A 56,481-nucleotide genomic window follows, 5' to 3' on the forward strand; every position below is an offset into this window, starting at 1 on the left:
GGATTAACCCGCTCGACGCCGAAAAGCGTGGCATCAGCCAGGGCGACGGCGTTCGTATCCATAACGATCGCGGCATAAGCATGGTGCCTGCGGAAGTCACGCCGCGCATTATGCCGGGCGTGGTTGCGCTACAGGCGGGTGCCTGGTGGCAGCCGGACGCCGACGGCGTGGATCGCGGCGGCTGCGCCAACGTGCTGAGCTCGTCCCGCATCACCGCGCTCGCAAAAGGAAATGCACATCAAACTATGCTGGTTGAGGTCGCTAAAGCATGAGTAAATTTGTTGAACTACCGCCGGTTAGCGATAAGCAGCTCGGCTTCTTCATTGATTCCTCGCGCTGCTCCGGCTGCAAAGCCTGCCAGGTCGCCTGCAAGGACAAAAATAATCTGGAAGTGGGCCGTCGCTTCCGCCGCGTCTATGAAGTCAAAGGCGGCGGATTCACGCCAAACGGGCAAGGCGGCTGGGTTAACAACGTGTTCGCCTACACGCTGTCGATTTCGTGCAACCACTGTAGCGATCCTATCTGCACCAAAAACTGCCCGACCACCGCGATGCACAAACGTCCCGGCGACGGCATCGTGCTGGTTGATACCGATAAATGCGTCGGCTGCGGCTACTGCGCCTGGTCGTGCCCTTACGGCGCGCCGCAGATGAATAAAGCCACCGGCCAGATGTCGAAGTGCGATTTTTGCGTCGATCGACAGGCGAAAGGCGAGCAGCCGATCTGCGTGGCGACCTGCCCGCTGGGGGCGATAAAGTTTGGCCCGATCGACGAACTGCGCGCCAAATACGGCAGCGTAAGCGATGTCAGAGGGTTGCCTGATTCAGCCATCACGCAGCCAAATCTAGTGATTAAGCCGCACCAGGGTGCGGAAAAGGGGAACAACTAACATGGAAGAATGGCCACTCATTGCCTTTACGCTGCTGGTCCAGGGTTCCGTTGGCTTAACGATAGCGATCTCGCTGTTCCTGACGGCCGCGCGCGGCTCCCTGTCGGAAAAAGAGCGGCGCTGCTACGTGCTGCCGCCGCTGCTGGCTGCGGTTGTCGCCGCGGCCTGCGGACTGGTTGCCTCCACGCTGCACCTGGGCTACCCGCTCAACGCCTTTCACGCGCTGCGCCACGTGGAAAGTTCGTGGCTAAGCCGCGAGATCGTTTTCGCCAGCCTTTATCTGGCAACGGTCGGTTTCGCAGCGCTGCTGGCGCTGTTCCTGCGTAAGGTATCACTGCCGCTGCTGCTCGCCGCCTGCGTTCTGGGCCTGGTGGACGTCTACTGCATGGCGGCGATTTACGTTCATTCGTCGGTCGCCACCTGGATGCACGTCAATACTTGGGTGATGTTCTACGGCGCTACGCTTAGCGTAGGCGCAACGGCGGGACTGTGGGCGTTTGCCACACGCACCGGCGTTTGCGATGAGGTGAAAAGCAGGGTCGCGAGCTGTGCGGCGGCGGTGCTGGTAATTTCCACGCTGCTTCGCCTGCTGGAACAGACGGTTTACTACGGCTATCTGGCGAAGGCCGGTTTGAGCGACGTTGTCACCCTGCCACACCGGCCGCTGGAAGCTTTCGCGGAGCTGCGCGGCTGGTACATCACCGGCTGGGTTGTGCTGGTTATCGGCGTGGCGCTGCAAAGCCTGGCGGTACGGGCAAAAGCGAGCAAAGCCGTGCTGGCCGCTGGATGCTGCGCGGTGCTCGCCGCCGAAATCCTGCTGCGCGTCGTCTTCTTCACCCTGCACTAATGAAGTTTGCCCCCCTCAGCGCTCGCCCGGCCATCGGGCGAGCCTGTTTGCATCAGCAGCTTCGCAGCAGCAGCTGCGAAGCCTGCCGCAGCGCCTGCCCGTTTGACGCCATCGCGCCGGAAAAAGGCCGCATGGTTATCGACGCGGACAAGTGCAGCGCCTGCGGAAACTGCCTGTTCGTTTGCCCCACCTCGGCGCTGGAAAATCTGCCCGCCGCGAAGCGACGTTTTCATCTGGATACGCTCGTCGCGCCGTTAAGCGCGCTCCCGCCTACGGTTCAGGAACTGCTCGCCTGGCACAACGAGCGCGGTATTCGTCGCGTGGAAATCGACCCCGATGCCGCCCCCGGCTGGCTGCTTGCCGTCGCCACGCTGAATCTGCGTTTAAAGCAGCTCGGCGAACCCGGCTGGTCCATCGTGCAGCCGCAGGAAACGCCGGTGAACGCCGGGCGGCGGCGCTGGCTTCAGGTAAATCAACACGGTGGTGATACGGCCCGCGTTTCGTCCGTCCCGTATAGAAAGCTAAACGGCTACGCCGTAACGCTTGACCAAAGCCGCTGCTACCTGTGCGGCGCGTGCGCGCGCATCTGCCCAACCGGCGCAATCGACATTAACGATGAGGCGATGACCCTCCAGCATGAACGCTGCGTCGGCTGTCGGGCGTGTACCGATCTGTGCCTGCCTCAGGCGCTCCGCCTACATCAAGCGCCGACGCAAAGCGCCACCCTTTACCCGCTGGAGGCGCGACGGTGCGCCACCTGCCGCCAGCGGTTTCTGGCCTGGCCGGAAGGGAAAGATGAATGTCCCCTCTGCCAGCGGCACGCCTACGGCATGCGCGAGGCGTAGCGCTAGTTAATCCGCGCCCCGCTCTGCTCGTCGAACAGATGCGCCTGCCGCACGTCCGGCAGCAGAGTCAGCTCGCTGCCCGGCTTCGCCTGTATCCTGTCACGAAACACCGCGATGGCCTTTTGCCCGCCGATATTCAGCGCGATTTGCGTTTCCGCGCCCGTGGGCTCGACGACGCTAACCTCCGCCGCCACGCCGCCCTGTTCTACCCGCGTAAAATGCTCCGGCCGCACGCCGTAGAGCACGCGCTTGCCCTGAACGGCGGCGGGCACGTTGATAATCGGCAGGCGCAGCCCGTTATCGGTTACGACCGATTCGTTGTCGATACGCCCGCGGAGCAGGTTCATCGACGGCGAGCCGATAAAGCCCGCCACGAAGGCGTTGCGCGGCCTGTCGTACAGCTCGAGCGGCGTGCCGACCTGCTCGATAACGCCGTCTTTCAGCACCACTATCCTGTCCGCCATGGTCATCGCCTCCACCTGATCGTGGGTGACATAAACCATCGTCGCGTTCAGCCGCTGGTGCAGCGCTTTGATTTCGGTGCGCATCTCCACGCGCAGCTTGGCGTCCAGGTTCGACAGCGGCTCGTCGAACAAAAACACGCGCGGATTGCGCAGGATAGCGCGCCCCATCGCCACGCGCTGCCGCTGGCCGCCGGAAAGCTGCCCCGGCTTACGCTTAAGCAGCGCGGAAAGCCCAAGCGTCACCGCAACCTGCTCGACGCGAGCGTCAATCTCCGGCTTTTTTACGCCCTGCATTTTGAGCGAAAAGCCCAGGTTGTCCGCCACGCTCATGTGGGGATATAGCGCGTAGTTCTGAAAAACCATGGCGATATTGCGCGCCTGCGGCGAGATATCGTTGATCACCTCGCCGTCGAGGGCAATTTCGCCGTCGGTAATGCTTTCCAGCCCGGCAATCATGCGCAGCAGCGTGGACTTCCCGCAGCCGGACGGCCCCACCAGCGCCACAAATTCCCCCTCGCGGATGGTTAAATCCAGCCCTTTAATAATCACGTTATCTTCATAACGCTTGTGAATATTGCTCAGAGTAATGGTCGCCATTGTTTAATCCTTCAGACCGCCAGCGGTCAGGCCGTGAACCAGATAGCGCCGCACCAGCAGCGTAAACGCCACCACCGGCAGCATCACCAGCGTGCCGCTGGCCGCTATCTTGCTCCACTCCCAGCCTTCGTACTGGAGGAAGTTAACGATTGCCACGGGAGCCGTGACGGCCTGGGTGCGCGTCAGGATCAGGGCGTAGAAAAAGTCGTTCCACGAGAAGATGAAGCAGAGGATCGCGGTCGCCGCAAGCCCCGGAGCCACCAGCGGCAGCGTAATCGTCCAGAACGTGCGCCATATCGAGCAGCCGTCAAGCCAGGCCGCCTCTTCAAGCGCAGGCGGCACGGCGGCGAAAAAGGTCTGCATCAGCCAGATAACAATCGCGAGGTTAAACGTCAGGTAGACGATGGCGAGCCCCAGCACCGTGTCCTGCAGGCCCAGCCAGCGCCACGCCAGATAAAACGGAATGGTAAAGGCAATCGGCGGCGCCATGCGGGTAACCAGAATCCACAGCGCGACGTGCCTGCGCCCCGGAAACTGCCAGCGCGTAAGCACCCACGCGGCGGGAACGCCGATAACCAGCGACAGCCCGGTGGACAGCGTGCTGACCAGCAGGCTGTTGCCGAATGAATGCAGGAAATTGCCCTGCCACAGCGCGCGGAACGCGTCGAGCGTCGGCGTAAACCACAGCGTCAGGTCGAACACCTCCATCGCCGGGCGAAACGCCATAATCACCATCCACAGAAACGGCGCGAGCACCGCAAGCAACAGCAGCCAGGTCAGTATTTCCCGCCCGCCGCGCGGGCGAAACGGCCTGCGTTTACGCGTCGCCTGCGCGTTAACCCTCTCAAGCGTTAGCTTTTCGCTCATCGCTCCACCCCGCTTTGCCAACGATATAGCTCAACACGAAAACGCCGACGAGGATCACCACCGCAATCGCGCTGCCGTAGCCCCAGTAGGAAAAGTTAAACGCCTGGATAAAGCCGTAATAGTTGGTGACTTCGGTCACCGTGCCCGGCCCGCCGTCGGTCAGCACGTAAATCAGCGGGAAGGCCTTAAAGCTGTCAATAAGCCGGAACAGCGCGCAGACCACCAGCACCGGCTTGATATACGGCAGCACGATGTAACGGAAGATATTGCCCGGCTTCGCGCCGTCGAGGCTTGCCGCCTCCAGCGGATCTTTAGGGATCATCTGCAGCGCGGCCAGCACCATCAGCATGGTAAAAGGAAACCACTGCCAGATATCCGCCGCGACTATCGCCCACAGCGCGGTTGCCGGGTTGGCGATTAACGAATCGAGCGTGATGCCCCACATCTCCAGCACCTGGTGCAGCGGGCTGATGTCCGGCGTGTAGATAATCTTCCAGATCAGCGCCACGATAATCGGCGGCAACACCATCGGAATAAGAAATAGCGTTCTGGCGGTGTGCAGCCAGGCCGATTTGCCATTGAGCAGCAGCGCCAGCCCCAGGCCAATCGCCACCTGAAATAAAACGCTCACCAGCGACAGCTTTAGCTGCGTGACGATAGACCCAAGAAAACGCGGGTCGTCAAGCAGCTGGCGATAGTTAATTAAAGGATCGTTAAAGTGAAAGGTCGCCTGCGGGTTCGTCAGGGTTAGCGGCGTAAGGCTGGTCACGACCAGCGCCGTCGCCGGTAATAGCGTGATGATGGCTAAAATAACCAGCGAGGGCATCAGCCCCGCCAGATACGCGTTGCGCTGCTGGCTGCGCCAGTTCGGTTTACCCTGCATAAGCGCCCCCTAAATCTTCGCGCCGGCGCGCTTGAGGTCGGCGATGGTCGCCGCCTGCGCCTGCTGCATCGCCTGCCGGGCCGAAAGCTGCCCGGAGATAATCAGCGCGATGGCCTTGTTGAGCTGCTGGTCAACCTGCGGATAAACGTCCACCGTGCGGTATTTCATGTAGCCGCCCTGCGCCGCCCGATCTATGGCCTTGAGCGACAGATCCGCTAAGTCCACGCCGTCTGCGAAACGCCCTGGAGTCGATATCGCTGCGCCGGGTTGGCGAACCGTAGCCTGCCGCCACGGCGCGCTGGGTGATCTGCTTCGACAGCGCCCACTGGATAAACGCCCACGCGGCCTCTTTGTTTTTGGACCCGGCCGGAATGCCCAGCGCGTGTACCGCCATGCCGGGGAAGCGCCCCGCCTGGCCTTGTACCATCTGCCCAAAGCTCACCGTTTTCAGCGTCCGTGAGGATGCCGGGTCGCCAAGCTGGGCAAAGTACGCCGAGGTGGTGTCCGAGAAGTTTACGCGCCCGAGCTTCAGCGCCTGCGTGGTCTGGTCGGCGGTGTAGGTCAGGCCGCCGTTTGGCCCAAAGTCGCGCACCAGGCGGGCGAAGTAGTCTGCCGCCGCCACCGCTTCCGGCGTATCAAGCGTGGGAAACAGATCGTCCGGCGCGTTGCGGAACACGTTGCCGCCGAACGCCTGCAAATAGGGGATAAACGTCCAGCCGTAGTGGCTGTCGGTGACGTAGCCGGAAACGCGCTGCTTTTTGTTTACCGCCTGCAAAACCTTGACCAGATCGTCGGTGGTATCCGGGAATGCCAGCCCCGCCTCGCTCACCAGGTCGAAGCGCGACGCGCCGGAAAGCATGCCTTCAACCACCCACGGAATGCCGTAAAGCTTGCCGTCACGCCCGGTTTCCGGCGCAAGCCCGCCCTGCAGGAAGTCATGCACGTCCCACTCGGCGCTGGTGAGGTTCGGGTTACCGATAAACTCGTCGAGCGGCGTCAGCCAGCCGGAATTAATCCAGCGGCTGGTGTAGATAAAGGTGACGTTAACCACGTCGTAGGCGGAACCTTTGGTGGAAAGCTCCAGGTCCGCACGCTGGTTATAAACAGGAAAGCTTGGCGTATCGAAATTCACCTTCGCGCCGGTGAGCGCCTCAAACTCGGGCAGCCACTGGCGCAGCAAGGTGGGATACGCGGTGCTAAACGTCGAGACATTCAGCGTCACGCCATCGTATTTTTTTGCGCCACCGGCCCCGCGCGCGAAGCCAGGCACCATGGCGTACACCCCGAAGGCGGCCATCGCCTTAATTAACTCTCGACGTTGCATCATCATGTTCCTTTTTATTATCGATCAGGCAACGGCGCTGACCGGCGACTGCTGGTCAGGATGGGAAATCGTGCGGCTGCGGCTGCCGTCTACGGCTATGGCCGGTTCGCCTTCGATGGTGACGCGACGTACCAGCCGCGGCTGGCTGCCGTAATCGTTCACCGCGTAGTGCTGCGTTGAGCGGTTATCCCAGATCGCCACGTCGTCCTGCTGCCAGCGCCAGCGCACGGTGTTTTCCAGCTGAATAACGCGATTTTGCAGCAGTTCGAAAATGCGGGCGGATTCGCGGCTGCTAAAGCCGGACAGGCGCTTGAAGAAGTGCCCCAGCAGCAGCGCTTTTTCGCCGCTCACCGGGTGAACGTGAACCAGCGGGTGCTCCGCCTCGTAGACCGCAGAGACAAACACCTTGCGATGGTGATCCAGCCGCTGCTGCTCGGCCACCACGCGCTCCGCGCCGTAGTCATAATCGTTGCTGTGCACCGCGCGCAGGCTTTCTGCGAAACGTTTTAAATCGTCGGGGAGTTTTTCGTAGGCGGTCACTGTGTTCGCCCAGACGGTATCACCGCCGTATTCCGGGATCTGCACGCCGCGCAGAATGGAAATTTTCGGGAAGGCTTCCACAAAGGTCACGTCGGTGTGCCAGGAGTCCGCGCGGCCGCCGCCTTTCGACGCGTCCAGCTCAAAGAGTTTGGTGCCGCTCGGCGATGGTACCGTTGGGTGCGCCACCACTTTTCCAAACAGCGCCCCAAACGCCTGATGCGCCTCGTCCGTTAACTGCGTCTGATTGCGGAAAAACAGAACTTTATATTTCACCAGCGCGGCTTCTATTTGCGAAAAAGTTTCCGCGTCGATATCTGGCGTTATTTTCACATCCAAAACTTCCGCACCGATATTACCGGCAACGCGGCGAAGAGTAAGATTTGGAAATTCAGCATCAACCTGAGAAGAATGAATCGTCATAGCGGCGGACCCTCAAATGTTAAGTGAATCCGCAGTATAGAAACAGGAAATTAACAATTAAAAGAATGGATATTTATAAGAAAAGATTTTTTGCCTGGCAAAGCTTAGTTATTTTTTAGATAAGGAGAATGGTAAGAATTTTATGGATGGGGAGAGTTTGTAGGTCGGGCAGCGCAGCGCCACCCGACGCAGAACGACAATCAACAGCGCGGCGTAAAATCAACGATAGCCGTCGTGCGGTAAAGATAAAGCCGGTAATCACAGCTTCGCGAAATAAACGCCTCAGGCTTAAATTCTGCCATTTCAGGCGTTAATTTAACAATCGGCAGGCTCGTCGCGCGGTTCTGGAAGAAATAAGGATAGGTATAGGTCGGCACCGCCGGGCGAACCGCCTCTATCAGCGGAAATGATTTTTTTGCGATGCCGGTATCCGGGAATCGTTGCAGCACGCTTAGAAACGCGACGTTCTCAGCCCCGCCCGTGCGCGCCAGGTCGGCTTTAATCATCCACATAACGGAGGATAAATAATCCTGCTCTTTTTTCATGGTGTTAAAAACGGCGGTCATCATCACCGCCGAATAAAGCAGGTCGAGCGCAAAACCCGCCACCAGCAGCGCGTGTAATTTTTTTGGCAAGACGCTAAATAAAATAAGCATTGAAAATAGCGTAATGGCGCTAAACCCCGGCAGCATTCTTGGCGCGACCACGGGGTTATTAAGCACCAGCGATACGCCGGGCAAAAGCAGCATTAACAGCAGCGGAGATATAACGACTAATGCTGCGATTAGCGTCCGGTGCCGCCTGCCGCTATCGGCCAAATTATTTTTAACCAGCGGAAACACGCAGCACCACGCCAGCAGCAGGGGCACCACGACGAAAACGCCCTTCCAGTCCGGATAGGCAAGCCTTATTAAGGCATAAAAATCTTTTACCGTGCTGGCCGTGTCGGCAAACGTATGCCTCGCGGGGGAAATAAGCTCGCTGTGAATCAGGCTGTATTCATCCATCGTCAGAAGCGGAACGACGACGAATCTATAAACCACAATCGCCGCGACGATGGAACAGGCTTTATCAAGCAGGAAATAAATAATCGGCTTATCGCGCAGCGTTAAGGCCAGCGCGGCGATAACGACACAGCTTAAATAGAGATTAACCGCCAGCTGGTAAAGCATCAGGGCGCATAAAAGCATACCGCCGGAAGCGGCGATATTTTTTAGCCGCGTGCCGGAACTCGCCGTTGCCGCCAGCATCGCTAACGAAAATGCGCCGAGAATGCTCGCCGAATCCCACGTATACAGCATGGGCTGCGCAAGAAAAGGGTTAACCACCACCCCCAGACACAGCAGCAGCTGGGCTACCGGAGAAAGGTTTAGCTTCAGCCCCGCCACGAAGTACACGGCGCTAAAGCTTAACGCCGCAAGGCCCGCCAACAGCGGTAAAGGCGAGATATCGTTTATCGACGAACCGAAGGAAAGAAAATAGTGCAGCGCGGTGGTTAACGGCCTGCCGTTTAGCATCCAGGCATCGCCCGTTCCGTTGGCGAGGCGCATAAAATCATCGCCGTAATACATTTTATTCGTCCACAGCGGCACGGACACTAACAGGCTGACGGCGAAGGTAATAAGGAAATACGGTAACAGCCCAGAGTTATTGTTCTGATGTGATAATGCACGCTCAACGTTATTCTGCATCTTGCTTCTCTGCGTTTTTATTCTCAGGGAGGATGCTTTCAATAATATATCTGGGCCTTTTCTTGGTTTCGGTGAAAATACGTCCGATATACTCACCGAGAATACCAATGCCGATAAGCTGCACGCCGCCTAAAAAGAGCAGCGCCGTCATCAGCGACGCATAGCCCGGAACGGCGTTGCCCCAGATTAGTTTGGATATAATCAGCCAGCCGCCGTACAGCAGCGAACAGACCGCGACGCACGCGCCGAAATAGGTCCACACGCGCAGGGGCAGCGTGGAAAAAGAGGTAATGCCGTCGAGCGCAAAATTCCACAGCTTCCAGCTATTAAACCGCGACTTGCCCTTCGCCCGTTCGGTGCGGCTATATTCGACGATGGCGACTTTACCGCCGACCCAGGACATCAGCCCTTTCATAAACAGCGTTCTTTCCGGCAGCGCGATAATTTTGTCTACCGTTGCGCGCGAAAGCAGGCGAAAGTCGCCCACCTCCGGGACGATTTTTTCTTTGCTCAGCGAGTTATGAACGTAGTAATAGCCCCTGGCGCATAGGCGTTTAATCAGCCCGTCGCCTTCACGTTTTTTACGCCGGGCAAGCACCACGTCGGCCCCTTTTTGCCACTCGGCCACAAGCGTGGGCAGCAGGCTGACCGGATCCTGGAGATCGACATCCATCGGGATAATCGCCTCGCCCGCCGCGTGTTTCAACCCGGCAAATAAGGCGGCCTCTTTGCCAAAATTCCGGCTGAGGTTAATAAGAACGATATGCCGGTCATTCGCCTGCAGAGCGGTAATTACCGCGCGCGTGTTATCCGAGCTGCCGTCATTAACGAAAACGATCTCGATAATATATTCTTCGTTGGCAAGACGAATGTCGCGCACGCTCTGATAAAAAAGCGGAATGCTGGCCTCTTCGTTAAATACCGGCACAACGATGGATATCATCATAATGGCCTATCTCCGAACGCAATAAATCTCGCGTATAGATAACCGCATACGAGGCTGATGGCCGAAAATAGACAGAGCGTGAGGAGAGGATGAAAGCGAAATACCTGCCCCGCCATGCCAATTAACCCGGCCATTACCGCCATGAAAGGCGTATACACGAAATATGTCCGCAGGGAGGGCGTCGTGCTGAAAGTCCAGCGGGCGTTGGCGAAATAGCTGAAGGTTACCGCGACAATAAATGCGCAAATATTCGCGCTCGCCTGCCCCATATGAAAGCCCAGGTCCAGAACGAGAAAAACGCCCCAGTGGATGCAGGTATTTAGCCCCCCGGTACAGAGGTAGCGAAAGAACATCTTATTGGCAAATAGCCCGGCGATTCTACGAATGAATTTTTGCACATTAGCCCGTGGCGAGTAGACGAACAACGTCCTTGCTAATGAGAAGTGTAGATAGGCAGCGGATTTACGCAAGCGCTGCGCTGGGAAAGCGTTAAGGTTTTCAAAACGAAAGATCTTCCCCACAGGCGCAGGGAAGATCGCATAACGATTATTTAAAGCTGATGCGCACCACGTCGTCCGGGCTGGTTGGCTCTTTGTCGCGGGAGCCTGGCTGCTTCACGCTAACAAACAGCGTCTGGCCGTCGGCGGACAGCGCGAGGCTGTTCGGATGCGTTGGGGTATCGATGGTGTCGAGCACCTTGTAGGTTTTCGCATCGATAACGCTAACTTTACCGGATTCACGGTGCGTGACGTAAACCTCGTTACGCTGCGGGTTATACAGCACGGCCAGCGATACCGGCAGCGCGATTTCCTTCAGAACCTTGCCGTTCTGGGTATCAACAACCAGCAGCTGCGCCGCTTTGGAATCGGTGATAAACGCGCGGTGGTTAGCGGTATCCAGGCTCAGGTTCAGGTAGAAGTGCTCGCCTTCCTGAAGCTTGCTGCGGGACACCACTTTGTTGGTTGTGGTGTCGATAGCGATCAGCTCGTTGTCGGCGTTGGTCATATAGATACGTGACGCTTTCGGGTCGATAGCAAGCCCGGTCGCTGATTTACCCAGGCCTTCGATGGTGTTGCGCAGCGTCAGGTTTTCGCCGTCGACCACCCACAGCACGCTCGACGCCCCAAGCCCGCCGACATAAACGGTGTTGGTCGCTTCATTAACCACCAGCTCGCGCGGCGCAAACGGGCGCACTTCTTTCGTGCGCTTGCGCTCGTCCAGCACCAGCGTTTTCTTCACGTCCCCCGTTTTCGCGTCAATGGCGGTCACCGCGCTGCTGGTCGTGTTACCGATAAACAGCGTGCCGGTGGCGTGGTTAACGGCCATGCCGAACGGCTTAAGGTTGTTGTGAATCGCCTGGGTGATTTCAAGCGTAGCCGGGTCAAGACGGTAAACCACTCCGCCCTTATCAAGCTTGCGGCTCTGGGAAGTGGAGACATACAGCGCCGACGGCTCGCCGGTTACCGCCAGCTCATAGGCACCTTTCCCAACCGGCTTGCGGTCTACGGTGAAATTCGTTTCGGCAAACAGCGAGGTCGAAAACAGGAAGGTTGAAAGCGCGAGGATCGGCAAAGTGCGACGCTTTGTCCGAATGGCAAATTCCGTTGAAGAAAACATACATCTCCTTAATGCAATTGCAGGTTCAAAAGTTCCTTCCCCAAACGATTCGTATCGTCGTACCGCTTTGTAAACTTCCGCGCTCGGGTCGGGAGAGAGGCCAATTATTTATGCTGGTAATGATTATCATTATCTCGCCGCAAAAGTAAATAATTATCATTAGCAAAATGCCTTGTATCGAAGTATTTGATGAATAGGGAGAAAATAATTTTCAGCGTAAAGATTGTGGGCGAAATGTGGGGAAATTATGAAGATTACCGCATGAGGTTGTAATGATAACAATTATCATTACTATCCAGCCCTGCGCTAATTTGTTTCACAATATGGAAATTCCAGGTATGAATGTAAAAAATAATTACAGCAAAACACGGCTGGCGATATTAATGGCCGGTCTTTGCAGCGGCGGGGCTTGGGCGGCGGAAGAACCTCTTCTGGCGGAAGGCGACACGATGGTCGTGCAGGCGACGGCGGAACAGGAGCTTAAGCAACAGCCGGGGGTGTCGATTATCACCGCCGAAGACATTCAAAAAGATCCGCCGGTCAACGACCTCTCCGACATCATTCGTAAAATGCCCGGCGTTAACCTCACCGGCAACAGCGCAAGCGGCAGCCGCGGCAACAACCGTCAGATAGATATTCGCGGCATGGGGCCGGAAAACACCCTGATTCTGGTCGACGGCGTGCCGGTCACCTCCCGCAACTCCGTGCGCTACAGCTGGCGCGGCGAAAGGGATACTCGCGGCGACACCAACTGGGTACCGCCGGAAATGGTCGAGCGCATTGAAGTGCTGCGCGGCCCGGCGGCGGCGCGCTACGGCTCCGGTGCCGCAGGCGGCGTGGTGAACATTATCACCAAGCGCCCGACCAACGACTGGCACGGCTCCCTCTCGCTCTATACCAACCAGCCGGAAAACGATAAAGAAGGTGCGACCAGGCGCGCAAACTTCAACCTCAGCGGCCCGCTGGCGGGCGACGCGCTGACCATGCGCCTGTACGGCAACATCAATAAAACCGACGCCGACGATTACGACATCAACACCCAGCAAAACGGCTCCTACGCCGCCGGTCGTGAAGGGGTTCGCAACAAGGACATCAACGCCCTGCTTTCCTGGAAGCTCACGCCGACGCAGATCTTCGATTTTGAATACGGCTACAGCCGCCAGGGCAATATCTACGCTGGCGACACGCAGTACAGCAACGGCAACATCAGCCCGAACGGCGTCGTCGAGCAGCTTTACGGCCAGGAAACCAACCGCCTGTATCGCCAGAACTACGGCATCACGCACAACGGCGTGTGGGACTGGGGCCAGTCCAAGGTCGGCGTCTACTACGAGAAAACCAACAACACCCGCCTGAATGAAGGCTCGACGGGCCGCGTGGAAGGGATGATCAACAGCGACACCTTCGAAACCAGCCGTCTTGAAGACTACCGCTCCACCGCCGAGGTGAACGTTCCGCTGTACCTGCTGTTCGACCAGACCATTACGCTTGGCGCGGAATGGGAGCGCCAGGAGCTGAACGACCCGGCGTCGATGACGGCTACCACCGCCGCCGATGATGACATCAACGGCGTGTCGGGCGATCCGTCAAAACGCAGCACCAAAAACAGCGCCAACACCAGCGCGGTCTATTTTGAAGACAATATCGAAGCGACCGAAAGCACCTATATCATTCCCGGCCTGCGCTTTGACTACCACAACCAGTTCGGCGGCAACTGGAGCCCGAGCCTCAACGTTTCCCAGGGGCTGGGCGACCTCTTCAAGCTGAAGGCCGGTATCGCACGCGCCTTCAAAGCGCCAAACCTCTACCAGTCCAGCGAAGGCTACCTGCTCGCCACGCGCGGCAACGGCTGCCCGAATACCGTTGAAAGCGGCAGCTGCTATCTGCTGGGCAACGACGATCTGGATCCGGAAATCAGCATCAATAAAGAGGTCGGCCTGGAGTTTGCGTGGGAAGGCTACGCGGCGGGCGTCACCTGGTTCAGAAACGATTACAAAAACAAAATCGTTTCCGGCACCGACGTCATCGGCAAAACCACCAACAACTACAATATCCTGCGCTGGGAAAACGGCGGCAAGGCGGTCGTGGAAGGTCTGGAAGCGAACCTGACGGTGCCGCTGATTGAGGACAGGCTGAGCTGGCGCACCAACGGCACCTATATGATCAAATCCGAAAGCAAAAAAACCGGCAACCCGCTGTCGGTGATCCCGGAGTATACGGTGAACACCATGCTCGACTGGCAGGTTACGGACAAGCTTTCCGCCAACACCACCTGGACGATGTATGGCCGCCAGAAGCCGCGTGAATATGCGGAAATCCGCAACGAGGTCGCCTCGCTGTCCACGAAAGAAGTCGGCGCGTATTCCATCGTTGGCGTGGGCGTGAACTATCAGCTCACCAAAAACCTGCGCGCCAACACCGGGGTAAGCAACCTGTTCGATAAGCAGATTTATCGCGAAAACGAAGGGGCTTCAACCTACAACGAACCGGGCCGCGCCTACTATGCAGGCGTGACCATGTCCTTCTGATAAAACGGGCGGGTAGCCTTTACCCGCCCTAACCGCCCTAACCGCCCTAAATCTACAGATTGCAACAGAAGCCCGACAGCGCGCGGGCAAGCCCGGCCGGATTTTCCCATGACATCGAATGCCCGGCGTTTGGGATAACGGTTGTCGATATCCCAAGCGCCTGAATAGCGCTAAAGTCGGCGTCCGGCAGGGATTTCTCGCCAAAGATGAGCGACTTCTGTAGCTGAAGCGTCGTGAAAATTTCAAACCACGTTGGCTCAACGCCCTTCACCAGGCTTACCGCCTCGCGCCACATGGCATGGGGCGCGGTATTGAGCAGGCAGCCGGCCCACGGCGATTGTTCAGCGGCAAGCATTTCGCCATAGCCACGGCGAACAAACTCGTCTTCCGTTTGCGCGGCAATGCCGCTGCTGAACGCCCCGCCGCCCGCGCGGAAATTCGGCTCCGACACGATAAGCCCGGCGATTTTAGCGGGCATCAACGCCGCAACTTCAATGGCGATGCTGCCGCCCATGCTGTGGCCATAAAGGTAAAAACGGTGCAGGCCAAGATGTTCGACCAGCTCGGCGATGACCGCCGCCTGATCGGACGTGCCATAGGCGTAATCTTTCGGCTTTTCGCTATAGCCGCTGCCCGGCAGGTCAACCAGCACGCTGCGGCGGTTGCCGAACGCCGGGTCAGCGAAAACGCGCGGGTACTCATAGGACGCGGCGCAGCCGAGGCCGTGAATAAACAGCAAAGGCACCCCGCCGCCGGGTAAATCATGGTAACGAACCCGGCAGCGGGCATGTTGGGAAGCAAAAGTCTGCATGTTGATTCCTTTCATTTTACGATAACTGTAATTATATACAGTGCACCGCAAAATGGCTACCACTCAAGCCAGGCACCATCCTGTTCACTGCTGGCGCAAAGCGTTTCGATAAAGCGCATGCCGGATAATCCCTCGACGATGCCCGGCAGCAGCGGCGCGTTGCCACCGCGAATTTTCACCGCCGCCTCGCGGTAAATCTGTGCAAAACCTTCCAGATACCCCTCCGGGTGCCCGGCAGGCGTGCGGCACTGGTGGCGGATAGAATCGTGGTTGTTCACCCCATTACGCGTGACAACGTAACTATTGCCGTGCAGCGGCTGAATTTCCAGAATTTCGGGCTGCTGCTGGCGGAAGCACATGCTGCCCCGGCTGCCGACCACGCGCAGACGCAGATCGTTCTCAAAACCCGGCGCGACCTGGCTTGCCCACAGCCGCCCGCGCGCGCCGTTTGCGTAGCGCATTTCGGCGTAAACCTCGTCGTCAAGCTCGCGGCCTTCGATGCGGGTCAGCAGCTCGCCGCGCACCGACACCGGCTCCATGCCGGTAACGAAAGCCGCAAGCTGCCAGGCGTGGGTGCCGATATCGCCGATGGCGCCCGCGCCGGCAAACTGCGCCTTGCCGCGCCAGCTCGCCTGCTTGTTGTCCGTCAGCTCCAGCCTGTCGTTCAGCCAGCCCTGCAAATACTCCACCTCCACGTTGCGAACGTCGCCAATTTCGCTGTTGGCGATGCGCGCCCGCGCCTCCCGCACCATCGGCAGCGCGCTGTAGTTATGGGTAAGAATGAAATGGCAGCCGGATTCGTTCAGCAAAAACGCCAGCTCCTCGCCCTCGGCAAGCGTGATGCCCAGCGGCTTGTCGCAGATAACGTGGATCTTCTTTTCCAGAAAGGCTTTGGCGATGGGCACGTGCAAAAAGTTAGGCGTCACTATCGCCACCGCCTCGATGCCGTCGGGCCTTGCGGCCTCACGTTCGGCCATCTCCTGCCAGCTTGCGTAGCTGCGTTCCGGCGCGACAAACAGCGCCTCGCCGCTGCGTTTTGCGACCTCTGCCGAGGAGGAAAACGCCCCGGCGACCAGCTCGAACTGGTCGTCAAGCCGGGCGGCAATGCGGTGTACGCCGCCGATAAACGAGCCTTCGCCGCCGCCCACCATACCTAATCGAATGCGCTTCATCATTCCGCCTCCAGCCCAAGCATTTTGCGTACCGCCGAGGTTTCGCTGCCGCGCAGGGCGAAGTCGTCAAAGGCGTATTCGGCGACGGGAATAATGTGCTCGGCGATAAATTTCGCCCCTTCCCGCGCCCCCGCGTCGCCCGATTTCAGGCAGCATTCCCACTCAAGCGTAGCCCACCCGGCGTAGTCGTACTGGGCGAGTTTGCTGAAAATGCCCTTAAAATCGACCTGCCCGTCGCCGAGCGAGCGGAAGCGGCCGGGGCGATCCAGCCACGGCTGGAACCCGGCGTAAACGCCGCTTTTCGCAGAGCGTTGAAACTCCGCGTCTTTAACGTGAAATGCCTTAATGCGGGTGTGGTAGAGATCGATAAACCCGAGGTAGTCCATGTGCTGCAACAGCATGTGGCTCGGATCGTACAGAATGTTGCAGCGCGGATGGTTATCGACCAGGGCCAGAAAACGCTCAAAGGTCACGCCGTCGTGCAGATCTTCCCCCGGATGCAGCTCGAAGCAGACGTCGACCCCCGCCTCGTCGAAGCTGTCCAGCACCGGCCGCCAGCGCCTGGCCAGCGCCTTAAAAGCCTCGTCGATCAGCACCGCGTTGCGCGGCGGCCACGGGTAAAAATAGGGCCAGGCGAGCGCGCCGGAAAACGTGGCGTGCGCTTTTAGCCCTAAGTTTTGCGAGGCGCGGGCCGCCTGCTTCAGGCTGGCAATGCCCCACTGCTGGCGCGCGGCGGCATCGTGAGCCAGCTCCGCGGGCGCAAAACCGGCAAAGGCCGCGTCATACGCGGGATGAACCGCAATAAGCTGCCCCTGCAAGTGCGTGGAAAGCTCGCTAATTTCAAGCCCCACGTTCGCCAGCGTGCCGCTGACCTCCGCGCAGTAGTCCCGGCTTTCCGCCGCTTTGCGCAGATCGAAAATATGCGGTAAATGCGTCGGGATCTGCACCGCCTTATAGCCCATGCCCGCGGCCCAAGCGGCCAGCGTATCCAGCGAGTTAAACGGCGGCCGGTCGCCAATAAACTGGGAGAGAAAAATCGACGGGCCTTTCAGGGTTTTCATTACAACACCTCCTTAATTTGCACCGTGCGCTGCTCGCGAACCGCCCGGTCCGCCGCCAGCACCACGGCCAGGCTTTCAATGGCCTGCTGTTGATGCAGCGATAAATCGCTGTCTTCAAAAATAGCGCGCGCGAAGAACTGCTGTTCGAGGCGGCAAAGCGCAAAGTGGTCCGGTTCGTCCGCCGCCGAAATCCACTCGTCCGGCTGCGCGAACGCGCCGCTGGCATCAAGCTGCGAATGGTGCAGACGCAGGGATTCGGTGCGCGTGTGCGCCTCAACGCTTGCGGACTGGCCTTCGCCCCCCGCTTCCCGCGCGACGATCGACGCGGAGCCAAGCGGGCCGATGACGTCCTTAATAAAGAACGCCGTCTGGCTCATCATCGGCCCCCAGCCCGCCTCGTACCAGCCGACGGAGCCGTCGGCAAAACGCACCTGGAGCTGCCCGTAGTTGAACTGGTCAGCGGCGATCTCATCGGTTAAACGCGCGCCGATCGCGCTAACGGCTAGCGGGCTGGCCTGCGTCATCTGGCACATCACGTCCAGATAGTGCACGCCGCAGTCGACGATGGGCGACAGCGACTGCATCAGCATTTTGTGCGTTTGCCAGGCGTGGCCGGCGCTTTGCTGGTTGAGGTTCATGCGCATCACCAGCGGCTTGCCGAGGCTTTGCGCCAGCGCAATAAACTGCCGCCACGCGGGGTGATGACGAAGGATATAGCCGACCACCAGCTGTTTGCCCGCCAGCTGCGCCGTTGCCACCACGCGCTTTGCGCCCGCAACCGTCGTGGCGAGCGGCTTTTCGAGAAACACGTGGCAGCCTGCGGCAAGCGCCCGCAGGGCCAACACCTCATGGCTATCGGGCCAGGTGGCGATGCACACCGCGTCGGGCTGCGCCTGCCGGATGGCTTCGGGCATATCGTCGAACAGCGGAATATTTTCCCCAAGCTGCGCTTTTAAACGCTCCTTTGACGCCCCGCGAGACACCAGCCCGCACAGCGTAAACTCCGGCAGCGCTTCGTAGGCCATGGCGTGAGCCGCGCCCATATTGCCGCAGCCCACCACCAGCACTCGCAGTGCCCTATCGGCCATCCTTCGCCCCTTCTTTATAGTTGAAGGTGAAGAAGAAGATGGCGGCGATAACTACCGCGGCGATGGCCGGGAGCCACCAGAACTGCTGCCACTGCACCAGCGCTTCGGCCCCCTGCGCGGTCACCGAACGATTGAACACCGCGCCGCTGATCTGCGAGCCGATAAGCATCCCCAGCCCGTAGGTGAACAATACCAGCAGGCTTTGCGCCTGGCCTTTCACCTTGTCGCCCGCCACCTTGTCGGTATAGATAAAGCCGATGACGAAGAAGAAGTCGTAGCACACGCCGTGCAGAATAATGCCGATGTAAATCATCCAGCGGGTTTCTTCCGCGACGCTGAGCGCGAACATGGCGTAGCGCGCAAACCACGCCAGCATGCCGATCAGCAGCATCATTTTGATGCCCAGGCGGCGGAAGAAGAACGGGATCAGCAGCATAAAGAACAGTTCGGACATCTGGCCGAACGCCATCACCCCGCTGACGTTCTCAAAGCCCAGCGCGGAGATAAACGGCGCGGCGTAGGCGTAGTAGGCGGCGAGCGGAATGGAAATCAGCGTGGCGCAGATGATAAACACCATGAAGTGGCGCTGTTTGAGCAGGGCAAAGGCGTCGGCGCACAGCAGGTCGCGCATCGACAGCGGCTTGCCGCGATCCGGCGCGGGGGTATTGGGTAGCGTAAAGCTGTATATCCCCAGCACCACCGACGCCACCGCCGCCAGGGTGAAGATGCCCGTGCTGTCCGACAGCCCGCTCATGCCGACGATTAAACCGGCGACGATCCAGCCGATGGTGCCGAAGGCGCGCACGATCGGGAAGCCCTTCTCGCTGTTGGCAAGGCTGTGGAACGCCACGTTATTGCTGAGCGCAATGGTCGGCATGTAGCAAAGCATGTAGGCGAACACCACCCACAGCAGCCCGGTCTGCCCGCTTTCGAACAGGCTCGGCAGCCACCACAGCAGGGCCGCGCCGACGAGGTGCAAAATGCCCAACACCTTCTGCGAGGCAAAGAAACGGTCCACCAGCATGCCGAGGACAAACGGCGACAGGATCGACGCGATAGGCCCGGTGGAATAGGCATCGCCAATCACCGCGCTAAGGCCATATTTCCCCATCACCACGCCGAGCGTGACGTACCACGCCCCCCAGACGAAAAATTCCAGAAACATCATGAGCGACAGGCGCGGGATAACCCATTTATGGGCGATGACCTGAGCCCCAACGGCTGAGTGAGAAGACATAAATCCTCCGCAGAAGGTAGAGATATAAGGGTAAGAGGTTATTTTTGTAATCGATTACATTAACACTTCATTAAAAATGTAATCGATTTCAGAGGGGTTTCCATCATGCAGATGAATTATTTGATATTATCGATTCAGATCTGGAATGTGCTTCACAAATAATCAGTTTGTACAAAGGAGCAGCATGTCGATAGATAAAGTGGCACGAACCGCGGGGGTGTCGACCGCGACGGTTTCAAGGGTGCTGAACGGCAATCCTGGGGTAAAGCCCGATACCCGCGACAGGGTGCTCGCCGCGATAGAACGTTGCGATTATCAGCCCAATCTTCTGGCCCGCCAGCTGCGAACGGCGCGCAGCCGCATGCTGCTGGTGCTGGTTTCCAACATCACCAACCCCTTCTGCGCCCGCGTGGTGCGCGGCATTGAAGAGGAAGCGGAAAAACAGGGCTATCACATTCTGCTGTGCAATTCGGAATCGCGCCTGACGCGGGAGTCCGCCTATTTGCAGCTGCTGAGCGGCAAGGTCGTCGACGGCGTGATCACCATGGATGCCATTAGCTGCCTGCCCGGCCTGACCACGCTTATCGGTGACGCGCCGTGGGTACAGTGCGGCGAAGGCGATCCGGGCTACAACGCCTCGTCGGTGACTATCGACAACTTCAAAGCGGCGGCGGCGGCGGTCGATCATCTCGCAAGCGCGGGCTACAGGCGTATTGCTTTGATCAACGGCGACCTGCGCTACCTCTATTCCCAGCAGCGCGAGGCAGGCTATCGCGCCGGGCGAGGCGGCGCGTGGCAGGCCGTGGTCTATGCCGATTCGCTGGAATACCAGGCGGGCGTGCAGGCGATGGCGGAACTCTTCACCCTGCCCGAGCCGCCGGATGCGGTGTTTGCCATTTCCGACGCGCTGGCCGGTGGCGCGTTGCATTATGCCCATGAACACGGCCTGCGCGTGCCGCAGGACGTCGCAATCATGGGCTTTGACGGCGTGCCGTTCGGCGCGGTCACCACCCCACCGCTCACCACCGTCGAACAGCCCATGCACCAGCTCGGCGTGCGCAGCGTGCAGCTGCTGCTGGAAAGAATTGATAATCCGGAAGTGGAAACGGTAAACGAGATTCTGGACTGGAAGCTGGTGGTGCGGGGGTCGGTTTAGATGAGCGCCCGGGCCGTCGTATCGGCTACAGCTTTTGCGCAATATCCCAGATAAAACCAAAGGGATCTTCCAGCCGCGCTTTTAGATCCCCCCAGAACATTTCGCTGGGTTCACTCAACATCTTTGCGCCAGCCCGCGTCATATCGCCGGCCAGCGTTTGAACGTCATCGACATACATATAGAAAATAAAGGGCGTCACGGCCCCTGACGTTTGCGGGCTGACTAGGCCTGAGTCCCAGCCTTCTTTGTTTAGCGTAAAGTTGGTGCCACGGTAGCGCATGCGCGCAAAAAGCAGCTCCCCTTCGCCGCCCTCAATCTCGGCAAGCGCCACCATCCCCATTGCGCCCGTGTAGAAATCTACCGCAGCGCTTACGTCACGCACGTTAAGCGCGGTGGTCAGCCACGTAAGGCCACTCACGTCACTGAACAGAAAAACCGGCAGCCAATGACGCATGTGGGGATCATTAAAGAATGCTACCGGCCCCGCGTGGTCAGGCTGCGGGAAACCGGCACCTGGTGGGTCAGTGAATGAGGTCTGCGCTTCAGAAAATCCACCGGCGCTGCAGTCGGAAGCGGCGTCTGGAGTGCAAACCGTCTTGATTTGCAGAGCATCAGGGAAATACAGCCTGAAGATTAACGGTCGCCGGTTAATCCCTATAGGCTCCGACGGGCTCACCAGGCTGGGAAAGCCTCTTTCGCTTTCACACATACTCCACCTTCCGGATCAGGATTCTGGCAGGTGGCGCACCCGATGTGCCAACCGCCGCGCCTCTTTCTGATCCCCGTATTCCTGCCCCATTTTGTCCTTAACACAGGCGTGTCACGTTTTCACTCCAACAGTTTATTAAGGTAAAACATTCATATTTATAATCCTGTCTGATATAAATGGCTCAACTGATACAGGAGTGACTTCGTGGACCATAATTCTTACCTGAAAAATTTACTGTATGCGCTCATATTCTTCAGCCTTATCTACTTTCTTGCATTACTGGGAGGTAAGGATTTCCTTAAGGCAAATATTTACTACTTTTCTTACGCAGCTCTGAGCTCGCTGCTGTTCCCGTTTGCGATTTCATTGGTAAGGGAGATGCAAAAAAATTTGCTTGCGCTTCCGCACTGGAACCGGTGGGTGGGTTTTTTATGTCTGGTGTTGGCTATACCATTAGGTCTGATATATCTCATCCGGAAATAAAATATTTTTCCGCTAAAGGATGCTCAGCGTTTCTTGCACTGAGCACCCACGGTGACTCATTTCATTAATTCAAGCACGGTACTGTTCAGCTTCCCGACCATTTCCTCATCTATTAGCGCAGCTACTAACATCATCAATATTCCAAATCCTACAATGCCGATGGATGTTGCTGTCATAGCGGCAAAAGTGAAGGCAACCAGTTCGGAGGCCACCATACCCGCTGCAATGGTTTCAGCCTTCACAAGGAAAGGCCCCCAGTTTCCGCTCTTGACCGATTTATTGAATTCCTCCAGCAGATCCAGACCATTAATGGCGTAGCTGACAATACCGAAACCTTTGCTGTAGGTAGCCAGACTGCGGGCCATAGCATCCCGGTTAACGGAATCCAGGGCACGCGCAATCGCAGCCCTGTCCTGAGCATTGAATTTCGCGTTCACGCCATCCTTGTACTTATCAAATGCTCTGATTGCATCACTGGCGCTGCGGATACGTTTACCTTTTGCCTTCTCTGCAAGCTCCTGAGCCTGCTTAGAAAGTTTGTCGCTGTATTTTGCTGTTATTTCCTTATAGAAATCAGCCACCTGACCTACAACGCTGTTGACATCAACGGCCAGGGATATCGCTTTATTCTCCCTCGTTCGAAAGGGGGTCTGCTGCATATGATCAGTTGCCCGGTTTTCCTGGTCCCTTACCCAGTTGACGTAATCAACCTGAACAGCTTTCCCGGAGGCGTCGATAAATACCCGGTATACGTAATTCTCAACTCGCACAATATAGATTGTGGAGGGAACGCCTTTAGCTGATTTTCCAGCGCCTAAGTTTACGGTATCCCATTTAGGTACCCTGTTAAACCAGGCAGCATCATTGACTGGGGGAAAGCCTAGCGTCGAAGGATACAGACTCGTATTAGCTCCGGGGATTGTACCACCATTGCCGGCATTACCTCCTGTCCCGGAGGAACCTCCTGGTTTATCCGAACCACCTATAACTTCAACCCGAAACTCTCCATTTACCCAACCTGAAGCCATATTTTTTTCCATACATTTTCTGATAACTCTTTATAGCCACAATCATTTAATAATGATGTCACTCCCGGATGATTATCTTATATGAACGGACGATGTTTGTTAATGTTCATTAGCTCATAATGAGTTACTGATAAAGATGAAAAAAATTTCGGATAAGTACCAGCATTCTTACGATTAATCTTATCAGATAAGATTTTGCTCAAAAATTTCAGACCAATAATATTTATGCCCGCTACCAGATGTAATAGTTGAAAGGGGACTCATTAAAAATTTTTCTTAAAACTAGAGTGTTGACATGCGTAACAAATATTCTCCATAAGATGAATAAAACACCCGAGAAATTTGCTCGAAGTTACTATCAAGCAACGGTCTATCAACGTCAGCCATCAAATCAAGCCAAATCTGGACAAGATTTAAGGGGTCCGCTTGGAATTCGGGAATTATCCTACGTTAAGCTTTTCAAGCTTAGCGGGTGATTTCGTTCCATTGAGCGGAAACCCCTAGCCGTAAGGGATGGGGTCCGCTTGGAAAACGGAAAATATCCTACGCTAAGCCTGTTTTTTGTACAGACCACTATCCACTGAGCGTAATGAACGGTATTTACCCTGCCCCAGCTTAAGGTTTGTCCGCCAGACGTAATCCCCACTCAGATTGATGGCTCCCATCCCAGCGGGGACAAATGAGAAATCAGTTGCTCATTAATCGGGATCCCTTTTCGTCTCAGGGAATCTATAGCTCTTTCTATATATACCGTATTCCACAGGGGGATCGCCGCAGTCAGCAACGTCAGCCCACTGGCCCGGTAGCTCTGTTTCTCCAGCCCCCGATCTCTGATCTCACCCAACCGGTGCATAAAGATCGCTCGTGCAAGCGCATTGCGGGCCTCACCTTTATTCAGCCCTGCCTGTACGCGTCGACGCAGTAATTCGGACATCTATTTCGTACGGAAAGTTTCCTATGTCACGAGTTTTTGCCTATTGTCGGGTCTCCACTCTGGAACAGACCACAGAAAACCAGCGCCGTGAAATTGAAGCGGCGGGTTTTGCCATCAAATCCCAGCGACTTATTGAGGAGCATATCAGTGGTTCGGTTGCTGCCAGCGAACGCCCTGGATTTATCCGGCTGCTTGATCGCATGGAAAATGGAGATGTGATGATTGTGACCAAGCTGGACCGCCTTGGGCGTAATGCCATGGATATAAGGAAAACAGTTGAGCAACTGGCAACGGCAGACATTTCTGTTCATTGCCTGGCACTCGGAGGTGTTGATCTGACAAGCGCAGCCGGAAGGATGACCATGCAGGTGATTTCAGCTGTAGCGGAATTTGAGAGAGACCTGCTGCTTGAGCGTACGCACTCAGGTATTGCAAGGGCAAAAGCAGCAGGTAAACGTCTAGGTCGTCCGTCAGCGCTGAGTGAAGATCAAAAACGTAATGCGATGAAACGTCTCAATGCGGGAAGCAGTGTCAGCGCTGTGGCCCGTGAATTTAACACAACCCGGCAAACCATTCTCAGGATAAAAGCGGCAAATACATCATCGGATAATGATACTTATCCGGTGAATTGATCTGTTTAAAAATCTTATATCTCTTGACCAAATCAATATAAAATTATATCCACAATGTCGGAAGGGCTGCGAAAGTATATTCTTTCACTGCTTGGTGTATCCCCCTGAAACACCTGCCAGTCAGGGTTGTTATTGGGAAAATGACTAAGCGGTCAGTGGTGGCTTCATTCGGGAATGCCTGAATGAAATTCCCAAAGCAAGCAGGCCGGCCACCGCCGCAAAGCCAAATAATCCGGTGCTGCCAGCGTGCGACCAGAGAAGACTTCCTGCTACTGCTCCCAGAGCCATACCTGTCATGGCACCCGTCATTAACAGGCCGTTTGTTCTGCTCCGTGAATCTTGCCCAATACCAGACACAATGATCTGATGTGACACAAGTCCGGCTTGTGCGCCCAGATCAAACAACACTGCTCCAACAATCAATACCCCGATGCTGGGTGGCAGAGCCAGCAACCCCACAAATGATAAAATGACCAGAATACAGCCGAAACGAATCACAGGAAGTGGCCCCTTTCTGTCAGTGTATTTACCAAATACCGGAGCTGCTAATGCCCCCGCCGCTCCGGCGATACCAAAGCTTCCTGCAACAGCTGGTCCAAGGTGAAAGGGTTCGGCAGAGAGTACGAAAGCCAGACAAGACCAGAAAGCCCCCAACGTTGCAGCAAGGCATGCCTGCGTCATAACGGAAATCCGTAGAACACGGTGTGTTCGCCACAGAGTCCATAAGCTGGACATCAGGCGAGTGTATTTCTGGTGCTCGCCTGTAGGCCTTTGCTCGGGGATCGTAAATCTGACAATAACCAGAACAATGAGCATTAAAAACGATGCCAGGTACTGCATTTCACGCCAGCCGAGGAGCTGAGAAATCCACCCGCCCAGTGTTCGGGACAGCAAGATACCCGTTAGAAGACCGGTCGTTACTATTCCCACCAGATGACCGCGTTTATTGCCGGGGGCCAGTTGTGCGGCAATCGGGATAAAATCCTGTCCAATGCTACCCAGTAATCCGACCATCATACTTGCGATCACCAACAGCATGAACGAATGTGCACTTCCGGCCATGAACAGCGCTGCGAGAAGGAGTATTGCTTTCACCATAACGAGCTTTCGTCGGGGAAGAATATCACCCAGAGGTGCCAGAAGTAACATGCCCAGCCCATAACAAATCTGGGTTGCGGCAGCGAGCCATCCTGCTATATCCGAGCTGACACCAAACTCATTCTGGATCAGGGAAAGACCCGGTTGAAGGTAATAGACATTGGCAACGCCTAATCCTGAGCAGACGGCGAGACAAAAGAAAAGCCATATCGACGGGGTTGCTTTTGCTTCTGATGAAGAAACCATAAAGCCTCACTTTCAATAATAAGAACGAAAATATTGCGAAAACATGATAGTCATTATTGCGACTGCTAAAGAATTATCGGTTTACACCGTCATACTGGATTTTCTACCCGCGACGATAAACAAGAATGCCAGCACGGCAAAAATGATACTACTCAGTACAAGAGAGTGCGTTCCAAAGCGGGAGATAAACCATCCGCCTGTCAGCGAACCGATAGTTATCCCTAAGTTAGAAAAAGAGATATACAGGCTGTTGGCAAATTCCGGAGCTCGACTTGCTTCACGCATTAACCACGTCTGGCTAATCAGCAATCCAGAGGAATGAAAAGCACCCCATATAACAATCAGTCCGCACATGAGCATGGCGGAATGGCCATACTCCCATACGATGAGAAAAATCAGGATATAAAATAATGGATACAGCAATGTTGTTCTAACTGTATTATTCTGTAAAAGCCCACTGAAGATAAAATTACCGACAAGTCCACATACACCAAATACCATCAGCATGGCGCTGATACAATTATTATTCAGGTGGGTAATAGCAGACAGATAATCAGCTATATAGCTGAAGCTTGAAAACATGGCAGAAAAAACAAACGTCACCATCATGATGGCAAGCCAGACCGCCTTGCTTCGTAAGATACTTAACTGGCTTGAAAAAGAAAGACGGTCAGTCGTCGGCATCGATGGCACGTAAAAAAGAATGCCTGTCAGTGCTAAAAAACACGCCACTGCTGAGAACAGAAAAGCAGCGCTAAGGCTGAGGTTTTCTGCAATCAGGGTACTAAGAGGAACACCTATTACTAGGCCTATTGCAACTCCGGCGAAGACTTTCGCTGCCGCGCCAGCACTTTTCTCTTTGGGAACCGAACTGGTTGCTGTTACCAGGGCGACAGCAAAGAAAACAGCGTGGAACAGTGCCGGAATAATTCTGAATACAATCATGAGATTTAATGCATCTGTCACTGCATACATTAAATTAGAAAATACAAATACAGCCAGTATAGAGATCAGGACTTTTTTCTTGTCAAATCCTGAAAGCAAAAGTGTAATGAATGGACCAGAAATAGCCACAACAATGGCATAAATGCTGACCAGAAAACCGACCTGTGTGGGAGTTACATGCAACGTCTTCACAAGTTCAGGGAGTAAACCAATTATTCCCAGCTCTGTTGTAATGACCCCCAAAACGGCCAGGGACAGAGCCAGAAGTAGCAATCTGTTATTTTGCATAGCGATATTATGGAGCCTGTTTTTTATTGGAAAAAATTTAATTTGGTGCATAAAGCTCCTCACCAGCACTGACGTGGTGAGGAGTTTCATTAAGACTGACTTAACTTATATGTCTTACAAATCATGATAAGGAGGGTAATCTATATAACCTGTCGCATACTGTCCGTAAAAAGTATCCCGATCTGCATCAGCGATAGGCCAGTTGTTTTTTAATCTGGCGACAAGATCCGGATTACTTATATAAGGAACACCGAACGCAGCAAGATCAATGATATTTTTATTCACCATATCTTCTGCAATATTCCGTGTCATGCCTCCTGCCAGTATCAGCGCAGTATCTGGTAAGAAACGTTTGAACGTTTCCAGCAGTGCAAAGAAATTGTCAGGGTTGCTTTGCTCAGAACCGTTATCTATACGTTTAAATCCAGTCTGATTCATAATGTGCACATAGGCGAGCTTTCGTTGGCCGATAGCTTTGACAAGCGCTGTATAAGTTTCATCGATCTCATCATACAGTGGCATATCAAAAAGCTGACCATAGGGTGAAAGACGAATAGCGGTGCGTTCTGCACCAACAGCATTCGATATGGCATCAATGACTTCGATAGTAAAACGCAGGCGATTTTCCAGGGGGTCGGCTGAATATCGATCAGTACGGTCATTAACCCAGGGATTAAGGAACTGTTCATGAAGATAACCATTAGCGCCATGGATTTCCACACCATCAAAGCCCGCTTTAATTGCATTCTCTGCGGCTCTCGCAAACTGTCTGATGATGTCCTCTACTTCGTCGGTTGATAGCTGACGTGGTGTTGAGGCAGGAACCGGGCCAGGTTTGCCATTCTGATCATATCCGAACGCCGTGGCACCTTTCGCAGCTTTTGAGCTGGCACTTACTGGCTGTGCATTATCGACCTGGATAGAGGGGTGAGAAACGCGACCGACATGCCAGAGCTGAGCAAAAATTTTACCACCAACAGCGTGAACGGAATCTGTCGTCAGACGCCAGCCTGCGATCTGAGCCTCGGTAAAAATGCCCGGATTGAACAGATACCCCTGACCCTGGCGGGAAATGGGCGTACCTTCACTGACAATCAGACCGGCAGTCGCACGTTGTGCGTAGTACAGTGCGGTCTGTTCATCCGCAACGTCATTGGCTGCGCGGGCGCGTGTCATTGGTGCCATTACGATGCGGTTGTGTAAAGCCGCCCCCGCAAGATTAAACGGTTCAAATAACGTTTTCATATTGTGTCCATATGCCAGAGGTTAAGATCAATGCACCTCATATAAGGTGGTCATGGTCGCTGTCAGCAAGTTTAGAAGGTTGCATTATTAGTAACAATGCCATGATATTGCATATCACTATTGCTATAATTGCATTCATAGTTTGAGAGTTGACCTATATGACATTTAGTGGAGGAGATAATGGACCTGAAAGGCTTACGCTACTTTTTAAAAGCAGCGGAAACCGGCAGTTTTCTTGAAACTGCAAGGATATTCAACACACCAGCGTCTTCCGTATCACGCTATATATCTGCCCTGGAAAAGGATCTCGGCCATCAGTTGTTCTACCGAAGTACACGAGCTATCAGACTCACGGAGGAAGGGGCACGTTTCAGATTACAGGCGAATGAAGCACTTGAGCTGCTCGATAGTGCTGTAGGTGAACTTGCCCTCACGGATGAAAAGATCCACGGTCAATTCAGTATAAATGCCCCGGAAGCCCTGGGCCGACTGCATGTTGCCGGTGTGCTTAATAAATTACAGGAGCGGTATCCTGATCTGTCCGTTGAGCTGACGCTAACTGATAACTATATAGATCCGGTACGGGAAGGCGCAGATATCACTATTCGGGTTGGTCCTCTGACAGATTCAGGACTTATTGGAAAAGTCATCGCAGCTCAACGCTATATTCTGGCCGCCAGTCCCTCTTATCTCGCCAGATACGGTGTACCCACTCGTCCAGCCGATTTGCTAAGGCATAACTGCCTGCTTTATCGGGGTGTCAGGGGAACACAAAGATGGTTCTTTCGTCGCAATCCAGAGCAGGAATTGAAGCAATATGATGTATCAGGAACGCTGAGAAGCAACAATTCAGAAAGCCTGGTCTCCGCTGCTCTGGCCTCACGAGGTATTGTGCTGTTACCTACCTGGATGTTTCTGCCTGAAAGTTTTACTGGGAATCATCTTGTCAGCATAATGCCGGAATGGCAGATGTCCGCCACGGTTCAGGAATCCTTTATACAGATCCTCTCGCCAGAAAATCGTCTGAGATCAAGGAAGGTCCGAGAAGTTTCCAGCTTTTTTGTGAAAGAATTTGGAACTCCTCCCTACTGGGATCAGTGGTTCAACTAAACGTTTATGAGATGAATACTGTTGATATCCGCACAAAAAATAGTCTTAGCGTAGGATATTTTCCGTTTTCCAAGCGGACCCCCTTAAGGCATGCCAGCTTGCCTGCTACCGACAGCGTCATTTATTCTGTAAGGGTAATTATATGCCGCCGACAGGCGTATTAAACGGTAATTAAGGGCTTTAAAATGATACAAAACGGACAAGCACACGTGCCCAACCTCGATTACCGGCCCGCAGGCGGCGATATGCTGGACATAGAAATATTCTCCGTTGCGAGCCTGAGGCAGCGGGTTGGGCCGCAGCGGATGCGGCTTCCGCGGCAGTACGCCTTTGGCATGCTGCTGTTCATGAGTAAAGGGCAATGCACCCAGTGGGTGGATTTCAAGCCGGTGAGCGCCAGCGCCGGCTCGCTGATCGCGCTCTCTCCGGGGCAGGTCCACGCCTACGGAAATGAGAGCGATTGGGATGGCTGGATACTGATGTGTCGCCCCGAAATAAGCGGCTATGGCTCGCAGCGCTTTAACTGGAAGATCAAAGAGCTTACCCAAAAAATACCCGTACACCTTATTTTGAACGAGCGCGATCGGATCGCCGTAGAGGCGACAATCGGGCAGATGAAAGAGGACGCGACGGCGCCGGGCGGTAGAGAGTCGGTAAATATGTTGCTGCTACACCAGTTTAGCGCGCTGCTGCTGCGGCTTTCGCTGCTCTACGGGCCGAGCGAGGAAGCCGCTGCCCTCGCCTCGATAACGGCACAGCGTTATAACGCTTTTAAGGATCTGCTTGAGGAAAATTATGCCTGCTGGCACCTGGTAGCCCTATATGCGCGCCGCCTGGGCTGTTCGGAGAAGAGCTTAAACCGCGCTGCGGTTGAAGTTACGGGCGTAACGGCGAAGAACATTATTGCCGCGCGGGTAGCGCTGGAGGCCAGACGGCTGCTTGTCAGTTCGACGCTGCCCGTCGCGCTGGTTGCGGAACGGCTTGGGTTCGACGAACCCACCAACTTCATAAAATTTTTCAAACGCCAGGCCACCTGCACGCCCGGCGAATTTAGAAGGTCTTACCGCGCGTTAAACCCGGCGTCATAGGCGTCTATAGCCAGGCCCATTCCCATCACGCCCGCCTTCTCGCGCGGGGTGTCCGCTTTGGCCTTCGCGTCGTTAAGCACGAGGACTTTGTCCTTCATCTCAGCCGCGTAGCCGCCGTTGGTTCTATCCGCCGCACCGTGGTAGCAGTTGTAAACCACCACCTTCTTTAGGGCGTCAATTTCATTGCCTAACTCCGTGCCCGGCGCAAACTGCTCGGGGCTAAGGCCGATGCTGGTATAAAAGTTATTCGCTTTTTGAAGCGCGGCTTCAGGCTGTGTTTTATCGCACACTTCCTGCTGCCCGGCGGTGAAGGCGTCACGCTGAATTTTTGCCAGCGCGGTATCAAGCTCGGAGAGCTGGTTTTTGTAGCCGGTGGTATTGGTATTCACTTCATCGAGCATCGCATTGCCGCGCTGCGCCACCGGCTTCTCGGGTTCAGCGTTCTTTTTCCCGGCGTAAATCCCCAATCCCAGCGCCACGCCCAGCGCAACCAGGCAAGTTATTACTATTGTCGCTTTCTTATTCATCGTCTTCCCTTTAGGTTCAAATCGATCCCGCTAAAAGTAGGACAGAGTTGGGCATATTGATAGTAGCGTTTTACAACTCAACGCTTTGACGATTTTTGGCAGGTGGTAAAGCGTGCGGTTTGTGTTTACAATTCGTTCACTCATCAACTTAAAGAATATAAGGAGGATCCCCATGATGTCTTGTGAACGCTTTAACCGTTCGCATACTTTTGGCGATCGTCATAGCTCAAGCGTTATCGATATCGTGCTGCGATAACTTCGGCTTGAGCGAAGATCACCAAAACTATCCCTTCCCTCAGGCTTACTGAGTTGTCGTCAGTTTTATAGACGAAGGCGTTCTGCGCCCGTAACTCTTGAGTAAGCACTATGACTACCTTATTAACCGCCCAATCTCTTAGCCTCGATACCCCTTTTGGCCCGCTGCTGGCCGACATCACCTTTACGCTCAAAAAAGGCGACCGCCTGGGCTTGATCGGCCATAACGGCTGTGGAAAAAGTACCCTGCTGAAACTGCTCGACGGCACGATTTCGCCGAACGGCGGTAGCGTAACCCGCGCGCACCACTGCCTGATGGCCCGCGTTGAGCAGCATCTGCCGGAAACGCTCCACCCGCTGACCATGCTCGACGCGGTGCTGGCGCGCGTTGACGAGTCGATGCGCCACGCCGAAAGCTGGCGGGCCGAAGCGCTGCTCGCCGGCATGGGCTTTAGCGAGGCGGACTGGCACCTCACGGCGGGCACGCTTAGCGGCGGGCAGCACACCCGCCTGCTGCTGGCGCGAGCGCTGATTGCCGAGCCGGATCTGCTGCTGCTCGATGAGCCAAGCAACCACCTCGACCTGCCGACGCTTCTCTGGCTTGAGCAGTTCCTGCGCGGCTGGAACGGCAGCTTCGTGCTGGTGTCCCACGACCAGCACCTGCTGGACAACGTCACCAACGGCACGTGGATTTTGCGCGACCGCACGCTGAGCTTCTTCCAGCTCCCCTGCACGCAGGCGCGCGCGGCGCTGGACGAACGCGACCGCACGGACGCCCACCGGCATCAGGCGGAGCAAAAAGAGATCGACCGCATCGCCGCCAGCGCCAAACGGCTGGCGATTTGGGGCCGGGTGTACGACAACGAGGATCTGGCGCGCAAGGCCAAGCAGATGGAAAAGCGCGTCGATAAGCTAAAGGACGAGCAAACCGAGCTTAGCGCCGGGCACCAATGGCAGCTGATTTTGCGCGGCGAACGGCTTCAGGCCGACCGTCTGCTGGAGATGGAAAACCTGCACGTTGCCCCCGCGCCCGACGCCGCGCCGCTCTTCCGCCTGCCGCTACAGCGCGTGAAAAGCGGCGACCGGGTGGCGATTATCGGCCGCAACGGCTGCGGCAAGTCATCGCTGCTGCGCCTGCTGTGGCAGCAATATCAGCAGCCGGAACGCATCGACGCCGTGCGCCTTCACCCGCGTGCGGAAATGGGCTATTACGACCAGACGCTGCACCAGCTGCGCGATAGCGACACGCTGCTGGCGGCGCTGGAACCCTTTGCGCCGCTGACCGAGCAGGACAGGAAAATGGCGCTAATAAGCGCCGGGTTCCCGTGGCTGCGCCACCAGCAAACGGTGAGCACGTTAAGCGGCGGCGAGCGTTCGCGCCTGCTGTTCGTTGGCCTGACGCTTGCCCGCTATTCGCTGCTGATGCTCGACGAGCCGACCAACCATCTGGATATGGAAGGCAAAGAGGCGCTGGCCGAAACGCTGCAAACCTTTGAAGGCGGCGTGCTGCTGGTCACTCACGATCGGTCCCTTATCGCCAAAAGCTGCAACCGCTTCTGGCTGGTTGATAACGGCGAGCTGAGCGAATGGCACGATCTGGAGCCGCTGTACGCGCTGCTCACCGCCGAGGAAAATGGCGTTCAGCCGGTGCAGCGCGCGGCGCCAAGGCCGGAGGCGGTGACGCACGAAGCGGACGCGCTTCTTGAACGCCTGGTCGAGTTGGAAAACTGGCTGGCGGCGGATCTGGCGCGCAAGGCTAAGCATCAAAAACCGGCGTTGCAGCAGGAGTGGCGAAAGGAGATGGCGGCGTTGAACGCGCGTCTGGACATGGAGTAACCGTGTAGCGGTGGATGGCGCTCGCGCTTATCCACCCTACAACACTGACGAGGTCTGCTGTCAGTGGGGGACGCCCTCACCCTAACCCTCTCCCCCAGGAGAGGGGACGTTCTTTGCTCCTTGTCCTGGAGGAGAAGAAAATGGTTCTGAACTCCAGTTTTGTAGGTCGGGTAAGCGCAGCGCCACCCGACAATTTCAACTGCCCCTTTTCTACCAAACCTTCTGCGCAATCTCCGTCACCAGCCGCACCTTGTCCCACTGCTGGGCGGGCGTCAGGCTGTTGCCCTCTTCCGTTGAGGCAAAGCCGCACTGTGGGCTGAGGCAAATCTGGCTGATATCAACAAACTTCGCCGCTTCCTGAATGCGCGCCTGAATCTGCTGCGGGTTTTCCAGCTCGCCGTTTTTAGTGGTGATAAGCCCCAGCACAACCTGCTGTTTGCCGGGGCGCACAAAGCGCAGCGGGGCGAAATCGCCGGAGCGGTCGTTGTCGTATTCCAGGAAGAATGCGTCGACGTTCACGCTGCCGAACAGCACTTCGGCTACCGGCTCGTAGCCGCCTTCGGAAATCCACGTCGAGCGGAAATTGCCGCGACAAACGTGCAGGCCGATGGTCAGGTCTTCCGGCTTGCCTTCCAGCGCCTTGTTCAGCACGCGGGCGTAGATTTTCGCTAACTCGTCAGGATCGTCGCCGCGCTCGCGGATCTCTTTGCGTTGCGCGTCGGAACACAGGTACGCCCACACGGTGTCATCGAGCTGCAGGTAGCGGCAGCCTGCGGCATAGAAAGCCTGAATTGCATCGCGCCAGGTGGTTGCCAGGTCGTCGAAATAGTCGTTCAGGTCCGGGTAAACCGTGCTGTCGATGGCGTTACGGCCGCCGCGAAAATGCAGCACGCTCGGGCTTGGGATGGTCATTTTCGGCACCGCGCTGCCGCTGATGCTTTTCAGATAGCGGAAATCCTCCAGCATCGGATGGTCGCCAAAACCAAGCTTGCCCACCACGCGCACGCTGTGTGCCTTGGTCTGCACGCCGTTGAACTGGATGCCCTGCGCGGATTCATAGCGCTCCACGCCCTGCAGGCCGTCGAAGAAATCGAAGTGCCACCAGGCGCGGCGGAACTCACCGTCGGTCACTACGTGCAGGCCGCAGGCGCACTGCTGCTCAACCGAAGCGCGAATAGCCTCGTCCTCTACTTTACGCAGCTGCTCGGCGGTGATGTCCCCGGCGGCAAATTTTTGACGCGCTTCTTTTATGGCGTCCGGGCGCAGGAAGCTCCCGACGATATCGGCGCGGAACGGGGCGTGATTGCGTGCTGGCGTGTTGTGCGGCATGTGATTCTCCTGATGACCCCGCTAACTGGTTTAGCAGAGTGATAGTTCATTATTTGAATTTTTAGACGTCTGGACGTCCATTTGTTGAAATGAGAATGACACGCCGTCGCGAGTCCGGCAAACGAGGAAAATTCATGGGCCGTGAAAATAATTCATGTTGTTAAAACCATGTAAATTTAAATATTGATCTGCGTCACACTCTGCCGTTAAATATGACGTCCTGTTTTTGAGCTTCCTCACTATGATTGTTCGTCCGCACAAGCACTGGTTTAAACGTCTTTTCGTCTGGCACGGCTCGGTTCTCGAGAAAATTTACTCCCGGCTGCTGCTAAACCTGGCCCTCTCCGTCAGCGTGATTTTCTTCCTGCCGTGGTACGAAGCGCTGGGCATTAAGCTCACCATGGCCCCGTTCAGCATTCTGGGCGTCGCCATCGCTATCTTCCTCGGCTTTCGCAACAGCGTGTGCTACGCCCGTTTCAACGAGGCGCGCCTGCTCTGGGGCCAGCTTGCGATCACCGCGCGCTCGCTGCTGCGCGAGGTGAAAAGCCTGCCTGCGGCAAACAGCCATGAGATTAACTACTTCGTCAATTTGCAGGTTGCCTTCTGCAACTGCCTGCGCCTGACGCTACGCAAACAGCCGGTCGAGAACGCCCTGCGCCCGTGGCTGCGCGAAGACGAACTGGCCTGGGTTGCCGCAAGCCACGCGCCGTGCAACCGCATCCTGCTGCTGATGGGAAACTGGCTGTCGCGCCAGCGCGTCAACGGTACGATTTCCGACGTGCTGTGGCGCAGCCTGGATAACCATCTCAACGAACATTCCGCCGTCGCGGGCGGCTGCGAACGCATCATCAGCACCCCGCTGCCCTTCGCCTATTCGCTGATCCTGCACCGTACGGTGTATCTGTTCTGCATCATGCTGCCCTTCGCGCTGGTGCAGGATCTGCACTACATGACGCCGTTCCTGTCGGTGTTTATCTCCTACACCTTTATTTCGCTGGACAGCCTGGCCGAAGAACTGGAAGACCCATTCGGCACCGAGGATAACGACCTGCCGCTGGACGCCATCTGCAACACCATCGAACGTGACCTGCGCGACATGAACGGCGAAGCGGAGCTGCCGGAGAAAATGCTGCCGAACCGGCATTATCAGCTCAGCTGATAAACCACGGGCGCGGGGGATCTGTTTGACGGCGATTTGCTATCCAAACGACATTCATCCCCTCAACACCTATAATTCCAAATATTAACGATCCGTTTTCATATTCACTTGTGCTATGGATTGCTGGCGCTTTAAACTCGTTAGCCGACTAATTAACGACTGCTAATGAGATCTTGTGGTGCACGTGTTAAACCGTCTGCTCATGGCCTGCGAGGCTAAATAATGCGCCTGCCGCAAAGCGATCCGTACAAGCCAAGGGAGTGGCAGCCGCACGAGAAACCGGCGCTGCTCGGCTCCCCTTCAACACCGATTCACCCGACGCCAAAGCGCATCGCCTACGGTATCGTTGGCCTGCTGGTCTGCCTGACCGGGGCGCTCGGCAACGCGCTGGTGACGGCGAACCTCAACAATCTACAGGGCACCTTTGCCGCCTGGTCGAACGAGATTGCCTGGCTTCCGGCGGTCTACGTGATGACCAACGCCTCGATTAACCTGCTGCTGGTCAAGTTCCGCCAGCAGTACGGGCTGCGGGCGTTCACCGAAGGCTTCCTGGTGCTCTACGTGCTGGTCACCTTCTTCCACCTGTTCGTCAACGATCTCAACTCGGCGATGATGGTGCGCGCGGCCCACGGCATGGTCAGCGCGGCGCTTAGCTCGCTCGGAATTTACTATCAAATCCAGGCGTGGCCCGCCAAACATCGCCTGAAGGCGCTGACGATCGGTATTACCGGCTCAACGCTGGCGATCCCCATGGCGCGGCTGTTTTCCTCCGAACTGCTGGAGCTTAACGAATGGCGCGGGCTTTATTACTTCGAGCTTGGCCTGGCGCTGGTGTCGCTGGCCTGCGTGCTGGCGCTGAAGCTGCCGCCGAGCGACCGTAAGAAAGTCTTTGAGAAGAAAGATTTTTTGACCTTTATCCTGCTCGCTCCCGGCATCGCCCTGCTGTGCGGCGTGCTGTCCCTCGGTCGCATCGACTGGTGGTTTGAAGCGCCGTGGATCGGCTGGTCGCTCGCCGCCGCCCTGGTGCTAATCGTCACCGCCATCACCTTCGAGCACAACCGCAGCAACCCGCTGCTCAATACGCGCTGGCTGTCCAGCGGCAGCATCGTGCGGCTCGGGCTCATCATGGTGCTGATCCGCATCGTGCTGGCGGAGCAGAACAGCGGCGTCATCGGCTACTTCCAGCTTATCGGCCTGCAAAACGAGCAGATGACCAATCTGGCCTGGTCGATACTGGCAGGCATTGTCTGCGGCATCGCCGCCAGCTGTCTGACCATCGACATTAAAAAGCTCGCCCGCCCGATAGTGATTTCGCTGGTGCTGATGATTATCGCCTCGCTGATGGACAGCCAGTCCAACAACCTTACCCGCCCGGCGCAGCTGATGTTCAGCCAGTTCCTGCTCGGGTTTAGCAGCGCGTTCTTCCTCGCCCCGGCGATGCTTGCGGCAATCGGCGGCGTGATTGCCGAACCGCGCAACCTGGTGAGCTTTTCGGTGCTGTTTGGCATGAGCCAGAACCTCGGCGGCCTGCTAGGCTCGGCGATTCTCGGCACCTTCCAGACGTGGCGCGAGAAGTACCATTCCAGCCTGCTGGCCGACCAGTTGACGCTGCTCAATCCGCTGGTAAACGAGCGCGTGAACCAGTATTCGCAGATGTTCAGCAGCCAGCTTAACGACGGCACCCTGCTGAACACCCAGGCGCTGCTGCAGCTACAGAGCGTCGCCACCAGCGAAGCCAACGTGCTGGCCTATAACGATACCTATTTACTGACCGCCGCCATTGCCACCAGCACCCTGCTGTGGATCCTCTGGCGCCTGATGCGCGTGAAGCTGGCGGCCAGAAAGCAATTGAAAAAGACCCAGGAGCAGCAATGAGTGAACAAGGAACGACTCCGGCGCAAAGCCCGGAGCAGAAAAACCTGCGCGTAGTGTCGATTTTTAGCGCCGCCGCCATCGGCATCGTGGGCGTGCTGGTGATCCTCTACGCCTGGCAGCTGCCGCCCTTCACGCGCCATACCGAATCGACGGAAAACGCCTACGTGCGCGGCCTGACGACCTTTATCAGCCCGCAGGTCAACGGCTACATCACGGCGGTAAACGTGCAGGATTTTGAGTATGTCAACGCCGGCGACGTGCTGATGACCATCGACGACCGCATCTACAGGCAGCGCGTGCATCAGGCCGAGGCGCAGGTCGCCATGAAGCAGGCCGCACTCGCCAACAACCGGCAGCAGCGGCGCAGCGCCGAGGCGGTGATCAAGAAAAACGAGGCCGCGCTTAAGAACGCCCAGGCGCAGGGCAAGAAATCCCAGCTTGATTTAAAGCGCGTGGAAGACCTGACCTCTGACGGTTCCCTTTCGGTGCGCGAGCGCGATGCCGCCCGGGCAAGCGCCGCCCAGGGCAACGCGGATGTCGAACAGGCCGCCGCCCAGCTTGAAATGTCGCGCCAGGATCTGCAAACCGTTATCGTCAATCGCGGGTCGCTGGAGGCCGACGTTGAAAACGCCAGGGCGGCGCTCGAGCTTGCGGAAATCGACCTGCAAAACACGCGGATCACCGCCCCGCGCGACGGCCAGCTGGGGCAAATGGCCGTGCGCCTCGGGGCTTACGTGAGCGCGGGAACGCGGCTAACCACGCTGGTGCCGCCGGATAACTGGGTTATCGCCAACGTGAAGGAAACGCAGCTTGCCGATATGAAGGTCGGACAGCCGGTCACCTTCACGGTGGACGCGCTGGCTAATGAAAAATTCAGCGGCCGCGTAGAGAGCATTTCCCCCGCGACGGGCGTGGAGTTCAGCGCTATTTCGCCGGACAACGCCACCGGCAACTTCGTGAAGATCGCCCAGCGCATTCCGGTACGCATCGAAGTGCTCGGCGAGGCGGATAAGCGCAGGCGGCTGCGTCCGGGAATGTCGGTGCAGGTGCATATCGACACGCGGGAGCAAAACCAATGAGTCCGCTAAAACTCACCTGTCTTGCCGCGGCGCTGCTGCTGGCGGGCTGCCATTCGGCGCAGGTTCCGCAGGCGAAGCCGACGCTTGAAATCCCCGTCCAATGGCGCAGCCAGGTTGGCCCGTCGTCAGCGGCGGAAGGCTTCTGGTGGCGCAACTTTCACGACTCCGCGCTTAACGGCTACGTAGACGAAGCGCTGCGCTACAACGGCGACGTGCTGACCGCCCGGGAGCGCGTGAACGAATATCAGGCGCGGGTGCAGGCGGCCGTGGGCGGGCAGCTGCCAACGCTTGATGCCGGGCTGAACGGCAGCCGCAGCCGCTCGCAGTCGGCCGCAACGGGTCAGCCGGTTCACGGCGATCTTTATAAAGGCAGCCTTACCGCCAGCTATGACGTCGATTTATGGGGCCAGTACAGCAGCGCAACCGAGGCGGCGCGGGCAAGCCTTGAGGCGCAAAAAGCGGCGGCAGCGGCGGCGAACCTCACGGTGGCGTCTTCCGTCGCGTCGGGTTACGTCACCCTGCTTTCGCTGGACGAGCAGCTTAAGGTCACGCAGGACACGCTGACCTCGCGGGAAAATGCGTACAGGCTCGCAAAGCGCCAGTATGAGGCGGGCTACAGCTCGCGGCTGGAGCTGATGCAGTCGGATTCCGAATACCGCTCAACCCGCGCGCAGATCCCCCAGCTACAGCATCAAATCACCCAGCAGGAAAACGCCCTCAGCGTGCTGATCGGCAAAAATCCCGGTGCCGTGGCGCGCGGCGGCGAATTTGACCAGCTGACGCCGCTTGCCCTGCCCGCACAGCTGCCCTCCACGCTGTTAAACCGCCGTCCGGATATCGTGCAGGCGGAACGCCAGCTGGCGGCGGCGGATGCCACGCTTGCCTCGTCCCGCGCGCAGCTTCTGCCGTCGATTAACCTGGTGGCGACGGGCAGCCTGCAGGACAGCACCCTTTCACAGCTTATCGACAACCCCCTCAGGCTGTGGAGCATCGGCGGCAGCATCCTCGCCCCCTTGCTCAACCGCGAGGCGCTCAACGCCCAGGTTGACGTCGCCATGTCGCAGCGCAATCAGGCGCTGTACGCCTACGAAAAAACCGTGCGCAACGCCTTCAAAGAGGTGAACGACAGCCTCGACGCCATCCAGCGGCTGAAGGAGCAGCTCGTAGAGCTACAGGCGCAGGAACAGGTGGCCGAAGAGACGTTACGCATCGCGCAAAACCGCTACCGCAACGGCTATTCGTCGTATCTTGACGAGCTGGACGCCCAGCGCACGCTGTTCTCCACGCAGCTAAGCGTGGTGCAGGTGAAAAATAACCTGCTGCTGGCGCAGATCGATCTTTATCGATCGCTTGGCGGCGGCTGGGGCGGGATGCAGTAGGATTGTGGCCCGTGGATTGCGGGCCGAGGATTCTGTCGGGTGGATTGTGTCGGGTGGCGCTGCGCTTACCCGACCTACTTTGTCCGGTAACCGATTGAACGTAGGGTGGATAAGCGCAGCGCCATCCACCGAATTCCAGACGCGATCGCGGATCCCATTGAACGTAGGGTGGATAAGCGTCAGCGCCATCCACCGAATTCCAGACGCGATCGCGAATCCCATTGAACGTAGGGTGGATAAGCGCAGCGCCATCCACCGAATTTCAGATGCGATCGCCAATCCCATCGAACGTAGGGTGGATAAGCGCAGCGCCATCCACCGAATTCCAGATGCGATCGCCAATCCCATCGAACGTAGGGTGGATAAGCGTCAGCGCCATCCACCGAATTCCAGATGCGATCGCGAATGGCATTGAACGTAGGGTGGATAAGCGCAGCGCCATCCACCGAATAGCCTTTCACACGCCGGTGATCGACGCGCCGCCGTCCACCAACGACGCCGTGCCGGTGACGAACGACGATTCGTCCGACGCCAGCCACAGCACGGCTCGGGCCAACTCTTCGGGCCGCGCAACGCGCTTCAGGGCATGCAGGCCGGCGATAAACGACTGGGATTCCGGGGTGTCATTCATATCGCGGTACATGTCGGTATCCACCGCGCCGGGCAGCACGGAGTTCACGCGGATATTCTGCGGGCCATATTCGGCGGCAAGCGCCTGCGTCAGGCCAATCAGCCCCGCTTTGCTTGCGGCGTAGGAGGCGGTGCCGGGGAAGGCAAAGCTGTAGCCGATGAAGGTGGAGGTAAAAATCACCGATCCGCCGCCGTGTTTGAGCATTTCGGCAATCTGGTGCTTCGCGCCCAGAAATGCGCCGGTCAGGTTTACCGCCAGCGCGTTGGCAAACCCTTCGGCAGACACCTCGGTGCTCGGCCCCGGCTCGCCGAGCGTGCCCGCGTTGTTGAAGGCGATATCGAGCCTGCCCCAGGTTTCCACTGCTTTTACCACCAGCGCTTTGGCGTAGGCTTCATCGCTGACGTCGCCGGTGAGCGCCACCGCCTCGCCCCCCGCCGCTTTGATTTCATCGACAAGACGGGAAAGCTCGTCCTCGCGCCTCGCCCCGACGACCACCTTCGCCCCTTCCTCCGCAAACAGCTTCGCGGTGGCATAACCGATTCCGGAGCTGGCCCCGGTGATAATGGCAACTTTATTGGCTAGACGCTTCATGAACGCACTCCGTGGTTGAGCGGTCAGAGTTTGACCGCTCATGGAGTATGGTATTGGGTAGGGATTAAGGAAAGGTTGAACAGCGGGTCGCCCTCACCCCGGCCCTCTCCCCCTGGAGAGGGAGAAACAAAGTTCATCCCACTCACTGGAGGGAGAAAACCAGGCCGATCCCCTCTCCCTTGAGGGAGAGGGTTAGGGTGAGGGGGAACCACGATCGCAGATCAGGCGACAATCTGCTCCATCGCCTGCAAAATACGCTTATCGGAAATCGGATAAGGCGTGCCAAGCTGCTGGGCGAAGAAGCTGACGCGCAGCTCTTCGATCATCCAGCGGATCTCCTGCACGTCGTCGTCTTCGCGGCGCTCACGCGGTAGCTTGTTAAGCCACTGCTGCCACACCTGCTGCACATGCTCAACCTTCAGCATCTGCGCGCGGTCGCGGTGCGGGTCGACGGACATTTTCTCCAGCCGTTTTTCGATGGCCTGCAGGTAGCGCAGCGTGTCGCCCAGGCGCCTATAGCCGTTGCCGGTCACAAAGCCGCGATAGACCAGGCCGTTCATCTGGGCCTTCACGTCCGACAGGCCCAGCGCCATCGTCATGTCCACGCGGCCCTTCAGCCGCTTGTTGATGTTGAACACGGCGGTAAGGATTTGTTCGACCTGCTTCGCAATTTCCACCACGGTTTCGTTCAGCTCTGCGCGCACCTTCTCATGCAGCACGGCAAAGCCCTCTTCCGTCCACACCGGGCCACCGGCCTGCGCGATGAGCTTATCCACGCCGCAGGAAATGCAGTCGTCGATCAGATCCAGCACCTTGCCGTACGGGTTAAAGTACAGCCCCAGCTTGGCCTTGTTCGGCAGCTTCTCGTGCAGATATTTTATCGGCGACGGAATGTTCAGCAGCAGCAGGCGGCGCAGGCCGCGCCACATGGCCTGCTGCTGTTCCAGCGCGTTGTCGAACAGCCGGATAGCCACGCTGTCTTTCTCATCCACCAGCGCCGGGTACGCCTTCATGCGGTAGCTGCCGCGCTTTTGCTCGTAGCTTTCCGGCAGCTTGCCGAAGCTCCAGATGTGCAGCCCGCTCTGTTCGATGCCGTCGTCGGCCACTGCGGAAAGCGTCTGCTGAACTTTGTCCTTCAGCCCGCCCTTCAGCGCGGTGAGATCTTTGCCCTCTTTGAGCTTTTTGTTGTGCTCGTCCACCACGCGGAAGGTCATTTTCAGGTGATCGGGCACCTGATCCCAGTGCCAGTCCTCCCGGTCAATGGTGACGCCGGACATGCGGCGGAATTCGCGTTCCAGGCTTTCCAGCAGCGGCAGTTCAAGCGGCGTTGCGCGCCCTAAAAACGCCTCGGCGTAGTTCGGCGCGGGCACAAAGTTGCGCCTGACCGGCTTCGGCAGAGATTTAATCAGCGCGATAACCAGCTCGCGGCGCACGCCCGGAATCTGCCATTCAAACCCGGCCTCATCGATTTGGTTCAGCAGCGGCAGCGGAATATGCACGGTCACGCCGTCCGCATCCGCCCCCGGCTCGAACTGATAGGTCAGACGCAGCTTGAGGTTGCCCTGGTGCCAGAAATTCGGGTAGTCGAGCTTGTTGACCTGCTCCGCGCCCTCTTTGATCAGCATGCTCTTTTCAAAGTTGAGCAGGTCCGGCGTTTCTTTGCTGACCTTCTTCCACCAGCTGTCGAAATGGCGGGCGGACACGACGTCATGAGCGATGCGCTGGTCGTAAAACTCGAACAGCGTCTCGTCGTCCACCAGAATGTCGCGGCGGCGGGATTTATGCTCCAGCTCTTCCACCTCATTGCGCAGACGCAGATTTTCGCGGAAGAAGGCGTGGCGCGTCTGCCAGTCGCCCTCAACCAGCGCGTGACGAATAAACAGCTCGCGGCTCAGCGCCGGGTCAATCTGGCTGTAGTTGACGCTGCGCGCCGCAACGATCGGCAGGCCGTAAAGCGTGACCTTTTCCGTTGCCATCACCGCGCCCTGGGCTTTTTCCCAGTGCGGCTCGCTCCAGGAACGTTTAATCAGGTGCTGCGCCAGCGGCTCAACCCATTCCGGGTCGATGCGCGCGGCGATGCGCCCCCACAGGCGGCTGGTTTCCACAAGTTCGGCGACCATCGTCCACTTCGGCGGCTTCTTGAAGAGGCCTGATCCGGGGAAGATGGAGAAACGAGCGTTGCGCGCGCCGGTGTATTCCTGCTTGTCGGCGTCTTTCTGGCCGATATGGGACAGCAGGCCGGTGAGCAGCGCACAGTGCACGGAGCGGAAGTCCGACGGCTCGCTGTTGATCGGCAGGCCAAGCTCCTTCACCACCTGACGCAGCTGGGTGTAGATATCCTGCCACTCGCGCACGCGCAGATAGTTGAGGTAATCCGTTTTGCACTGGCGGCGGAACTGGTTAGACGACAGCGCTTTTTGCTGCTCGCCGAGGTAGTTCCACAGATTGACGTAGGCCAGGAAGTCGGACTCTTTGTCGTGGAAGCGGCAGTGCTTTTCGTCGGACGCCTGCTGTTTGTCCATCGGGCGCTCGCGCGGGTCCTGAATGGACAATGCGGAGGTAATAATCATCACTTCGCGCACGCAGCCGAACTTCTGCGCTTCCAGCACCATGCGGGCAAGGCGCGGGTCAACCGGCAGCTGCGAAAGCTGGCGGCCTGACGGCGTGAGCGTGTAAACGCTATGGTCGGCGTCGCTGGTTATCGCGCCCAGCTCTTCAAGCAGGCGCACGCCGTCCTGAATGTTGCGCTTGTCCGGCGCTTCGACAAACGGGAACGCGGCGATATCGCCCAGGCCCAGCGCGGTCATTTGCAGGATGACGGACGCAAGGTTGGTGCGCAGAATTTCCGGGTCGGTAAACTCCGGGCGCGACAGGAAATCGTCCTCGGAATAAAGGCGAATACAGATCCCTTCGGACACGCGCCCGCAGCGGCCCTTACGCTGGTTGGCGGAGGCCTGGGAAACCGGCTCGATCGGCAGGCGCTGCACCTTGGTGCGGTAGCTGTAGCGGCTGATGCGCGCGGTGCCCGGATCGATAACGTATTTGATGCCCGGCACGGTCAGCGAGGTTTCCGCCACGTTGGTCGCCAGCACGATGCGCCGCCCGGCGTGGGATTGGAACACGCGGTTTTGCTCGCTGTTCGACAGGCGCGCATATAAAGGAAGGACTTCAGTGTGCGGCAGGTTCAGCCTGTTGAGCGCGTCGGCGGTGTCGCGAATTTCGCGCTCGCCGCTCATAAATATCAGAATGTCGCCCGCGCTTTCGCGGCCAAGCTCGTCCACGGCGTCAAAAATCGCCTGCAGCTGGTCGCGGTCGGTATCGTCGGCGTCTTCCACAATCGGGCGATAGCGCACTTCCACCGGATAGGTACGGCCGGAGACTTCAATAATCGGCGCGTTGTTGAAATGGCGCGAGAAGCGCTCCGGGTCGATGGTCGCGGAGGTAATAATGATTTTCAGATCCGGACGACGCGGCAGCAGCTCGCGCAGGTAGCCGAGCAGGAAATCGATATTCAGACTGCGCTCGTGCGCTTCATCGATGATGATGGTGTCGTACTGCATCAGCAGGCGATCCTGCTGGATTTCCGCCAGCAGGATGCCGTCGGTCATCAGCTTGACCAGGGTGTTTTCGCCGACGTGATCGGTAAAACGCACCTTATAGCCCACGCAGCCGCCCGGTTCGGTTTGCAGCTCTTCGGCGATACGGTTAGCCACCGTGCGCGCGGCCAGGCGGCGCGGCTGCGTGTGGCCAATCAGCCCTTTCACGCCGCGCCCCAGCTCCATGCAGATTTTCGGCAGCTGCGTGGTTTTGCCGGAGCCGGTTTCGCCTGCGACGATCACCACCTGATGGTCGCGGATGGCTTCCAGAATGTCCTGTTTCTTCTGGCTAACCGGCAGATTTTCCGGATAGGTGATTTTTGGGCGAGCGGCTTCGCGCAGCAGGACTTTACCGGCTGCGGCGTCAATCTCCTGGGCCAGCGAGTCGAACACGGCCTGCTGGGATTCAGGATTTTTCACCTTCTTCGCGCCGTGGATGCGGCGGGCGAAGCGCTGTCTGTCGCGCAGCATAAGCCCATCTAAACGGGAAGATAACGAGGTGACTGAGGGTTTTGTATTTTGCATGGCGTCATCATCATGGCAGAGCACTGCCGGAAAAGTCTTTTGCGTGAATTGCCAGTAGATTACCACAACACACACTTTGTCGCCTTGTTCAATAAAACTGAACGTAGAGTTCGATATATTGCGCTATCACTGCAATCGGATTGTGAATAAAGTGTCACTCAGCGACCGGGCAAGTTTGTCCGAATGACCAAAAACAAAGGAAACACCCATGAGCAAAGTATTAGTCCTGAAGTCCAGCATCCTGGCAGGTTACTCACAGTCCAATCAGCTTTCCGACTATTTTGTTGAACAATGGCGTGAAGAGCATTCCGCTGACCAGGTAACCGTGCGCGATTTGGCAGCAAATCCGGTACCGGTGCTGGACGGTGAACTGGTTGGCGCGCTGCGCCCGAGCGACGCGCCGCTGACCCCACGTCAGCAGGAAGCGCTGGCGCTGTCCGACGAGCTGATCGCCGAACTGAAAGCGCATGACGTAATCGTGATTACCGCGCCGATGTATAACTTCAACATCCCTACCCAGTTGAAGAACTACTTTGACCTGGTAGCCCGCGCTGGCGTGACCTTCCGTTACACCGAAAAAGGTCCAGAAGGCCTGATCACAGGTAAACGTGCGGTCGTGCTGACCAGCCGTGGCGGTATCCATAAAGATACCCCGACCGATCTGCTGGTGCCGTACCTGAACCTGTTCCTTGGCTTCATCGGGATTACCGACGTGAACTACGTGTTTGCAGAAGGTATCGCCTATGGTCCAGAAGTGGCGACCAAAGCCCAGTCCGACGCTAAAGCCGCCATCGACAGCATCGTTGCTGCATAACCTGCGAAATTTAATGAACGGTCAGCGAACGCTGGCCGTTTTTTTACAGCATAACGGTAATTAAATAGAAGGAAGAAGCCATAAAGGCCAGCCCAATCCAATGGGTGTAGAGCAGCGCAATAGCAAACAGGCAGTTAATTCCCCACCAGTAAAAAAATCGTCTGCGAACGATGCTCCAGTCTTTCTGCGGGTAGATGAATTTTAAAAGAAAAAATACAATAGCGGCTAAAATTAACATATCGTGATCTTCCCTGATGTTTAATTAACAATCCCTGAGAAACAGCCCTGTCCGTCAGGCGCCTGCTTTAAAATAAGAATTTTCCAAGGAACGCAGGTAATTAAACACATAGATTCCGCTTTTGCAATAAATGCTATTTATTTTTTATATACCAAAGCGAGATATACCCAGCCAATGAAATCAATTCAACGGCAATTAATATATATTGCGAATACATTCACATATTTATATTCAAGCAATATATAACCCAGTTCAAATAAACTGAGTTATATATGACATGAATTATTTAGGAAGGTGTTGGTTTTCAAAGCGCAGACTTTGCCGGTTCTCTTCGACTTCCCGCAGCGGCTCCACCTGGTGGAGGGTTTGCTGGCAGCGGATGACCAGATCCTGATACTCGCGGGTTCCTCCTCTTTTCCATTCGATTTCTTCCGCGCGCAGCTCGCGCACCGCCTTCGCCGGGCTGCCTAAAATCATCAGGTTGGCACCAAACTCCGCCTTCGCTTTGATAAACGCGCACGCGCCCACGATGCTGTTTTCACCGATTTGCGCGCCGTCCAGCACCACCGCATTCATGCCCACCAGCGCGTTTTTACCAACCGTGCAGCCGTGCAGAATTGCGCCGTGGCCGATATGCCCGTCTTCTTCCACTACCGTGTCCTGCCCGGCAAATCCGTGCATCACGCAGTTATCCTGCACGTTAGCGCCGTCTTTCACGATGATGCGCCCAAAGTCGCCGCGCAGGCAGGCACCAGGCCCGATGTACACGCGATGGCCAATAATGACATCGCCGATCAGCACCGCCGTGGGATGCAGATAGCTGTCTTCCGGTACGACGGGCGTCAGCCCATCAATTTGATATACGGGCATAGTTTCTCCTTAATGACCTGGGAGCAGTCCCCCAAAGCGCTGGAAATAGCCGCTCCCCGGCTGCGGCAGTTCGCCAACCGAGGTTTCCCCGTGCTCGCTGACGAACGCCAGCGCGCCGGGCGCGACGCGTTGATAGATGTTGATGCACAGCTGGCGGGCGCTCTGCCCCTGCCAGTGCGGCGGCAAAAGCTCGTCGGGCAGCAGCGGATCTTTCAGCACCACGCGACGGTAAAAGTGAATCAGCAGCAGCTGGATCTGGAAGCAGCGCAGCGGCGTAAGCGCCTGCTCATCCGCCTCGCGCAGCAGGGGCAGCAGCGGGCGGAACGAGTGAATAAACTCGCCGTAGCGCTCGTTTTTTTCCGTCAGCAGCCAGCACTCTTCCACGCGCGCCCTGAGCGCAGTCTTCGACGACTGGAGCGGCGAGCTGGCCTCAAAGCACATCACGTTATCGGCAACGCCCGCCTCGTGCAGGAAGTTTTGCACGTCGCTAAGATTCTGCGAGGGGGACGCCATCAGGCTCGGCGCAAGGGTGCCGAACCCCTGCCAGATAAGCTGTTTTTTGACCTGCGCGAGGGTGTTTTTCTCAAGACCCTCGGAAAGCAAAAGCAGCCATTTACCGTCCCACGCGGGCTGCCCGGCGCGATAGATTTTTGCCTCGGCGCGCCGCGTCATGCGCTGGCCCATTTCGGTCAGACGATAAAAACTTCGTCGCCCCACGCGTTCAACGTCAAGCCAGCCTTCTTTGTTAAGCCGGAATAAAGAGGTGCGCACGAACCGCTCGCCAAAACCGAGTGATTCCAGCATGGCCGCAAGGCTGCCAAGCCAGATTTCCCCGCCGCGATGCGCCAGCGCATCGCCGTACAAAGAGACAATCAGCGACGTCCCGCTAATGGGTACGGCGCTCACCGCCTGTTGAATAAACTGTTCCAGTTTGCCGCTCATCGCCCGCCGGTTCTGCCATTTATGATGGTAATGATATTCACCATAGCACAGGAAAGCGGCCATAAATCATGCAATTAGCAATATGATTCACATTTTTAAAATTTTATGAAATTTTAGGTCGGGTAAGCGCAATGCCACCCGACGTTTACGGCGGATGGCGCGCTGTATTCAGATCGCCCTCACCCCAAACCGTACCCTATTGATTCGCCGCCTGGCGCAAATCGCAAACGCGTATCGCCTTACCTTCGGAGCGCGGCAGGCTGCCGCAGTTCACGATGCTGATATCCGTTGAGATCCCCACCATCGACTTAATGCGGTGGCGCAGCTGGTGGCAGACGGAACAGCGCTGCTCGTGGCTCAGGTACAGGCTGCTCTCTTTTAGCTCAACCTTCACCGACAGCGTGTCGAGATGGCCGTCGCGGTGGACTTCCAGCTGGTAGTGCGGCGCCAGGTGCTCGAACTTAACGATCTCCTCCTCAAGCTGTGACGGGAAGACATTCACGCCACGGATGATCAGCATATCGTCGGAGCGGCCGGTGATTCTGTCCATGCGGCGCATGGTTCTGGCGGTGCCCGGCAGCAGGCGCGTGAGGTCGCGGGTGCGATAGCGGATCACCGGCAGCGCCTCTTTGGTCAGCGTGGTGAACAGCAGTTCGCCCTGCTCGCCGTCGTCCAGCGGCGTTCCGCTAATCGGATTAACGATTTCCGGGTAGAAATGATCTTCCCAGATCGTTGGCCCGTCGGTGGTTTCCAGGCATTCCATCGCCACGCCCGGCCCCATCACTTCCGACAGGCCGTAGATATCCAGCGCGGTGATACCAAGGCGGCGTTCGATTTCGCGGCGCATGGCGTGCGTCCACGGCTCCGCGCCAAACACGCCCACGCGCAGCGAGCAGTCGCGGGCGTCGCCGCCCATCTGGCGCTCAAGCTCTTCAATCAGGTTCAGGCACCACGACGGGGTGACCATAATCATATCCGGGCGGAAATCGCGGATCAGCTGCGCCTGTTTTTCCGTCTGCCCGCCGGACATCGGGATCACCGTTGCGCCGAGGCGTTCGGCACCGTAGTGCGCGCCCAGCCCGCCGGTAAACAGCCCGTAACCATAGGCGACGTGAATTTTATCCTTCGGCGTACCGCCCGCGGCCCGCAGCGAACGGGCGACGATATCGGCCCAGGTATCGATGTCTTTTTGCGTGTAGCCGACGACCGTAGGCTTGCCGGTGGTGCCGGATGACGCGTGAATACGCACGATCTGCTCCATCGGCACGGCAAAGGTGTCGAACGGGTAGTTGTCGCGCAGATCCTGTTTGGTGGTGCAGGGAAAGAGGCGAAGGTCCTTCAGCTCTTTGAAATCATCGGGGTGGACGCCCACCGCGTCGAACTTGCGCTTGTACATCGGCACGTTGCTGTAGGCGTGGTTCAGCGTCCATTTCAGGCGCTGGGTTTGCAGCGCCTGCAGCTCGTCGGTTGACGCGGTTTCAATCGGTTCCAGCTTGGTTGTAGAGGTTATCATTATAGGGTACTCGCAGGTTTGATTAGCTCACACGCTCAAGGATCAGGGCAATGCCCTGGCCCACACCGATACACATCGTGCACAGGGCATAGCGCCCCTGCCGACGATGCAGTTCGTGGCTGGCGGCCAGCGCCAGTCGGGCTCCACTCATCCCCAACGGATGGCCTAAAGCGATGGCGCCGCCGTTGGGATTAACATGCGGGGCGTCGTCAGGCAGCCCCAGCTGTCGTAATACGCCCAGCGCCTGCGCGGCGAAGGCTTCGTTCAGTTCGATAACGTCCATATCCTTGATGGACAGCCCGGCAAGCTCCAGCACCTTTCGCGTGGCGGGCACCGGGCCAAGCCCCATATAGCGAGGTTCCACGCCCGCCGTCGCCATTGCCACAACGCGCGTTTTCGGCGTCAGGCCGTGGCGCTTCGCGGCGGCTGCGCTTGCGATGAGAAGCGCAGCCGCCCCGTCGTTTACGCCCGAGGCATTTCCGGCGGTAATCACGCCGCCCGCGCGAAACGGCGCTTTCAGTGCGTTCAATTGTTGCAAAGTTGTTTCCGGCCTGGGGTGTTCGTCTTCGCGAATTTCCGTCACGCTGCCCTTTTTACCTTTGAGCACAACCGGCACGATTTCCTGCTCCAGCACGCCGTTAGCCCTGGCCTGCTCCGCCCGCTGCTGGCTTCGTAAGGCGAAAGCATCCTGATCGGCACGGCTTATATTTAACAACTCCGCTACATTCTCTGCCGTTTCCGGCATGCTGTCAGTACCAAATTGTTCAGCCATGAGCGGGTTCACAAAACGCCAGCCGATGGTGGTGTCAAACAGCTCCGCCTGGCGCTGGAAGGCCGCGCTGGCCTTGCCCATCACGAACGGCGCGCGGGACATGGACTCCACGCCCCCCGCCAGCATCAGCTCGGCATCGCCGGCTTTGATCGCGCGCGCCGCCATGCCCAGCGCGTCAAGGCCCGAGCCGCACAGGCGGTTGATGGTCGTGCCGGAAATCGTCTGCGGCAGCCCGCTTAGCAGCGTTGCCATTCGCGCCACGTTGCGGTTGTCTTCCCCCGCCTGGTTGGCGCAGCCGAGGATCACGTCGTCCACGGCGTTCCAGTCAAGGCCTGGATAACGCGCCATCAGCGCCTTAAGGGGAATGGCGGCGAGATCGTCGGCGCGCACGGAAGAAAGCGCCCCGCCGTAGCGGCCAACCGGCGTTCGCACGCCGTCACAGATAAAAGCGTCGATCATAGTTTTGCTCCTGAAACGGACGTGCCGATACGGTGCGCCCGGCCGCGAAACAGCGCCACGGTTTTCTCGTGCTGGTTGATGATTTCAATGTCGTATACGCCGGTTAGGCGTCCCTGGGTGCGCATCCGTGCTATGGCGGTAAGCCGGTCGCCCGCATGTCCCGGTCGCACGAAATCAATGCTGCACCCGGAGGCTACCGCCGCCAGCCCCTGGCTGTTGCAGGCGTAGGCAAAGGCGGTATCGGCAAGGGTAAAAATCTGCCCGCCGTGGCAGGTTCGGTGGCCGTTGAGCATCGCCTCGGTGACGGTCATCGTCAGGCGCGCAAAGCCTTCGCCCATTTCCTGAATTTCGATGCCCATCTGCCGCGCGCAGCTGTCCTGCGCGTACATTTCGCGGGCGTTTTCCCATGCGTTAGTGTTCATGCTGAGTCTCCAGCAGCGCGCGCTGGCGCAGCAGCGAGGTGGGACGGTAACGCTCTTCGCCGTAGTGCTGTTGCAGGTTTTCCAGCAGCCGCAGAACGTTCTGCCAGCCCAGTTCCGCCCCCCAGGCCAGCGGCCCGTGCGGGTAGTTGACGCCGAGGCGCATGGCGGTGTCGATGTCCTGTTCGCAGGCGACGCCCTTTTGCAGCGCGTCGAGCGCCTCGTTTGCCAGCATCGCCACCGTGCGCCACACCAGCATTCCGGGATAATCGTTGATTTGCAGCACCCGTTTGCCCTGCCGCTGGAAGTAGCCAATCGCCTGCGCGGTTTGCTCCGGCGCGTTGCCCGCGGCGGCGGCCAGCACCACCAGCGGCGCGTGCTGCCAGTCGTTAACCAAATCGATAAGCACCACCGGGCGGTTCAGCCGTTTCGATACCTGGGTCGCCGTTTCGCCCTGCGTCACCTGAACCAGGACGTCATCCAGCTCTACGCCAGAAAAAGTGACACTGTCACTTAACATTGAGACTTGCCCAGCCTCAAACGGCAGCGCCTCGTCAAGCGGCCAGCGGTAGACGCCCTGGCCGGTTTTCCTGCCGAGGCGCTTGCCCAGCACCAGCTCCTGCTGGATTAGCGACGGTAAAAAGCGCCGCTCCTGCCAGAAGCCGTTGAACACCGAGCAGGTCACCGCAAAATTCACGTCCTGGCCGATTAAATCGGTGAGCGCCAGCGGCCCCATCGGAAAGCCGCCGCAGTCGCGCAGCGCCGCGTCAATCACCGCCGCAGGCGCAACCTGCTCTTCCAGCGCCCGCCAGGCTTCGGCGTAGAACGGTCGCGCCACGCGATTCACGATAAAGCCCGGCGTGGACTGGCAGCGCACCGGCCGTTTGCCCCAGCGCAGCGCCAGCTCGGTCAGGCTGTCGAGCACGGCAGGCTCGGTTTCCAGCCCGCTGACCACTTCGACCAGCTTCATCACCGGCGCGGGGTTGAAGAAATGCAGCCCCACCACGCGCGCCGGGTGCGGCACGCCGCTGGCAATGGCGGTGATGGAGATAGACGAGGTATTGCTGGCAAAAATGGCTTCCGGCGGGCAAACCGCCGCCAGGTCACGGAAAATCGCCTGCTTGACGTCGATTTGCTCGGCGGCGGCTTCGACGATCAGATCCGCATCGGCAAGGTCTGCGAGGCTTCCCGCTGCCGTAAGGCGTGCAACGGTTGCCGCTTTGTCGGCTTCGCTAAGCTTGCCTTTGGCAACGCGAGCGCCGAGCGCGGTGGCGATACCGTTAATGGCGCGGTTCGCCGCCCCGGCCTGAATGTCATAGAGCCTGACCGGGTGCCCGGCCTGCGCCGCGACCTGCGCGATGCCCGCGCCCATGGTGCCGCCGCCGATCACCGCGACGGTGGAATGCGGAGTTAGCGTCATCATTTCCCCCTGAAGGTTGGGCTGCGTTTTGCGAGGAAGGCCGCAACGCCTTCGCGATAATCTTCGCTGCGTCCGGCAAGGCGCTGGTAGTCGCGCTCAAGGTCAAGCTGCGCGTCCAGCGTGTTGGTTTCGGAAGCCAGCAGCGCCTGCTTCACCAGGCCAAGGCCAAACGTTGGCTGGCTGGCGAAATGCGCGGCAAGCCCACGGGCGGTATCGGTCAACGCCTCGTCGTCCACCGCCTGCCAGATCATGCCCCAGCGCTCGGCCTGCTCGGCGCTAAGCTTGTCGCCCAGCAGCGCCAGCCCCGTTGCGCGAGCACGCCCCGCAAGGCGCGGCAGGAACCAGGTGCCGCCGCAGTCCGGCACCAGCCCCAGCCTGCTGAAGGACATAACGAAGTTGGCGGAGCGTGCGGCGATCGCAATGTCGCAACCCAGCGCCAGCGTAGCCCCGGCCCCCGCCGCCACGCCGTTAACGGCGGCAATCACCGGCTTCGGCAGCTTTGCCAGCCGCCTGACCAGCGGGTTATAGAAATTCTCCACCGATGCGCCCAGGTCAGGCGCGGTACCGGTCGGGTCAACGTTGCGGTCGTTCAGGTCCTGGCCCGCGCAAAACGCGCGGCCTGCACCGGTTATCAGCAGGCAGCGAATCGTCTCGTCGCGCTCGGCCTGCGCGAGGGTTTCCGCAAGCTGACGGTGCATCTCATCATTGAAACTGTTCAGGCGTTCCGGGCGATTCAGGGTCAGCGTCATCACGCCGTTTTGCACTTCGCTTAGGATAAAACTCATGGCTATCGTCCTTTAAACGCGGCGGGTCTTTTTTCCAGGAACGCGCTGATGCCTTCCTGACGATCTTCGGTTGCGGCCAGCAGCGTAAAAAGCTGGCGCTCCTGCTGTAGCCCCTGGGCGAGCGACGCTTCGTGCGCCTGGCGCAGGGCGGTTTTCGCCGCCTGGAGGGCAAGCGGCGCGTGTTGTGCGATACGCGCCGCAAGTTTCTGCGCGTATTCCAGCGTTAAGGCCGCCGGGTACACGTCGGCAACCAGCCCCGCCTGCTGCGCCCGTTCGGCGCTGAGAGCCTCGCCGGTCAGCACCATGCGGAAGGCCAAAGCCTTGCCGACGCTGCGGATCAGGCGCTGCGTGCCGCCCGCGCCGGGCATTATTCCCAGCGTGATTTCCGGCAGCCCGAAGCGCGCGTTATCCCCGGCGACGGCGATATCGCACAGCATCACCAGCTCGCAGCCCGCGCCCAGCGCGTAGCCGTTCACCGCCGCCAGCAGCGGCTTGGGGAAGCGGTCGATGCGCGCCCAAAGCTGCGGGCGCGGGTCGTTGAGCGTGGCGGGCATATCGCGGCTCGCCATCTCCTTAAGATCGGCCCCCGCCGCGAAAAAACGCTCGCTGCCGGTGATAACCACCGCGCCAATCCCGGCGTCGCGTTCGGCCTTTTCCAGCTCGTTTGCCAGGCTTTCCAGCAGCGCGTTGTTCAGGGCGTTGCGGGCCTCGGGACGATGCAGGGTCAGCGTCAGCACCCGCTCGTTTTGGCTAATCAGTAATTCGCTCATCACAGCCCCTGCGCGTCGAAGTCGATAACCACGCCGTCGCCCTTCGGCAGCGCCTGGCAGCTCAGCACGTAGCCCGCCGCCAGCTGGTCCGGCTCGAGGCTGTAGTTGACGCCCATTTCCACCTCGCCGCCGATCACCTTGCAGCGGCAGGTGGCGCACACCCCGCCCTTGCAGGCGTAGGGCAAATCCGCGCCCTGGCGCAGCGCGGCGTCAAGGATGCTTTCGTCGTGGGCGTCGAGGGTGATTTTGCGCTCGCGCCCGTCCTGGCGCAGCGTGACGACGCGGCCTGCGGCCTGCTCGCGGCTGCGGCGGCTCGGGGCAGTGCCCGGCGTGTTGAAGTGTTCAATGAAGATATTTTCCTGCGCGACGCCCATCTCCAGCAGCGCGGCCTCGGCGTCCAGCATCATGCTTTGCGGCCCGCAGATAAAGGTGCGGTCGAAGCCCTTAACGTCCAGCAGATGGTCGCCCAGCGCCTTGAGCTTCGCGCCGTCCAAGCGCCCGCTCAGCAGCTCGCTTTCCTGCGCCTCCTGGCTGAACAGGTACACCAGCTGCAGGCGCTGCGGATAACGGTCCTTCAGGTCGGCCAGCGCCTGGCGGAACATCATGCTGCGGCTGCTGCGGTTGCCGTAGACCAGCGTGACGCGGCTGTGCGGCTCGGTGGCAAGCGTTGCGCTGACGATCGCCAGCATGGGCGTAATGCCCGACCCCACCGCCAGCGCCAGATAGTTGCCCCGGGTTTGCGGCTGCGGCTGGTAGCCGAAGGTGCCCTGGGGGATCATCACCTCCATCGCCATTCCGGCCACCAGGTCGGTCACCGCATAGTGCGAGAAGCGCCCGCCCTCGATGGCCTTGACCGCCACGCAGATTTCGCCCGGCGCCTCCGCGCGGCAGATGGAGTAACAGCGGCGCAGCTCTTCATCGCCCAGCCGGGTTTTGAGGGTTAAATGCTGGCCGGGTTTAAAGGCGTAATGGTCGCGCAGCTCGGCGGGAACGGCGAAGGTGATGGCCACCGCCTCTGCGGTTTCCCGTTCAACACGCGCCACCTTAAGCGAATGAAACGTCGTCATGGCAACCTCAAATACATTTAAAGTAATCAAAGGGTTCGCGGCAGCTGTCGCAGCGGTAGAGCGCTTTGCAGGCCGTGGAACCGAATTCGCTAATCAGCGTGGTATGCAGGCTGCCGCAGCGCGGGCAGCTGACTTCGGCGCTGGCGTTCACGTGGCAGGCGTGCCCCTGCGGCGGGCTGATGCCGTATTCGCGCAGCCGGGTTTTGGCGGCGGGCGTCATCCAGTCGGTGGTCCACGCCGGGTGCAGCATCTGTTCGATGTGCACCGGGCGCAGATCCGCCGCCTCCATCGCCTCGCGGATCGCCGCCAGCAGAAAATCTGTCGCCGGGCAGCCGGAGTACGTCGGCGTGAAGCCGATGTGCCAGCCGTCGTCGCGGTGCTGCACGCTCCGCACCATGCCCAGGTCGGTAATCGTCAGCACCGGGATTTCCGGGTCGCTGATTTGCCCGAGGATGCGCCACACGTCGCGAGCCCGCGCGGGCTGCAGAGCGTCGAGTATTTGCATTACGTCCTCCCTACCACTGCAGGTCTGGATAAGCGCGCGGCAGGTACTGCATTTCGGCCAGCAGCGGGCCTAAATGTTCGGTGTGCAGCCCCTGTTTGCCGCCGGTGCGGTACGGGGATTCCGCAGGTTTTTCAAGCGAGGCGTCGCGCAGGGCGCTGAACACCTCGGCTTCCCACTCGGCGCGCAGGCCGCGCGGGTCAACCGCGATGCCCTTCTCGGCGAGATCCAGCTCCAGCTCGTCGGCGGTGAACATTTCGCCGGTAAAGCGCCAGAGCTGATTCAGCGCGCGCTGCATTTTCTGCTGGGAAAGCTCGGTGCCGTTGCCGAGGCGCACCA

The 56,481-nt window shown here is 58.0% G+C and carries 51 protein-coding genes and 1 pseudogene (2 of these 52 only partly in view); 15 read left to right on the top strand and 37 right to left on the bottom strand.

Annotation, left to right across the window (positions count from 1 at the left end; translation table 11 throughout):
* The 4 genes in view from ACSPHG_RS12400 to ACSPHG_RS12415 are tightly spaced (at most 47 nt apart) and all read left to right on the top strand, a layout consistent with a single transcriptional unit that may run on beyond the window.
* Positions 1–272: the 3' portion of a DMSO/selenate family reductase complex A subunit gene (locus ACSPHG_RS12400; RefSeq protein ID WP_435953801.1), read on the top strand. Its footprint begins 2,107 nt before the window's first position; the window shows 272 of its 2,379 coding nt (coding positions 2,108–2,379); its start codon lies off the left edge, out of view; its stop codon occupies positions 270–272.
* Entirely contained in the window at positions 269–889 is a 621-nt protein-coding gene (locus ACSPHG_RS12405; RefSeq protein WP_435953802.1) for a DMSO/selenate family reductase complex B subunit, read from the top strand. Before ACSPHG_RS12400 ends, ACSPHG_RS12405 begins: the two co-directional genes overlap by 4 nt.
* Position 890: 1 nt before the next feature.
* On the top strand, positions 891–1,736 hold the full coding sequence (locus tag ACSPHG_RS12410; protein ID WP_435953803.1) for a dimethyl sulfoxide reductase anchor subunit family protein: 846 nt from the start codon (positions 891–893) through the stop codon (positions 1,734–1,736).
* 47 nt (positions 1,737–1,783) lie between these two features.
* Positions 1,784–2,581: a 4Fe-4S binding protein gene (locus ACSPHG_RS12415; protein ID WP_435953804.1), complete on the top strand. Its 798-nt coding sequence runs from the start codon at positions 1,784–1,786 to the stop codon at positions 2,579–2,581.
* A gap of 2 nt (positions 2,582–2,583) precedes the next feature.
* On the opposite strand, the gene ACSPHG_RS12420 is transcribed toward ACSPHG_RS12415, so the two are convergent.
* From ACSPHG_RS12420 to yncE, 10 genes are all read right to left on the bottom strand, one after another.
* Positions 2,584–3,642, bottom strand: a complete 1,059-nt coding sequence (locus ACSPHG_RS12420; RefSeq protein WP_435953805.1) for an ABC transporter ATP-binding protein — start codon at positions 3,640–3,642, stop codon at positions 2,584–2,586.
* 3 nt (positions 3,643–3,645) lie between these two features.
* Positions 3,646–4,509, bottom strand: coding sequence for a carbohydrate ABC transporter permease (locus ACSPHG_RS12425; protein WP_435953806.1), 864 nt, complete (start codon positions 4,507–4,509; stop codon positions 3,646–3,648).
* A complete protein-coding gene (locus tag ACSPHG_RS12430; protein WP_435953807.1) occupies positions 4,487–5,392 on the bottom strand; it encodes a carbohydrate ABC transporter permease in 906 nt (301 codons plus the stop codon). The genes ACSPHG_RS12425 and ACSPHG_RS12430 overlap by 23 nt, the downstream gene beginning before the upstream one ends.
* Positions 5,393–5,401: 9 nt before the next feature.
* Complete coding sequence (locus tag ACSPHG_RS12435; RefSeq protein ID WP_435953808.1) at positions 5,402–5,560, bottom strand: hypothetical protein; 159 nt, start codon at positions 5,558–5,560, stop codon at positions 5,402–5,404.
* Positions 5,523–6,716 (bottom strand): ABC transporter substrate-binding protein, encoded by a 1,194-nt coding sequence (locus tag ACSPHG_RS12440; RefSeq protein ID WP_435953809.1) that lies wholly within the window; start codon positions 6,714–6,716, stop codon positions 5,523–5,525. The genes ACSPHG_RS12435 and ACSPHG_RS12440 overlap by 38 nt, the downstream gene beginning before the upstream one ends.
* Positions 6,717–6,740: 24 nt before the next feature.
* On the bottom strand, positions 6,741–7,676 hold the full coding sequence (locus ACSPHG_RS12445) for a TauD/TfdA dioxygenase family protein (protein ID WP_435953810.1): 936 nt from the start codon (positions 7,674–7,676) through the stop codon (positions 6,741–6,743).
* A 200-nt stretch (positions 7,677–7,876) separates the two neighbouring features.
* Positions 7,877–9,367: a glucosyltransferase domain-containing protein gene (locus tag ACSPHG_RS12450; protein ID WP_435953811.1), complete on the bottom strand. Its 1,491-nt coding sequence runs from the start codon at positions 9,365–9,367 to the stop codon at positions 7,877–7,879.
* Positions 9,357–10,313, bottom strand: coding sequence for a glycosyltransferase family 2 protein (locus ACSPHG_RS12455; RefSeq protein WP_435953812.1), 957 nt, complete (start codon positions 10,311–10,313; stop codon positions 9,357–9,359). Before ACSPHG_RS12455 ends, ACSPHG_RS12450 begins: the two co-directional genes overlap by 11 nt.
* Positions 10,310–10,711, bottom strand: coding sequence for a GtrA family protein (locus ACSPHG_RS12460; RefSeq protein WP_435953813.1), 402 nt, complete (start codon positions 10,709–10,711; stop codon positions 10,310–10,312). The genes ACSPHG_RS12455 and ACSPHG_RS12460 overlap by 4 nt, the downstream gene beginning before the upstream one ends.
* A 148-nt stretch (positions 10,712–10,859) precedes the next feature.
* Positions 10,860–11,930: a 7-bladed beta-propeller protein YncE gene (yncE, locus tag ACSPHG_RS12465; RefSeq protein ID WP_435953814.1), complete on the bottom strand. Its 1,071-nt coding sequence runs from the start codon at positions 11,928–11,930 to the stop codon at positions 10,860–10,862.
* Positions 11,931–12,313: 383 nt separating this feature from the next.
* On the opposite strand from yncE, the gene ACSPHG_RS12470 reads away from it, so the two are divergent.
* The gene (locus ACSPHG_RS12470; protein WP_435956011.1) at positions 12,314–14,458 is read left to right on the top strand and encodes a TonB-dependent siderophore receptor; all 2,145 of its coding nucleotides are present in this window, start codon (positions 12,314–12,316) and stop codon (positions 14,456–14,458) included.
* Between the two features lie 52 nt (positions 14,459–14,510).
* Here ACSPHG_RS12470 and ACSPHG_RS12475 read toward each other — a convergent pair whose 3' ends face one another.
* The 5 genes from ACSPHG_RS12475 to ACSPHG_RS12495 are packed head-to-tail and all read right to left on the bottom strand — an operon-like array spanning position 14,511 to position 19,827.
* Positions 14,511–15,269, bottom strand: a complete 759-nt coding sequence (locus ACSPHG_RS12475; RefSeq protein ID WP_435953815.1) for an alpha/beta fold hydrolase — start codon at positions 15,267–15,269, stop codon at positions 14,511–14,513.
* A 56-nt stretch (positions 15,270–15,325) separates the two neighbouring features.
* Positions 15,326–16,444, bottom strand: coding sequence for a Gfo/Idh/MocA family protein (locus tag ACSPHG_RS12480; protein ID WP_435953816.1), 1,119 nt, complete (start codon positions 16,442–16,444; stop codon positions 15,326–15,328).
* Positions 16,441–17,502 (bottom strand): sugar phosphate isomerase/epimerase family protein, encoded by a 1,062-nt coding sequence (locus ACSPHG_RS12485; RefSeq protein WP_435953817.1) that lies wholly within the window; start codon positions 17,500–17,502, stop codon positions 16,441–16,443. The genes ACSPHG_RS12480 and ACSPHG_RS12485 overlap by 4 nt, the downstream gene beginning before the upstream one ends.
* Entirely contained in the window at positions 17,502–18,590 is a 1,089-nt protein-coding gene (locus ACSPHG_RS12490) for a Gfo/Idh/MocA family protein (RefSeq protein WP_435953818.1), read from the bottom strand. The genes ACSPHG_RS12485 and ACSPHG_RS12490 overlap by 1 nt, the downstream gene beginning before the upstream one ends.
* The gene (locus ACSPHG_RS12495) at positions 18,580–19,827 is read right to left on the bottom strand and encodes an MFS transporter (RefSeq protein ID WP_435953819.1); all 1,248 of its coding nucleotides are present in this window, start codon (positions 19,825–19,827) and stop codon (positions 18,580–18,582) included. The genes ACSPHG_RS12490 and ACSPHG_RS12495 overlap by 11 nt, the downstream gene beginning before the upstream one ends.
* A 184-nt stretch (positions 19,828–20,011) precedes the next feature.
* On the opposite strand from ACSPHG_RS12495, the gene ACSPHG_RS12500 reads away from it, so the two are divergent.
* Complete coding sequence (locus ACSPHG_RS12500; RefSeq protein ID WP_435953820.1) at positions 20,012–20,983, top strand: LacI family DNA-binding transcriptional regulator; 972 nt, start codon at positions 20,012–20,014, stop codon at positions 20,981–20,983.
* A gap of 25 nt (positions 20,984–21,008) precedes the next feature.
* Here ACSPHG_RS12500 and ACSPHG_RS12505 read toward each other — a convergent pair whose 3' ends face one another.
* From ACSPHG_RS12505 to ACSPHG_RS12515, 3 genes and pseudogenes are all read right to left on the bottom strand, one after another.
* Positions 21,009–21,437, bottom strand: coding sequence for a VOC family protein (locus ACSPHG_RS12505; RefSeq protein ID WP_435953821.1), 429 nt, complete (start codon positions 21,435–21,437; stop codon positions 21,009–21,011).
* A 794-nt stretch (positions 21,438–22,231) separates the two neighbouring features.
* A complete protein-coding gene (locus ACSPHG_RS12510; RefSeq protein WP_435953822.1) occupies positions 22,232–23,215 on the bottom strand; it encodes a colicin-like pore-forming protein in 984 nt (327 codons plus the stop codon).
* Between the two features lie 536 nt (positions 23,216–23,751).
* Positions 23,752–24,125 (bottom strand): annotated as a pseudogene (locus tag ACSPHG_RS12515) (Tn3 family transposase); the annotation flags it as partial.
* 35 nt (positions 24,126–24,160) lie between these two features.
* On the opposite strand from ACSPHG_RS12515, the gene ACSPHG_RS12520 reads away from it, so the two are divergent.
* Complete coding sequence (locus ACSPHG_RS12520) at positions 24,161–24,769, top strand: recombinase family protein (RefSeq protein WP_435953823.1); 609 nt, start codon at positions 24,161–24,163, stop codon at positions 24,767–24,769.
* Positions 24,770–24,913: 144 nt separating this feature from the next.
* Here the strand turns inward: ACSPHG_RS12520 and ACSPHG_RS12525 are convergent, their stop codons facing one another.
* The 3 genes from ACSPHG_RS12525 to ACSPHG_RS12535 all read right to left on the bottom strand — a co-directional run bounded on the left by ACSPHG_RS12525 (position 24,914) and on the right by ACSPHG_RS12535 (position 28,591).
* The gene (locus tag ACSPHG_RS12525) at positions 24,914–26,113 is read right to left on the bottom strand and encodes an MFS transporter (protein WP_435953824.1); all 1,200 of its coding nucleotides are present in this window, start codon (positions 26,111–26,113) and stop codon (positions 24,914–24,916) included.
* Between the two features lie 81 nt (positions 26,114–26,194).
* Entirely contained in the window at positions 26,195–27,397 is a 1,203-nt protein-coding gene (locus tag ACSPHG_RS12530; RefSeq protein WP_435953825.1) for an MFS transporter, read from the bottom strand.
* Positions 27,398–27,460: 63 nt separating this feature from the next.
* Positions 27,461–28,591 carry an alkene reductase gene (locus ACSPHG_RS12535; protein WP_435953826.1) on the bottom strand — a complete coding sequence of 377 codons (1,131 nt, stop codon included), beginning with the start codon at positions 28,589–28,591 and terminating at the stop codon, positions 27,461–27,463.
* Between the two features lie 180 nt (positions 28,592–28,771).
* Here ACSPHG_RS12535 and ACSPHG_RS12540 point away from each other — a divergent pair, with 180 nt between their 5' ends.
* Together ACSPHG_RS12540 and ACSPHG_RS12545 are read left to right on the top strand one after the other, a co-directional pair.
* Positions 28,772–29,701, top strand: a complete 930-nt coding sequence (locus ACSPHG_RS12540) for a LysR family transcriptional regulator (RefSeq protein ID WP_435953827.1) — start codon at positions 28,772–28,774, stop codon at positions 29,699–29,701.
* A 185-nt stretch (positions 29,702–29,886) separates the two neighbouring features.
* Positions 29,887–30,789, top strand: coding sequence for an AraC family transcriptional regulator (locus tag ACSPHG_RS12545; protein ID WP_435953828.1), 903 nt, complete (start codon positions 29,887–29,889; stop codon positions 30,787–30,789).
* Here the strand turns inward: ACSPHG_RS12545 and ACSPHG_RS12550 are convergent.
* On the bottom strand, positions 30,762–31,316 hold the full coding sequence (locus tag ACSPHG_RS12550) for a hypothetical protein (RefSeq protein ID WP_435953829.1): 555 nt from the start codon (positions 31,314–31,316) through the stop codon (positions 30,762–30,764). The genes ACSPHG_RS12545 and ACSPHG_RS12550 overlap by 28 nt on opposite strands.
* A gap of 366 nt (positions 31,317–31,682) precedes the next feature.
* Here ACSPHG_RS12550 and ACSPHG_RS12555 point away from each other — a divergent pair, with 366 nt between their 5' ends.
* The gene (locus tag ACSPHG_RS12555; protein ID WP_435953831.1) at positions 31,683–33,407 is read left to right on the top strand and encodes an ABC-F family ATP-binding cassette domain-containing protein; all 1,725 of its coding nucleotides are present in this window, start codon (positions 31,683–31,685) and stop codon (positions 33,405–33,407) included.
* Positions 33,408–33,617: 210 nt separating this feature from the next.
* On the opposite strand, the gene ACSPHG_RS12560 is transcribed toward ACSPHG_RS12555, so the two are convergent.
* Positions 33,618–34,736 (bottom strand): cobalamin-independent methionine synthase II family protein, encoded by a 1,119-nt coding sequence (locus ACSPHG_RS12560; protein ID WP_435953832.1) that lies wholly within the window; start codon positions 34,734–34,736, stop codon positions 33,618–33,620.
* Between the two features lie 241 nt (positions 34,737–34,977).
* Between ACSPHG_RS12560 and ACSPHG_RS12565 the strand changes: the two genes are divergently transcribed.
* The 4 genes from ACSPHG_RS12565 (at position 34,978) to ACSPHG_RS12580 (ending at position 40,228) form a co-directional block, all read left to right on the top strand.
* On the top strand, positions 34,978–35,895 hold the full coding sequence (locus ACSPHG_RS12565; RefSeq protein WP_435953834.1) for a bestrophin family protein: 918 nt from the start codon (positions 34,978–34,980) through the stop codon (positions 35,893–35,895).
* A 222-nt stretch (positions 35,896–36,117) separates the two neighbouring features.
* Entirely contained in the window at positions 36,118–37,770 is a 1,653-nt protein-coding gene (locus tag ACSPHG_RS12570) for an MFS transporter (protein WP_435953835.1), read from the top strand.
* On the top strand, positions 37,767–38,849 hold the full coding sequence (locus tag ACSPHG_RS12575) for an HlyD family secretion protein (protein ID WP_435953836.1): 1,083 nt from the start codon (positions 37,767–37,769) through the stop codon (positions 38,847–38,849). Before ACSPHG_RS12570 ends, ACSPHG_RS12575 begins: the two co-directional genes overlap by 4 nt.
* Complete coding sequence (locus tag ACSPHG_RS12580; protein ID WP_435953838.1) at positions 38,846–40,228, top strand: efflux transporter outer membrane subunit; 1,383 nt, start codon at positions 38,846–38,848, stop codon at positions 40,226–40,228. The genes ACSPHG_RS12575 and ACSPHG_RS12580 overlap by 4 nt, the downstream gene beginning before the upstream one ends.
* 457 nt (positions 40,229–40,685) lie before the next feature.
* Here the strand turns inward: ACSPHG_RS12580 and ACSPHG_RS12585 are convergent, their stop codons facing one another.
* Positions 40,686–41,450, bottom strand: a complete 765-nt coding sequence (locus ACSPHG_RS12585; RefSeq protein WP_435953839.1) for an SDR family oxidoreductase — start codon at positions 41,448–41,450, stop codon at positions 40,686–40,688.
* A gap of 221 nt (positions 41,451–41,671) precedes the next feature.
* The gene (gene hrpA, locus ACSPHG_RS12590) at positions 41,672–45,571 is read right to left on the bottom strand and encodes an ATP-dependent RNA helicase HrpA (RefSeq protein WP_435953840.1); all 3,900 of its coding nucleotides are present in this window, start codon (positions 45,569–45,571) and stop codon (positions 41,672–41,674) included.
* A 208-nt stretch (positions 45,572–45,779) separates the two neighbouring features.
* Here hrpA and azoR point away from each other — a divergent pair, with 208 nt between their 5' ends.
* Positions 45,780–46,385, top strand: a complete 606-nt coding sequence (gene azoR / locus ACSPHG_RS12595) for an FMN-dependent NADH-azoreductase (RefSeq protein WP_435953842.1) — start codon at positions 45,780–45,782, stop codon at positions 46,383–46,385.
* Between the two features lie 43 nt (positions 46,386–46,428).
* Here the strand turns inward: azoR and ACSPHG_RS12600 are convergent, their stop codons facing one another.
* The 12 genes from ACSPHG_RS12600 to paaC all read right to left on the bottom strand — a co-directional run.
* Positions 46,429–46,623 carry a hypothetical protein gene (locus ACSPHG_RS12600; protein WP_435953843.1) on the bottom strand — a complete coding sequence of 65 codons (195 nt, stop codon included), beginning with the start codon at positions 46,621–46,623 and terminating at the stop codon, positions 46,429–46,431.
* 282 nt (positions 46,624–46,905) lie between these two features.
* On the bottom strand, positions 46,906–47,493 hold the full coding sequence (paaY, locus tag ACSPHG_RS12605; protein ID WP_435953845.1) for a phenylacetic acid degradation protein PaaY: 588 nt from the start codon (positions 47,491–47,493) through the stop codon (positions 46,906–46,908).
* Between the two features lie 9 nt (positions 47,494–47,502).
* Positions 47,503–48,435 carry a phenylacetic acid degradation operon negative regulatory protein PaaX gene (gene paaX, locus ACSPHG_RS12610; RefSeq protein WP_435953847.1) on the bottom strand — a complete coding sequence of 311 codons (933 nt, stop codon included), beginning with the start codon at positions 48,433–48,435 and terminating at the stop codon, positions 47,503–47,505.
* 196 nt (positions 48,436–48,631) lie between these two features.
* On the bottom strand, positions 48,632–49,948 hold the full coding sequence (gene paaK / locus ACSPHG_RS12615) for a phenylacetate--CoA ligase PaaK (RefSeq protein ID WP_435953849.1): 1,317 nt from the start codon (positions 49,946–49,948) through the stop codon (positions 48,632–48,634).
* A 22-nt stretch (positions 49,949–49,970) separates the two neighbouring features.
* A complete protein-coding gene (gene pcaF, locus ACSPHG_RS12620; RefSeq protein WP_435953851.1) occupies positions 49,971–51,179 on the bottom strand; it encodes a 3-oxoadipyl-CoA thiolase in 1,209 nt (402 codons plus the stop codon).
* On the bottom strand, positions 51,176–51,601 hold the full coding sequence (gene paaI / locus ACSPHG_RS12625) for a hydroxyphenylacetyl-CoA thioesterase PaaI (protein ID WP_435953852.1): 426 nt from the start codon (positions 51,599–51,601) through the stop codon (positions 51,176–51,178). The genes pcaF and paaI overlap by 4 nt, the downstream gene beginning before the upstream one ends.
* A complete protein-coding gene (locus ACSPHG_RS12630) occupies positions 51,591–53,018 on the bottom strand; it encodes a 3-hydroxyacyl-CoA dehydrogenase (RefSeq protein ID WP_435953853.1) in 1,428 nt (475 codons plus the stop codon). The genes paaI and ACSPHG_RS12630 overlap by 11 nt, the downstream gene beginning before the upstream one ends.
* Positions 53,018–53,803 carry a 2-(1,2-epoxy-1,2-dihydrophenyl)acetyl-CoA isomerase PaaG gene (gene paaG, locus ACSPHG_RS12635; protein WP_435953855.1) on the bottom strand — a complete coding sequence of 262 codons (786 nt, stop codon included), beginning with the start codon at positions 53,801–53,803 and terminating at the stop codon, positions 53,018–53,020. The genes ACSPHG_RS12630 and paaG overlap by 1 nt, the downstream gene beginning before the upstream one ends.
* 2 nt (positions 53,804–53,805) lie before the next feature.
* Positions 53,806–54,573, bottom strand: coding sequence for a 2,3-dehydroadipyl-CoA hydratase PaaF (gene paaF / locus ACSPHG_RS12640; RefSeq protein ID WP_435953856.1), 768 nt, complete (start codon positions 54,571–54,573; stop codon positions 53,806–53,808).
* Positions 54,573–55,640 (bottom strand): 1,2-phenylacetyl-CoA epoxidase subunit PaaE, encoded by a 1,068-nt coding sequence (gene paaE / locus ACSPHG_RS12645; protein WP_435953857.1) that lies wholly within the window; start codon positions 55,638–55,640, stop codon positions 54,573–54,575. The genes paaF and paaE overlap by 1 nt, the downstream gene beginning before the upstream one ends.
* Positions 55,641–55,647: 7 nt before the next feature.
* Positions 55,648–56,145, bottom strand: coding sequence for a 1,2-phenylacetyl-CoA epoxidase subunit PaaD (gene paaD, locus ACSPHG_RS12650; protein WP_435953859.1), 498 nt, complete (start codon positions 56,143–56,145; stop codon positions 55,648–55,650).
* 10 nt (positions 56,146–56,155) lie between these two features.
* Positions 56,156–56,481: the 3' portion of a 1,2-phenylacetyl-CoA epoxidase subunit PaaC gene (gene paaC / locus ACSPHG_RS12655; RefSeq protein WP_435953860.1), read on the bottom strand. 430 nt of this gene lie beyond the right edge of the window; 326 of the gene's 756 nt are visible here — the last part of the coding sequence; its start codon lies beyond the right edge, outside the window; the stop codon is at positions 56,156–56,158.

It is taken from the genome of Dryocola baronae (genome assembly GCF_051297175.1).
Classification (GTDB): Bacteria; Pseudomonadota; Gammaproteobacteria; order Enterobacterales; family Enterobacteriaceae; genus Dryocola.

What these genes read in the sequence shown, in the direction of transcription:
- ACSPHG_RS12405 (WP_435953802.1), top strand. Translation starts at nt 269, where the DNA reads ATGAGTAAATTTGTTGAACTACCGCCGGTTAGCGATAAGCAGCTCGGC.
- ACSPHG_RS12410 (WP_435953803.1), top strand. Translation starts at nt 891, where the DNA reads ATGGAAGAATGGCCACTCATTGCCTTTACGCTGCTGGTCCAGGGTTCC.
- ACSPHG_RS12420 (WP_435953805.1), bottom strand. Translation starts at nt 3,642, where the DNA reads ATGGCGACCATTACTCTGAGCAATATTCACAAGCGTTATGAAGATAAC.
- ACSPHG_RS12425 (WP_435953806.1), bottom strand. Translation starts at nt 4,509, where the DNA reads ATGAGCGAAAAGCTAACGCTTGAGAGGGTTAACGCGCAGGCGACGCGT.
- ACSPHG_RS12430 (WP_435953807.1), bottom strand. Translation starts at nt 5,392, where the DNA reads ATGCAGGGTAAACCGAACTGGCGCAGCCAGCAGCGCAACGCGTATCTG.
- ACSPHG_RS12435 (WP_435953808.1), bottom strand. Translation starts at nt 5,560, where the DNA reads ATGAAATACCGCACGGTGGACGTTTATCCGCAGGTTGACCAGCAGCTC.
- ACSPHG_RS12440 (WP_435953809.1), bottom strand. Translation starts at nt 6,716, where the DNA reads ATGCAACGTCGAGAGTTAATTAAGGCGATGGCCGCCTTCGGGGTGTAC.
- ACSPHG_RS12445 (WP_435953810.1), bottom strand. Translation starts at nt 7,676, where the DNA reads ATGACGATTCATTCTTCTCAGGTTGATGCTGAATTTCCAAATCTTACT.
- ACSPHG_RS12450 (WP_435953811.1), bottom strand. Translation starts at nt 9,367, where the DNA reads ATGCAGAATAACGTTGAGCGTGCATTATCACATCAGAACAATAACTCT.
- ACSPHG_RS12455 (WP_435953812.1), bottom strand. Translation starts at nt 10,313, where the DNA reads ATGATGATATCCATCGTTGTGCCGGTATTTAACGAAGAGGCCAGCATT.
- yncE (WP_435953814.1), bottom strand. Translation starts at nt 11,930, where the DNA reads ATGTTTTCTTCAACGGAATTTGCCATTCGGACAAAGCGTCGCACTTTG.
- ACSPHG_RS12470 (WP_435956011.1), top strand. Translation starts at nt 12,314, where the DNA reads ATGGCCGGTCTTTGCAGCGGCGGGGCTTGGGCGGCGGAAGAACCTCTT.
- ACSPHG_RS12475 (WP_435953815.1), bottom strand. Translation starts at nt 15,269, where the DNA reads ATGCAGACTTTTGCTTCCCAACATGCCCGCTGCCGGGTTCGTTACCAT.
- ACSPHG_RS12480 (WP_435953816.1), bottom strand. Translation starts at nt 16,444, where the DNA reads ATGATGAAGCGCATTCGATTAGGTATGGTGGGCGGCGGCGAAGGCTCG.
- ACSPHG_RS12485 (WP_435953817.1), bottom strand. Translation starts at nt 17,502, where the DNA reads ATGAAAACCCTGAAAGGCCCGTCGATTTTTCTCTCCCAGTTTATTGGC.
- ACSPHG_RS12490 (WP_435953818.1), bottom strand. Translation starts at nt 18,590, where the DNA reads ATGGCCGATAGGGCACTGCGAGTGCTGGTGGTGGGCTGCGGCAATATG.
- ACSPHG_RS12495 (WP_435953819.1), bottom strand. Translation starts at nt 19,827, where the DNA reads ATGTCTTCTCACTCAGCCGTTGGGGCTCAGGTCATCGCCCATAAATGG.
- ACSPHG_RS12500 (WP_435953820.1), top strand. Translation starts at nt 20,012, where the DNA reads ATGTCGATAGATAAAGTGGCACGAACCGCGGGGGTGTCGACCGCGACG.
- ACSPHG_RS12505 (WP_435953821.1), bottom strand. Translation starts at nt 21,437, where the DNA reads ATGCGTCATTGGCTGCCGGTTTTTCTGTTCAGTGACGTGAGTGGCCTT.
- ACSPHG_RS12510 (WP_435953822.1), bottom strand. Translation starts at nt 23,215, where the DNA reads ATGGAAAAAAATATGGCTTCAGGTTGGGTAAATGGAGAGTTTCGGGTT.
- ACSPHG_RS12520 (WP_435953823.1), top strand. Translation starts at nt 24,161, where the DNA reads ATGTCACGAGTTTTTGCCTATTGTCGGGTCTCCACTCTGGAACAGACC.
- ACSPHG_RS12525 (WP_435953824.1), bottom strand. Translation starts at nt 26,113, where the DNA reads ATGGTTTCTTCATCAGAAGCAAAAGCAACCCCGTCGATATGGCTTTTC.
- ACSPHG_RS12530 (WP_435953825.1), bottom strand. Translation starts at nt 27,397, where the DNA reads ATGCACCAAATTAAATTTTTTCCAATAAAAAACAGGCTCCATAATATC.
- ACSPHG_RS12535 (WP_435953826.1), bottom strand. Translation starts at nt 28,591, where the DNA reads ATGAAAACGTTATTTGAACCGTTTAATCTTGCGGGGGCGGCTTTACAC.
- ACSPHG_RS12540 (WP_435953827.1), top strand. Translation starts at nt 28,772, where the DNA reads ATGGACCTGAAAGGCTTACGCTACTTTTTAAAAGCAGCGGAAACCGGC.
- ACSPHG_RS12545 (WP_435953828.1), top strand. Translation starts at nt 29,887, where the DNA reads ATGATACAAAACGGACAAGCACACGTGCCCAACCTCGATTACCGGCCC.
- ACSPHG_RS12550 (WP_435953829.1), bottom strand. Translation starts at nt 31,316, where the DNA reads ATGAATAAGAAAGCGACAATAGTAATAACTTGCCTGGTTGCGCTGGGC.
- ACSPHG_RS12555 (WP_435953831.1), top strand. Translation starts at nt 31,683, where the DNA reads ATGACTACCTTATTAACCGCCCAATCTCTTAGCCTCGATACCCCTTTT.
- ACSPHG_RS12560 (WP_435953832.1), bottom strand. Translation starts at nt 34,736, where the DNA reads ATGCCGCACAACACGCCAGCACGCAATCACGCCCCGTTCCGCGCCGAT.
- ACSPHG_RS12565 (WP_435953834.1), top strand. Translation starts at nt 34,978, where the DNA reads ATGATTGTTCGTCCGCACAAGCACTGGTTTAAACGTCTTTTCGTCTGG.
- ACSPHG_RS12570 (WP_435953835.1), top strand. Translation starts at nt 36,118, where the DNA reads ATGCGCCTGCCGCAAAGCGATCCGTACAAGCCAAGGGAGTGGCAGCCG.
- ACSPHG_RS12575 (WP_435953836.1), top strand. Translation starts at nt 37,767, where the DNA reads ATGAGTGAACAAGGAACGACTCCGGCGCAAAGCCCGGAGCAGAAAAAC.
- ACSPHG_RS12580 (WP_435953838.1), top strand. Translation starts at nt 38,846, where the DNA reads ATGAGTCCGCTAAAACTCACCTGTCTTGCCGCGGCGCTGCTGCTGGCG.
- ACSPHG_RS12585 (WP_435953839.1), bottom strand. Translation starts at nt 41,450, where the DNA reads ATGAAGCGTCTAGCCAATAAAGTTGCCATTATCACCGGGGCCAGCTCC.
- hrpA (WP_435953840.1), bottom strand. Translation starts at nt 45,571, where the DNA reads ATGCAAAATACAAAACCCTCAGTCACCTCGTTATCTTCCCGTTTAGAT.
- azoR (WP_435953842.1), top strand. Translation starts at nt 45,780, where the DNA reads ATGAGCAAAGTATTAGTCCTGAAGTCCAGCATCCTGGCAGGTTACTCA.
- ACSPHG_RS12600 (WP_435953843.1), bottom strand. Translation starts at nt 46,623, where the DNA reads ATGTTAATTTTAGCCGCTATTGTATTTTTTCTTTTAAAATTCATCTAC.
- paaY (WP_435953845.1), bottom strand. Translation starts at nt 47,493, where the DNA reads ATGCCCGTATATCAAATTGATGGGCTGACGCCCGTCGTACCGGAAGAC.
- paaX (WP_435953847.1), bottom strand. Translation starts at nt 48,435, where the DNA reads ATGAGCGGCAAACTGGAACAGTTTATTCAACAGGCGGTGAGCGCCGTA.
- paaK (WP_435953849.1), bottom strand. Translation starts at nt 49,948, where the DNA reads ATGATAACCTCTACAACCAAGCTGGAACCGATTGAAACCGCGTCAACC.
- pcaF (WP_435953851.1), bottom strand. Translation starts at nt 51,179, where the DNA reads ATGATCGACGCTTTTATCTGTGACGGCGTGCGAACGCCGGTTGGCCGC.
- paaI (WP_435953852.1), bottom strand. Translation starts at nt 51,601, where the DNA reads ATGAACACTAACGCATGGGAAAACGCCCGCGAAATGTACGCGCAGGAC.
- ACSPHG_RS12630 (WP_435953853.1), bottom strand. Translation starts at nt 53,018, where the DNA reads ATGACGCTAACTCCGCATTCCACCGTCGCGGTGATCGGCGGCGGCACC.
- paaG (WP_435953855.1), bottom strand. Translation starts at nt 53,803, where the DNA reads ATGAGTTTTATCCTAAGCGAAGTGCAAAACGGCGTGATGACGCTGACC.
- paaF (WP_435953856.1), bottom strand. Translation starts at nt 54,573, where the DNA reads ATGAGCGAATTACTGATTAGCCAAAACGAGCGGGTGCTGACGCTGACC.
- paaE (WP_435953857.1), bottom strand. Translation starts at nt 55,640, where the DNA reads ATGACGACGTTTCATTCGCTTAAGGTGGCGCGTGTTGAACGGGAAACC.
- paaD (WP_435953859.1), bottom strand. Translation starts at nt 56,145, where the DNA reads ATGCAAATACTCGACGCTCTGCAGCCCGCGCGGGCTCGCGACGTGTGG.